Consider the following 57,671-nt stretch of genomic DNA (forward strand, 5'->3'; position numbering starts at 1 on the left):
GCTGGCCGGGGTGCCGGTGCCGTTCCTGACCCTCTACACGGTCGGCCCGACGATCGCCCGGCACGGCACCGTGGAGCAGAGGGATCGGCTCATGCCCCGGATCGAGGCCGGCGAGGTGCACTTCTCGATCGGCTATTCGGAACCGGGCGCCGGCACCGACCTGGCCGCGCTGCGCACCCGGGCGGTCCGCGACGGCGACCACTGGGTGATCAACGGCCAGAAGATGTGGACCAGCCTGATCCAGTACGCCGACTACGTCTGGCTGGCCTGCCGCACCGATCCGGACGCGCCGCGGCACAAGGGACTGTCGATCCTGATGGTCCCGACCGATGCGCCCGGGTTCTCGTGGACGCCGGTGCGGACCGTGGCCGGCCCGTCCACCAGCGCCACCTACTACGACGACGTCCGGGTCGCGGCGTCCGCCCTGGTCGGTGCCGAGAACCAGGGCTGGCGGCTGATCACCGACCAGCTCAACCACGAGCGGGTCGCCCTGACCTCGGCCGCCCCACTGCAGCGCGCGCTGCGCGAGGTCCGGGACTGGGCGGTCGGCACCGGCCGCATCGACCACGAGTGGGTGCGCCTGCACCTGGCCCGGGTGCACGCCAAGACCGAGGCGCTGAAGCTGTTCAACTGGCGGGCCTGCGTCTCCGACGGCACCCCGGCGGCAACCCGGGCGTCGGCCGGCAAGGTCTACGGCACCGAACTGGCGATCGAGGCGTACCGGCTGCTGATGGAGGTGATCGGGCCGGCCGCGACGATCCGGGAGGGCGAGCCGGGCGCGGTGCTCTCCGGCCGGATCGAGCGGATGTACCGGGCGTCGCTGATCCTCACCTTCGGCGGCGGCACCAACGAGGTCCAGCGCGACATCATCGCGGCCGGCGCACTCGGCCTCCCGATCCGGCGTTAGGAGCGGCCATGGATTTCGAGTTGACCAGCGAGGCCCGGGAGCTGACCGGGCTGACCCGCGACCTGGCCGCCTCGGGGCGCCCGCTGTGGCCGGCGCTGGCCGAGGCCGGGGTGCTGGCCGCGGCCCTGCCGAAACGCGCCGGCGGCGACGGCCACGGCCTGATCGAGCAGTGCGCCGTCCTGATCGAGCTGGGCCGGCACGCCGCCGACGTCCCGTACCTGACGTCGATCGTCGTCGCCGCCTCGACGATCGCCGAATTCGGCACCGACGAGCAGGTCGAGACGCTGGCGGCCCCGGCCGGGCGGGGGGAGATCGTGCTGTCCCCCGACGACGCGGCGATCGCACCGGCCGCCGCCCGGCTCAGAAGGATCCTGGGCGCCGCCGCCCAGCAGCTCGGCGTCGTCGAGCGGGCCCTGGAGATGACCGCCGAGTATGCCCGCACCCGCGTCCAGTTCGGCCGCCCGATCGGCGCGTTCCAGGCCGTCTCGCAGCGCCTGGCCGACGCGTGGATCGACGTGGAGGCGCTGCGGCTGGCCGTGTGGCAGGCCGCCTGCCGGCCGGAGGCGGCCGAGGTGGCGACCGCCGGGTTCTGGGCCGCCGAGGCCGGGCACCGGGTGCTGCACACCGCCGTCCACGTGCACGGCGGCGTCGGCATCGACATGGACTATCCGCTGCACCGGTACTTCCTCGCCGCCGAACAGCACGAGTTCCTGCTCGGTGGCGCCACCGCCCGACTTCTCGACCTGGCCGAGGTGCTGTCATGAAATTCACGCTGGGGATCGCGCTGAGCCCGCTCGACCAGCTGACCGGGCTGGCCCGTACCGCTGAGGAATGTGGTTTCGCCTCCATCGCCCTGCCCGATTCGCTGTTCTACTCCGAGCACGTCTCCGCGGCGTATCCCTACACGCCGGACGGCAGCCGCTTCTGGAACGCCGACACCCCGTGGCCGGACCCGATGGTGGCGGCCGGTGCGATGGGCGCCGTCACGTCGACGATCCGCTTCTACACCCAGGTCCTCAAACTCGACCCGCGCAACCCGCTGCTGCTGGCCCGGCAGGTCGGCACGGCCGCGGTGCTGACCGGCAACCGGTTCGGTCTCGGTGTCGGGCTGGGCTGGTCGCCGGAGGAGTCGCACTGGTGCGGCGCATCGTTCAAGGACCGCGGGGTGCGCGCCGACGAGGCGATCGAGGTGCTGAAGCGGATCCTGGCCGGCGGCATGGTGTCGTTCCACGGCAGACACTTCTCGTTCGAGAAGCTCCAGATGAGCCCGGCACCGTCCGAACCGGTGCCGTTCTACGTGGGCGGACACTCCGAGCCGGCCCTGCGCCGGGCCGCGCGGATCGGCGACGGCTGGTCCTCGGCGATGATCGGTTTCGACGACCTGCGGTCCACGATCGCCCGGCTGGCCGAACTGCGGGCCGAGCACGGCCGCGACCATCTGCCGTTCGAGATCCAGGCGGTCTGCATCGACCGTCCCGGCCTCGACGGTTTCCGGCAGCAGGCGGAGATCGGCGTCACCGACGCCATCGTCGTGCCGTGGCGCCGTTTCGACGCCACACTCCAGGAGAAACGCGATGCGCTGCGCCGCTTCGCCGACCGGTTCATCGAGCCACTAGCCTCGGCTGGGTGACGTCACCCGCTGCCCCGCCCCGCCCGCCGTCGCGGCCGGTCGAGCTGCACCCGGTCGGTCGGGCGGATCGTGCCGTGCTGACCAATCTCGGTCAGCTGTTCCGGCACGACCTGTCCGAGTTCTATCAGCACGTGCCCAACCACGACGGCACCTTCAACGACCGGGCCGTCGACCTGTTCCTGGCCGGTGCCGACCCGGAGTCCCGCGGCTGGCTGATCACCGCCGCGAGCCGTACCGCCGGGTTCGTCCTGACCTCGGGCGACCCCGGCGGCGGGCGGACGATCTCGGCGTTCTTCGTGGTCCGCGGGCTGCGCCGGACCGGCGTCGGCCGGATCGCCGCCCTCCAGGCCATCCGCATGGTCCCGGGCCGCTGGCGGATCGGCTTCCAGCGCTACAACCCGGGCGTCGAGCAGTTCTGGTCCACGGTGGCCACCGAGCTGGTGGGCGACCTGTGGGAGATCCACGACGCGCCGGCCCCCGCGACGCGCCCGCCGGACACTTTCATAACCTTTGATCTGGTACGGGCTCCGTGGCCGGGCAACCGCAGCTGACGAGTCCCGGGCCTACCCCGCGAGGCAGGCGCGACGTCCGGGCCGACACGCGGCCGCCGGGCTGAGGCCGGCCGGCACCGCCGCAACCACCGGCCGGCCGTCGCCCGAATCTCCGCCGGACCGGGGTATCAGAACGGGAGCGGCCGACCGTACGATCCTGCGATGTTCTTCGTAGCCCGATACCTGATCCGCCGCATCGTCGGCGGGCCGCTGCCGCCGACTCCCGAGTTCGACGCGGACGAGCAGCTGATGATCAAGGATGCGGTGCTGCGGGACGCACGCGAGCGGCTGCTGCGCGACGGCGACTGGCGGGTGGCGAAGCAGGCGATCGAGGCGGCCGGCACGGACTGGGCGTTGCGCGGTTACCGGCTCGGTGTCTTCGCCGGGCTGGCCGATGACGACGACGCCTGGTTCGACGCGTGGTTGCGGGCCGAACCGTCGGATCCGTCGGCCGCGCTGATCTGGGCGAAGGTGCTCGCCGCGCGGGCCGGTGCGGCCCGGGGTGGCGCGTCGGCGGCACGGACGTCGCGGGAGCAGTTCGACAGCTTCCACGTGCTGTCGGAGAAGGCCGCGGACGCCAGTGTGCGGGCGCTGGAGCTGGCCGATCCGCGGGATCCGGGCCCGCTGATCCGGCTGATGTCGTCGTGTTTCGCCGCCGGGGCGGGCCAGTTGAACGAGTTCTACGCCGAGGCGCGGCGACGCGATCCGCACAACTTCGACATGCACGAGCTGGCGGTCATGCTGACCTGCGAGAAGTGGTACGGCTCGCACGAGCGCATGTTCGCCGTCGCGCACGCGGCGGCCGAGGCGGCGCCGGCCGGGCACCGCACGGTGCTGCTGCCGCTGTTCGCACACTTCGAGTACGCGATGCGCGAGTTCGCCTGGGACGACCGGAGCAAGGAGTCGCAGAAGGCGGTCCGGAAATACTTCCGCAAGCCGGAGGTACAGCGCGACTGCGACGCGTGGATCGCCAAGTTCCGCGCCGCGCCGCCCACCTCGGAGCAGCTCTCGCAGGTCCGGCAGTGGATGGCGGTGTACTACAGCCTGATCGGCCGCAAGAAGGCGGCGAAGGTCGTCTTCGACGAGCTGGGCCCGTACGTGAGCCGCTACAACGAGTGGGGCTGGTTCTGGGGCGACATGGAGTACGGCTACCTGAAGAGCTTCTGGTGGGCGAACGGCGTCGGCGGCGTGTAGCGGTCACCGGGCCGGCAGGCTGAACCAGAAACGGCTCCCGCGCCCGGCGTTCTCCTCGACTCCGATGCTGCCGCCGTGCCGTTCGACGATGCGGCGGCAGATGGCCAGACCGAGCCCGGTGCCAGGCCGCCCGCCGGTGTTGGCGCAGCGGTGGAAGGCGTCGAAGATCTTCGGCCGGTCCTCGGCGGGCACTCCGATGCCGTGGTCGGCGACCTCGACGCGGATTCCACCGCCGGGCAGAGCCCACGCCTCGATCTCGATCTGCGGCGCGACGCCGGCCGGCGTGTACTTGACGGCGTTGCCGATCAGGTTGTCCAGCACGTGGCGCAGCAGCCCGGCGTCACCCGTCACGATCGGCCAGGTGCCGGTGAGGGTCACCAGGACCTCGTCCGGCACGGGGACGTGTTCGGTGATCACCTCGACGACGATCTCCCGCAACGCGACCGGAGACAGGTCGAGGCTGTGGTCGGCGCGGGCGTAGTCGAGAAGGTCCTGCGTCAGCTGACTCATCCGGCGCACCCCGCGTTCGATGGCCGCCAGGTCTCGCCGGAACCCGTCGCCCAGTTCGTCCGCGTAGTCGTCGCGCAGCATCTGGACATGCGCGCTGACGCTGGCGAGCGGGGATTTCAGGTCATGCGAGGCCATCACCATCAGGGCTCGCAGTTCGGCTTCGTGGTCGTCGGCGATCAGGGTGGTCATCGCGTGTCCTCCGGTACGTGGCGGTGACATCAGCAGACCCCCGTCGCCGGGTGTTCACCGCCGCCCGGTGAACACTTTTCGTGTGTCACGGTGGGTGGCCTCGTACGGCACCTCAACCGTTCGGCCATGCCTGGCGAACAGGGCGAACACCGGATCGGCGGGTAGCTAGGCTCCGAGCATGACCACTCCGCGTGACCGCCGAGTAATGGTCGGTGACCATCGCCGCCTGCATGATCTGCTGCTCGAGCTGCGCCACCGGGCGGGAGAGCCTTCGCTGCGGAAGATGAACGGTGCGTGCGGGGTCTCGATCGGGCACCTCAGTGAGATCTTCTCGGGCAAGACGGCACCGAGCGCCGACGTGGGGGTGCGGATCGCACAGGCGCTCCGGGCGACGGAGCCCGAGCAGGCACGGGTCCGTTTCCTCGCCGAGGGAACCGGGGCCGACCGGTCCGCCCAGCGCGCCGTGGACCTCCGGCGGCCGCAGCGGGCCGGCTGGGAAGGTTGCCCGTACCTGGGACTCGCCTCCTTCGAGGAACGTCACGCCCGGGTCTTCTACGGTCGTCGGACACTCACCGAACACCTGCTCCAGCGGCTGCGGGACCAGCCGCCGGGCGCGGGCCCGCTGCTGACCCTGGGCCCGTCCGGAGCGGGGAAGTCGTCGCTGTTGCGGGCGGGCCTGATGGGATCGATCGCCAAGGGCGCCTTCGTCCCGGGATGCGGGTCATGGCCGCGCCGCGTGCTCACCCCGACCGCCGAGCCGCTGCTGGAACTGGCCGCCTGCCTGGCCGACCTGGCGCACACCGACGCCATCACGGTGCACCGGGCCCTGCTGGCCGAACCCGCGCAGGCGCATCTGCTCGCCCGGCAGGCCCTGACCGTCGCCGGCCCGGACATGCGCCTGGTGCTGGTGGTCGACCAGTTGGAGGAACTGTTCACGCTCGACACGAACCCGACGGAACAGGGACGGTTCCTGACCGCGCTGCACAGCCTTGCGTCCGACGGCGGTGCGCTGGTGATCGCGAGCATCCGGGGCGACTTCCTCGATCAGGCGCTGGCCTTTCCGGAGATCCGGCAGTCCGTCGAAGCCGGGGTGTTCCCGGTCGGAGCGATGTGCGAATCCGAACTTCGTGAGGCGATCACCGGACCGGCCGCCGAAGCCGGCGTCCGGGTGCCCGACGACGTCCGCGCCGCGGTCCTGGACGACCTGCGCGAGCGCAGCACGCCGGCCGGTTTCGACAGCGGCGCCCTACCGCTGCTGTCCCAGGTCATGTTCGTGATGTGGCAGTCCGCGGAACCCGGCGGTCTGACCCTGGAGAACTACCGTCGCAGCGGCGGCGTGTCCGACATCGTCCGCGCCAGTGCGGAGCGGGTGTACGAGTCACTCGACGACCGTGGGCAGGACCTGGCCCGCCGGGTCTTCCTGCACCTGACCGCCCTGACCGACGGCAGACTCACCCGCCGCCCGGGCACCTGTGGCGAACTGCGCGCCGCCACCGGCGACGACCGGGTCTTCGAGGTCGTCGAGGCGTTCGCCGCGACACGGCTGATCACCGTCACGGACGAGCTCGTGACCATCGCGCACGAGGAACTGCTCCGCTGCTGGACACGGCTGCACGAATGGCTGCGGCCCGACCTGGCCGACCAGGCGCTGCACCGCAGTCTCACCGAGGACGTCCGGGACTGGCAGAACCATGACCGTGATCCGTCGTACCTCTACACCGGGCAGCGTCTCCAGACGGCCGACGACGCGGCCACGCGATGGAGCCAGGATCTCAGCCGGCAACTGTCCCTTGATGTGGCGGCGGGCGAGTTCCTGGAGGCGAGTCACCGTCGTACCCGCCACTCCCGCCGTCGCGTCTACCGGGCCGTGGCCTCCGCCCTGGTCGTCGTGCTCGCCCTCACCGGCGGCAGCGGCTATCTCCTGCGGCGGACGAGCGGCCTCAGTGAGGATCGCCGGCAGACAGCGCTGTCGACGAGGCTGGCGTCAGCCAGCCGGGTCGGCGACGTCGACCGCGGGACGGCTGAGCAACTCGCCGCGGCGGCCCTACAGGTCGCCGACACCCCCGAGGCGCTCAGCGCCGCCGGTGTGCTGCTGGGCGACGCGGCCAGGGTCCTGCCGGGCCGGAAGGGGATCGTGGAGGCCGGTGGCCCGGACGGCAGGCTGATGGCCACCATGGGCGTGGACACGGTCTGGTTCTGGCATGCGGAGACGGCGCTTCCCGCCGGCCGACCGCTGACCGGGATCACCGGGTTGAAGGACATCCGGATCAGCGCGACCGGGATCGTGATCACCCATGCCGACGACGCCCCGGCGGTACGGTTCTGGGATCCGCGGACCGGGCGACAGGTCGGCGCCTTGACCACCGAGCAGACCGGCCCGGTGCGCAAGATTGTCCTCGGAGCGGCCGGGCAGAGACTGGCCACCTGCGGCGAGGACGGGGTGGTCCGGCTGTGGGATCCGCTCACCCGCTCGCTGATCAAGGCATTGGCCGGGCACCGGGGACCGGTGACATTCGCCCAGTTCAGCCCGCAGGGGAGGTTCATGGTCACCATCGGCGCCGATCGGACCCTCCGCCTGTGGAACACGGGTGACGGACAGCAGCTGGGGAAGTCGAACGAGTTCGACCCCGAATCGGTGAGTTCGACGAGCTTCAGCTCGGACGAGAAGCTGCTCGCCGCCGCCACCGGCGGTGACACGGTCCGGATGTGGTCATCAGCCACCGGAGACCGCTTCGAGCGACAACTGACAGGGCACCAGGCCAGGGTGGTCTCCCTGGCTTTCGCTCCGCACAACCCGGCCGGCCGCGCCGACTCGACACTCGCCTCCGCTGACGAGAGCGGAACCGTGCGCCTGTGGAACGCGGCCACCATGGAGCCGAAGGGCGAACCGCTGATCGGCCACATCGGCACGGTGCACGCCCTGCGATTCACCGTGGACGGGAACCTGCTCGCCACCGCCGGTGACGACGGCACGGCCCGGCTGTGGGACACGGGCAGCGGCCGACCGGCGGGTGAGCCGATCACCGGACACGACGGGCCGGTCTGGCGTCTCCGTTTCGATCCGGGCCACAAGGTGCTGATCACCGGATCCGATGACGACACGGTGCGGGTGTGGGATCTGGCCGACACCGTGCCCGCCCATCACACCCGGCCCGTGAACGCGGTGGCGTACAGCCCTCGCGGCAGCCGGATGGCCACCGCCGGCACGGATGGCACGGTACAGCTGTGGGACCCCGCGACCAGGCTGGTGAAGGACCCGCCGCTCGTCAGGGGAACCGATCCGATGCGGGCACTGGCTTTCCGGGACGAGGACCTGCTGGCGACCGCGGACGACAGCGGAACGGTCCGGTTGTGGAACCTGGCCACCGGGCGGCAGAGCGGCAAGCCGTTACGAGGGCACGAGGGTGCGGTCTGGGCCGTGGACTTCAGCGGGGACGGCGGGATGCTGGCCACCGGTGGCCAGGACGGGACCGTACGGCGGTGGAGTCCGGCGACCCGGTCGGCGATCGGCGAACCCCTGCTCGGCCATGACGGCGCGGTACGCGCGGTGCGTTTCCACCCCGACGGCCGGCGCCTGGTCACCGGGGGCAGCGACGGCACCCTCCGGTGGTGGAACGTCGACGGCACGGCGGCGAGTGAGCCGATCACCGGCCATGTCGGTGCCGTCTACGCTCTGGCGTTCAGCCCTGACCGGAAACTGCTGGCCAGCGGAGGACAGGACGGCACGGTGCGGCTGTGGGACGCCGGCTCCGGCCTGCCGGTCCATGAACCGATGGGCGACAGTAAGCGGGCGGGCGTCTGGACGGTGGCCTTCAACGCCGACGGGACGCTACTGGCCGGCGGCAGCGAGGACCGGACGGCCCGGCTGTGGGACACGGCCACCCGTGAGGCGGTCGGTGCGCCACTCACCGGGCACACCGAGGCGGTCTACGGCCTGGCGTTCCGTCCCGACGGGAAGACCTTGACCACCGCGAGTGGCGACCGGACGGTGCGGTGGTGGGACACCGGCACCTTCCTGGAACCACGGAAGACCCTCTGCGACCGGGTCGGGGCCCTCTCCGCGGCGCTCTGGCAGCGGCACGCGCCCGACGAACCCTTCGTCCAGGCCTGCCCCTGACGACGGATCTACAGGACGATGACGGCGCGGCCGGTGAGGGATCCGGCCGCGAGTCTCGTGTACGCCTGGTCGATCTCGCCGAAGCCGAACTCCTCCACCTGGTTGCGGATCAGGCCGGCCCCGGCCAGGGCGATCACCTCCTGGGCGTCGGCGATCGACGAGCCCTGGAAGGTGAACACCTCCCCGTCGCGGGGCAGGGTGGCGAACCACGGCTTGCGCAGCTTCCCGCCGGCCGAGCCGATCAGGCCGTACGCGCCGCCGGTCCGGACCGCCGCGATCCCGGCGGCGATCGTCTCGTCGGTCCCCACGAAGTCGAGGACGACGTCGGCATCGCGCGGCACCGTCGCGGAGCACGAGTGGGCTCCGAGTTCGGCGGCGTAGGAGAGACGTGCGGGCAGCGGGTCCACGGCGACGACCCGGGCGGCCGTCAGCACGCGCACGAACTGGATCGCGAACGCGCCGAGCCCACCGGCACCGATCACCACGACCGTGCCGCCCACACCGATGCGGGGCAGTGCCCGGCGTACCGCGTGATAGGCGGTGGCTCCGGCGTCGGTCAGCGGCCCGGCGTGCCGCGGGTCGAGGTCACCGAGCGGCAGCAGCGCCCGCCGGTCGCTGACCAGCACGTACGGGGCCAGGCCGCCGTCGCGTCCGTAGCCGCGGCCGGCACGCCCGTACGGGCAGCCGCTGTCCTGTCCGCGCACGCAGTGCCGGCAGGTTCCGCAGGAGGTGGGCGAGACCAGGGCGACCGGCTCGCCGGTGCCGTCGATCCAGCCGGCCGTCTCGTGACCGAGCGTGAACGGCATGGACCAGCCGAGCTGCTGTCCGACGGCGGCCGGGAGGTGCCGCATGGTCAGGTCGGAGCGGCACAGCCCGCAGCCGGCCACCCGGACCAGCACCTCGCCGGGCCCGGGCACGGGATCCGGCACCTCGACCGGTTGCGGCGGTGCGCCCCAGTCCGTCATCCGATACGCCAGCACGCCCTCCAGAGTGGAACCTGTTATTGCGGGCAGTCAAGGAGAGATTGACCGGAAACTAGAACGAGTTCTATTGTCAGGGCGTGCTCACCACACCGTTCGCGGAAGCGATCCAGGAGGCCGAGCGGGTCATCACCGGTGCCCCGCACGTGCGCGACGAACTCGACCTCGTCGAGGGCTACGACTATCTGGCCGGCAGCATCCGCGCGTCGGTGCAGATGGCCTGGGCCTACCAGCGGGACTTTCCCTACTTCGTCCGCTCCACCGGCCCGTACACGAAGATGGGCCTGGACAACCCGGACACCCTGTACTTCCACGCGTGGCTGCGCGACGACGCCGAGTACGTGATCACCGGCGAGCGCGGCAGCACCGTGGACCTGAGCTTCCAGCTCCTGGACGGCGACTACTCACCGCTCAACGTGCCGGGCAGTCTGGCCGCCTTCGACGACCGGGAGATCGAGATCGGGCCGGACGGCTCGTACCGGATGTTCGTCGGGCCCGGCCTGAAGGGCGCCGGGATGCTGGTGGTCCGGGAGGTCTTCAGCGACTGGGCCACCGAGCGGCCCGGCATGCTGCGCATCCAGCGTGCGGACCGGACCGGTGCGGCCCCACCTCCCCCCACGCTGGATGCGCTGACCAAGCGGTACGGCGTGGCCGGGAAGATCCTGATCAGCCGGCTGCGCACGTTCCTCGCCTTCGCCGAACGGTTCTACCTCGGGCTGCCGGTCAACACGCTCACCGCACCGCGGTCCACGCCGGGCGGGCTGACCACGCAGTTCTCCTCGGTCGGGCACTACGACCTCCACGACGACCAGGCGATGATCGTCACCGTCCCGGCCAGCGACGCCCCCTACCAGGGCATTCAGCTGGGCAGCATGTGGTACGTGTCGCTGGACTACATCAACCACCAGACCAGCCTCACGCGCGACCAGGCGCAGATCGACCCGGACGGCATGATCCGGTACGTGATCAGCGAGCGGAACCCGGGCGTCGCGAACTGGCTGGAACGCACCGGGCACCGCCGGGGATACGTGCAGTTGCGCTGGCAGCGGCTGTCGCGGGACCTGACCGCGGACGACGGGCCGAGAGTCGACATCGTGGCCGTCGACGACCTGCCGAAACTGCTCCCGCACCACCGGCGGATCGGGCCGGAGGCGTGGCGCGAACGGATCGCCGCCCGGCAGGCCGCGGTCGCGGCCCGGATGCTGGGCTGACCCCGATGCTCCTCGACGGCCGGGTGGTGATCGTGGCCGGGGTCGGGCCGGGGCTCGGCAGGTCCGTCGCGGTGCGGGCCGCCGAACAGGGCGCCTCGGTGGTGCTCGCCGCGCGTACCGAATCCGTCGTGAAGGATCTGGCGGCGATGATCGGGGACCGCGCGCTCGCCGCACCCACCGACCTCACCGACGACGTCGCGGTGCGGCGGCTCGCCGACCGGGCGCTCGCCGAGTTCGGGCGCGTCGACGTGCTGGTGCACAACGCGTTCGCGATGCCGCCGATGCAGAGTCTCGGCAAGGTCGATCTGGCTGACGTAGGGACGTCGTTCGAGGTCAACGTGCTCGCCGCGCTGCGCACGATCCGGCATCTCACGCCCGCGCTGATCGCGTCGCGGGGCGCGATCGTGGTGGTCAACTCGGCGGTGCTGCGGCACTCCCGGCGGCCCTTCGGGCCCTACCGGCTGACCAAGGCCGCCCTGCTGGCGGCGACGCAGAACCTCGCGAGCGAGCTGGGCCCCAAGGGGGTACGGGTGAACTCGGTCGCGCCCGGCTGGATCTGGGCCGATCAGTTGCGTGGCTGGTTCGAGTTCCAGGCGGCCCAGCGCGGGGTGCCGGCGCGGCAGATCTACGACGAGGTCGCGGCGACCACCGATCTGCGGCGGCTGCCCGAGCCGGACGAGGTCGCCGACGCCGTCCTGTTCCTCGCCTCGGATCTCGCGCGGGGCGTCACCGGCGCGTGCCTGGACGTGAACTGCGGGGAGTTCCACCATTGACCACCTCCGCGCGGACCGATGTCGGGAGCTTCGACGACCTGCACGCCTCCGCGAGCCGGCTCACCGGGCTGGACGACTTCGGGGGCGGTGACGACTACGCCGAGGGACTCCGGGTGCTGCTCCGGTCGTACGCCCGGGAGGCCGCCCTGACCCCCGCCGGCAGCAAGTGGACCCGCGGCCTGCTGCGCGGCGCCCTCGTCTCGCGCCTGCTCGCCGAGGCCGCCTGGCGGGAGTTTCCGCAGCACGCCGGCGTCCCGATCGAGCGGCCGGTGTTCGTCACCGGCCTGCCGCGCACCGGCACCACCGCGCTGCACCGGCTGCTCACCGCCGACCCCGCGCACCAGGGGCCGGAGCTGTGGCTCACCGAGGTCCCGCAGCCGCGCCCACCGCGGGCGGAGTGGGAGTCGCACCCCGTCCTGCTGGCGCTGCGCGAGGCCTACCGGGGCGTCGGCCTGGACGGGGTGCACCACATGCGACCGGAACAGGTCGAGGAGTGCTGGCGGCTGCTGTGCCAGTCGATGACGTCGGTCTCGTTCGAGTGCACGGCGTACCTCCCTGGTTATTCCGCCTGGCTCGACACCCACGACTGGACCGCCGCCTACGCCCGGCACCGCCGCAACCTGCAGCTCATCGGCCTGCACGATCAGGACCGGCGGTGGGTGCTGAAGAACCCGAGTCATCTGTTCGCGCTCGACGCCCTGTTCGCGACCTACCCGGACGCCGTCGTCGTGCAGACGCACCGCGATCCCGGCACCGTCATCGCCTCGGTGTGCAGCCTCAACGAACGCGCGTCGGCCGGCTGGTCGACGGTCTTCGCCGGGCCGGTCGTCGGACGGGCGCAACTCTCCCTCTGGTCACGTGGCCTGCGGCGCTTCCGCGCCGACCGGGCCCGCCACGACCCGTCCCGGTTCATCGACGTGCGGCACGCCGATCTCGTCGCCGATCCGATGGGGACCGTCGAGATGATCTACGACACGCTCGGGTCACGGCTGAACGGCCCGGCCCGGACCGCGGTCCGCCAGGCGATCTCACGGGGTACGCCCAAGCCCGCGCACACCTACGATCTCGCCTCGTTCGGGCTCACCGCGGACGACGTGGAGCACGCCTTCAGAGCGGGCTCGTAAGTTTCGGAATTGTGGCCCGTAACATTATCGGGAGACCTCTTTCCTGCGGCTATTGAAACGATATCTAGCTGCGATTACGCGTGATCGTCCATGGTCATTGCTTCCGGTATGTTTCCGAAAGTTGTTGACACTGTGGGGCGGGCGACCTAATACTCGCTGGCGAGAGGGATCGCCGCCCGTCGATTCACTCAACCCCCGGCCTGGATTCCCCGCCAGGTCCCCCGTCAGCTCCCCCGGCAGGTCGCCAGAAGGACGGATGCCATGTCCCGAATCCCCGTCACCCCATCCACCCCCACCGCGTGGAGACGTTTCATGGCCATCGCGCTGACCGCCGGAGTGGCCGCCGTCGGGCTCGTGCTCGCCGACCCCGCCGCACGGCCGTCCCGGGCCGCCGACTGCAACGGATACGTCGGCCTGACCTTCGACGACGGGCCGTCCACGAGCAACACCCGCAACCTGCTGACGGCGCTGCGCAACAACGGCCTGCGGGCCACCATGTTCAACCAGGGCCAGTACGCCGCCGCCAACCCCGCACTGGTCAAAGCACAGGTCGACGCCGGCATGTGGGTGGCCAACCACAGCTACACCCACCCGCACATGACCCAGCTCAGCCAGGCCAACATGGACTCGGAGATCTCACGTACCCAGTCCGCGATCGCCGCGGGCGGCGGCGGCACACCCAAACTGTTCCGGCCGCCGTACGGCGAGACCAACGCGACCCTGCGGTCGGTCGAGCAGAGATACGGCCTCACCGAGATCATCTGGGACGTCGACTCGGCGGACTGGAACAACGCCAGCACCGACGCGATCGTCGCGGCCGCGGCCCGGCTCACCAACGGCCAGGTCATCCTGATGCACGACTGGCCGGCCAACACGGTCGCCGCGATCCCGCGCATCGCCCAGGGCCTGGCCTCCCGCGGCCTGTGCGCCGGCATGATCTCGCCGGCCACGGGACGGGCGGTCGCCCCCGACGGCTCCGGCGGAGGAGGCGGTGGCGGCGGGAGCGCTACCTGCACCGCAACGCTCTCCGCCGGGCAGTCGTGGGGCGACCGTTACAACCTCAACGTCGCCGTCACCGGTTCGGCCAACTGGACCGTGACCCTCAACCTGCCGGGCTCCGCCAAGGTCATCAACACCTGGAACACGACGGCCAGTTGGCCGTCCGCCCAGCAGATGGTCGCCCGGCCCAACGGCAGCGGCAGCAACTTCGGCCTGACCGTCCAGCCCAACGGCAACTGGAACTGGCCGAGCGTCTCCTGCACCGCCACCTGACCCCTTCCCCGATTCAGCCCGTTCCCCACCAGCGGCGCGGCGGCCCCTCCCCGGCCGCCGCGCCGCGACCCCGTTCACCCCCGAGCCGGCTGGCTCCCACCGCTGTCTCAAGCCCGCCGAAACAACGGTGAGAGCCAGCCGGATCTCCGCGGCTGGCTCCCACCGCTGCCTCAAGGCACTTGAGACAACGGTCCGGACCAGCCAGACCTCCGCGGCTGGCTCCCACCGCTGTCTCAAGGCACTTGAGACAACGGTCCGGACCAGCCGGATCTCCGCGGCTGGCTCCCAGCGCTGTCTCAAGGCACTTGAGACAGCGGTCGGGACCAGCCGGGCGTTCGGGGCTGGCTCTCACCGCTGTCTCGGAGGGCTTGAGGCAGCGGTGGGGACCAGCCGGAGGGGTGGGCGGGAGTGGGCAGCAGGCCGGCGGGCGCGCTGGGCGGCGAGGGTCGGGGGTGCGTCGCGGGATAGCGGAGGGGGCGGGTGGGGTGCGGTTGTGGGAGGTGTGGCCCGTACCGCTGAAATCGCCTTGACCTCAACCCCGGGTGAGGTGGCACGTTCGGGCTATGAGTATGGAAGTCGCGGCCTGGAATTCGATGTGGCATGCCATGAACCGGCAGGACGACAAGCGGCCGTTCTCCCGGGCGACGTTACGCCGCATCCTCGCGCTGGCCCGGCCACAACGCCGGGTGCTGGCAGCGTTCCTGCTGCTCAGCGTGGTGACGGCGTTCCTCGCGGTGGCGACACCGGTGCTGGCCGGACAGGTCGTGAACGCGATCGTCGAGGCCCGCGACGCCCGCCTGGTGATCACCCTGGCGGTCGGGATCGCGGTGATCGCGCTGACCGAGTCGGGGCTGGGGCTGGTGCAGCGGTGGCTGTCGGCGCGGATCGGTGAGGGACTGATCCTGGAACTGCGGACCCGGGTCTTCGATCATGTGCAGCGGATGCCGGTGGCGTTCTTCACCCGGACCCGGACGGGTGCGCTGGTCAGCCGGCTCAACAACGACGTGATCGGGGCGCAGCGGGCGTTCAGCGACACGCTGTCCGGTGTGGTCGGCAACGTCGTGGCGCTGGTGCTGACGCTGATCGTGATGATCGGCATCTCCTGGCAGATCACCGTGCTGGCGTTGCTGCTGCTACCGGTCTTCGTGCTGCCGGCCCGGCGGATGGGCGGCCGGCTGGCGGGGATGCAGCGGGAGGCGGCCGAGCACGACGCCGCGATGAACACGCAGATGACCGAGCGTTTCTCCGCGCCGGGCGCGACGCTTGTCAAGTTGTACGGCGATCCGGCCACCGAGTCGACCGAGTTCGCGGCCCGGGCCCGCCGGGTGCGGGACATCGGGGTACGCACCGCGATGGCACAGTGGGCCTTCCTGACCGCGCTGACCAGTGTGTCGGCGGTGGCGATCGCGCTGGTCTACGGGCTGGGCGGGTTCTACGCACTGCAGGGGCGGCTCGACCCGGGAGCGGTGGTGGCGCTGGCGATCCTGCTGACCCGGCTGTACGCGCCGCTGACCAGCCTCGCCAGCGCCCGCGTCGAGGTGATGAGCGCGCTGGTCAGCTTCGAGCGGGTGTTCGAGGTGCTCGACCTGAAGCCGCTGATCGAGGAGAAGCCGGACGCATCACCGGTTCCGGACGGGCCGGTGTCGGTGGAGTTCGACGACGTGCGGTTCGCCTATCCGGCCGCCGACAAGGTGTCGCTGGCGTCGCTGGAGGAGGTCGCGACGCTGGACACCCGGGGTGGCGAGGAGGTGCTGCACGGCGTGTCGTTCACGGCCGAGCCGGGGCAGATGGTGGCCCTGGTCGGGTCGTCGGGTGCGGGCAAGTCGACGATGGCGAGCCTGCTGCCCCGGCTGTACGACGCGGGCGAGGGTGCGGTGCGGCTCGGCGGGGTCGACGTGCGTGACCTGAGTGCGGCCTCGCTGCGGCAGACGCTCGGCATGGTGACCCAGGACGGGCATCTGTTCCACGAGTCGGTCCGGGCGAACCTGCTGCTGGCCCGGCCGGACGCGAGCGAGGACGACCTGTGGGACGCACTGCGCCGCGCTCACGTCGCCGATCTGATCGAGTCGCTGCCGGACGGGCTGGACACGGTCGTCGGGGAACGCGGCTACCGGCTGTCCGGCGGGGAACGGCAGCGGCTCACCATCGCCCGGCTGCTGCTCGCCCGGCCGCGGGTGGTGGTGCTCGACGAGGCGACCGCCCATCTGGACTCGACGTCGGAGCAGGCGGTGCAGGCGGCCCTCGGTGAGGCGCTGGCCGGGCGTACCGCGGTGGTGATCGCGCACCGGCTGTCGACGGTCCGGGCGGCCGATCAGATCCTGGTCGTCGAGGACGGGCGGGTCGTCGAACGCGGCACCCATCCCGAGTTGCTCGCCGTCGGCGGACGGTACGAACAGTTGTACCGGACGCAGTTCAGTGAGGCAGTGCCCCCGACGCCCGCCGGACGGCGGTGACCAGGAGGCGTTCGGCGACGGCCCGGTCGCCGTCGGAGGTCTCCCAGCCGGAGTCGGCGACCACGACGACGGCCCGGCCGGTACGGGCGACCGCGACGTACGTGTGATGGGTGATCTCGTCCTCGACGTGTTCCCACCGCTGGGTCCAGCGCAGGGTCAGCCCGTCCGCCCGGCTCTGCTCGATCCGCCAGTCGGGGCAGTTGCGCAGCGCCTTGCGTAGTTTGCGCAGGTACCGGTCGGGGTCCCGGTGGACCGCGACATACTCCATGATCGACTCGGGTGCCCCGTCGACGTCGATGACCGCGGCGACGGCGCGGTCGGTGACCGGGACGGGCACGGCGGCGCCGCACGGCCGGGGCGGGCGCAGTTGCGGCCAGTCGTCGCCGTCGGCCGCGCGTAGGGCGACACCGCCCAGGTCAGCCGGCCGCAGGAGAGCCTCGTCGGGAATACCGGCGGCCTGGGCGGCCGGCGCGGCGGTCGCACCGACGATCACCACCATCGCCGCGGCGACGAGTCCGCGGAGAACGAACATGCCACCTCCAACAACTGACGGACCGGAATTCGACCCTACTCCGCGGTGGGCGCTTCACCCGGTAGTTCCCCGATTCGTGTGTTAGGTTGGGCGTGTTGCGGTTTTGATTTCCAAAAGTTTTTCTTGAAGCCCAAGATTTCTTGAAGCCCAAGACTTTCTTGAAGCAGACGAATTCAAAGCATCCGGCGGGTTAACGATTCCCAGGGATGTTTCGTCTGTGCCCGGTTTCCGGGGGGTCATCAATGCGGCGGCGCGGAGTGCCGCACGGTGTGGCGCTCCTCATGGTCGGCAAGGAGAATTTTTATGGCCACCGGTGTCGTGAAGTGGTTCAACAGCGACAAGGGCTTCGGCTTCATCACCCAGGACGGCGGCGGACCCGACGTGTTCGCCCACTTCTCCGCGATCGCGACGAGTGGATTCCGGTCCCTGGAGGAAAACCAGCGGGTGGAATTCGAGGTCTCGCAGGGCGCGAAGGGCCCGCAGGCGGAGAATATCCGTACGATCTGATCTTCCACGGACGGCGGAATTTTTTCCGCTGCCGGCGGAAAAGCGAGAGCGTGTGACAGTCCGGTTCGGGCTATCACACGCTCTTTCTCGTTCCGGCCCGGATTTCCGGGTGGCGCCGGTGGTGGCGGCGCCGGTGATGGGCTACTTTAAACTCGCTAGTTGAAACTGACCGCCGCTGGGAAGGATGCCGCCGATGTCGCTGACCGAGCTGTCCGCCGCCGAACGTCACCGTCAGATCGCCGCCGGGTTCACCGACCGGGTCGAGGGCACCAAGGACTGGGACGCGCCCGCGCCGGTCGCCGGCTGGGCCGCCCGGGACGTGGTCCGTCATCTGGTCGAGTGGCTGCCGGGCCTGCTGTCCTCGGGGGCCGGAGTGACCCTGCCGGCCGGCCCCGGTGCCGACGCCGACCCGGCCGGCGCCTGGCGGGTGCACGTCACCGCCGTCCAGGCGCTGCTCGACGATCCGGGCACCGCCGGCCGCACGCTCAGCAACCCGCACCTCGGAGAGATCCCGCTCGACCAGGCGATCGACCGGTTCTACACCACCGACGTGTTCATGCACACCTGGGATCTGGCCCGGGCCACCGGCCAGGACGAGACCCTCGAGACCGAGATGTGCGCGACGTTGGTGTCCGGCATGGAGCCGATGGACGAGATGCTACGGGCCTCCGGGCAGTACGGTCCGGCGGTCCCGGTGCCCGCGGGCGCCGACCCGCAGACCCGCCTGATCGGTTTCATCGGCCGCGATCCGAACTGGACGCCCTGACCCTCGGGCATCCGGCGGGTCACTACCGGAGCTTGTGGATCCTGGTCAGGGTCTCGTCAGCTTCGGTGACCAGATCGGACAGGACCTCGGCGACCGGGCGGACCTCGTTCATCCGGCCGACGATCTGACCCACCGGCATCGGGACCACCGTCGGGTCGTCGGAGGCCATCAGGCGGTCGTGGGCTTCGGAGACCAGCAGGTTCTGCAACGGCATCGGCAGCGCCGCCGGGGCGCCCTCGACGGACCAGGCCTCGGTCCAGCGGTTGCGCAGCAGGCGGGCCGGTTTGCCGGAGTAGATGCGGCTGCGGACGGTGTCGCTGGACGTGGCCCGCAGGAGCGCCTCGCGCAGACCGGGACTGCTGCGGTATTCGCTGGTGCCGAGCCACACCGACCCCATCCAGACGCCGCGGGCGCCGAGGGCGAGGGCGGCGGCGATCTGCCGGCCGCTGCCGATGCCACCGGCCGCCAGGACCGGTACGTCGACGGCATCGACGATCTCCGGGATGAGGACCAGGCCGCCGATCTCCCCGGTGTGGCCGCCGGCCTCGTAGCCCTGGGCGACCACGATGTCGACTCCACCGGCGACGTGACTGCGGGCGTGGTCGGCCCGCCCGGCGAGGGCGGCGACGAGCAGACCGCGCTCGTGGGCCTGGGCGATCACGTCGGCCGGTGGCGGGCCGAGCGCGTTGGCGATCAGCCGGACCGGGTGCCGGAGGGCGACCTCGACGTGGCTGCGGGCGACCGAGTGCAGCCAGCCGAGGACACCGGGCCGGTTCGACGCGGCCTCCAGCGGCGGCACGCCGAGCCGGAGCAGGGTCTGTTCGACGAAGTCGCGGTGCCCGGACGGGATCAGCCGGGTGAGGTCGGTGACGGCACCCTCGGTGGGCTGGTGACCCGGCATGACCACGTCGACGCCGTACGGCCGGCCGCCGGTGGCCTCGTCGAGCCAGGTCAGGACGGTGTCCAGTTCGGTCGCGTCGTTGAACCGCACGCAGCCGAGCACACCGAGCCCGCCGGCCCGGCTGATCGCCGCCACGACGTGTTCGGACGGGCTGAACCCGACGATCGGATGCTCGATTCCGAGGACGTCGCAGAGGTCAGTCCGCATCGTGCTCCTTCACATAGGAGTGGGCCCAGCGGTAGTCGGCCTTGCCGCTGATGGTCCGGCTGATCCGGTCGACGAGCCAGACGCCGCGGGGCGCCTTGTAACCGGCGATCCGCTGGCGTACGTGGGTGTCGAGTTCCCCGAGGTCGAGGGCCGCCTCGGGGCGCGGCTGGACGAGGGCGACGACCCGCTGGCCGAGCCGGTCGTCGGCGGCACCGATGACGAGGGCGTCGAACACGTCGGGATGGGCCTTGAGGGCGCCTTCGACCTCTTCGGGGAAGACCTTCTCGCCGCCGGTGTTGATGCACGTGTTGCCCCGGCCGAGCAGCGTGATCGTGCCGTCGTCCTCCAGCCGGGCCAGGTCGCCGGGTATCGCGTAGCGGACCCCGTCGACCTCGGTGAGCAGGGCGGCCGTCTTGACCGGGTCCTTGTAGTAACCGAGGGGCACGTGCCCGCCGCGGGCCAGCCGGCCGATCACGCCGGGCCCGGCGCGGCGACCGTGATCGTCGATGACGATGGTGCCGGGGCCGGGCATCACCCGGGGGCCGTCGACCGCGCCGCCGTCGACGTCGGCGACGATCCCGATGCCGGCGAACCCGGTCTCCGACGATCCGACCGCGTCGGTGACCATCACGTCCGGCAGCGCCTGAAGGTACTGCCGTTTCACCGACGGGGAGAACAGCGCGGCACTCGACGAGATCGCCACCAGCGACGATCCGTCGTAGTCGCCGGCCAGGTAGGCCTCGATGATGGGCCGGGCCATCGCGTCGCCGATCAGGACGACCACGTTGACCTTGCGGCGTTCGACCGTGCGCCACACCTCGCCGGCGTCGAAGTGCGGCAGGAAGACGACCGTGTCGCCGGCGAAGAGGGCGGCCAGGGCGGCCCACTGGGCGTTGCCGTGGATGAGCGGGGCCAGGCAGAACCGGGTCATCGGCGGCATCTCCCGGCCGCGGCGGCTCTGGGCCCACTCGTCGTCGAGCGGGATGCCGGACATGAAGTCGATGCCACCGCCGAGGACCCGCCAGACGTCCTCGTGCCGCCAGATCACACCCTTCGGGTAGCCGGTGGTGCCGCCGGTGTAGAGCAGGTAGACGTCGTCGCCGGACCGGGGCCCGAAGTCGCGCCCGGACGATCCGGCGGCCAGCGCCGCCTCGTAGGAGACGTCCGGGAAGTCGGCTCCGGTACCGTCCGGGAGCGCCACGATGGCCCGCATGCCGGAGGCCACCGCCTTCACCCGCGACGAGAATCCGCGGTCGTGGATCAGCGCGACCAGGCCGGCATCATCGAACAGATACTGCAACTCGTTCTCGACGTAGCGATAGTTGACGTTGACGACCACGGCGCGGAGCTTGTAGACGGCGATCATGGCCACCACGGCCTCGATCGAGTTACCCGCGTACAGCCCGACGTGGGCGCCCTTGCCCACTCCTCGATCTTGCAGGAAGTGGGCCAGCCGGTTGGCGGTCTCCTCCAGCTCCGCGTAGGTGATCTCACGCTCGCCGCAGGCCACCGCGACGCGATCGCCGAAGGCGTCGACCGCGTGCTCGAACAGGTCCGCAATATTGGCCGCCATCAACGCAAAGTAGAACCTGTTATCGTTCCGGGGCAAGGGCTGTACAGAAGAAGGAGAACCGGGTGGACGCTCTCGTCGAACAGCGCGGACCGATCCTGATCGTCACGATGAACCGGCCCCGGGTCCGCAACGCCCTCTCCGCCGAGATGATGGCCGTGATGCGCGACGCCTGGGACCGGGTCGACGCCGACCCCGGCATCCGGGTCGCGATCCTCACCGGAGCCGGCGGCGCCTTCTGTGCCGGCGCCGATCTGCGCGCCATGACCGGCGATCATCCGGGTGACGGTTTCCGCAACGGCGGCACCGACCTGTCCCGCATCGACGCCCTGCTCAAGGGCCGCCGTCTGACGAAACCGCTGATCGCCGCGGTCGAGGGGCCGGCCGTCGCCGGTGGCACCGAGATCCTCCAGGCCACCGACGTGCGCATCGCCGGCGAGAGCGCCCGGTTCGGCGTCTCCGAGGCGCGCTGGGGCCTGTTCCCGCTGGGTGGCTCAGCGGTCCGGCTGCCGCGCCAACTGCCCTACACGATCGCCGCGGAACTGCTGCTCACCGGCCGCCATCTGACGGCCGCGGAGGCTCTCGCGGTAGGCCTCATCGGCCACGTCGTCCCCGACGGACAGGCCCTCGTGAAAGCGCTGGAGATCGCCGGCACCATCGCCGGCAACGGCCCTCTCGCCGTCCAGGCCATCCTGCGCACGATCCGCGAGACCGAGGGGCTCGCCGAGAACGACGCCTTCGCCGTCGAAAGCCGCATCGGCATGCGGGTCTTCACGTCCGACGACGCCAAGGAGGGCCCGCGGGCGTTCATCGAGAAGAGAGAACCCCGGTTCAAAGGCGTCTGAGGGTACGGCCGGAGCCCCGTGCGCCGGTCGACGCCGGCGCACGGGATCACGGTCGGATCAGGCCTTGCACCGGTGCTTGGCGTTCCACGACTTCACCGCGGCGGCCGGGCTCTTCTGACCGCCCTTGCGCCACGAGGTGAGGTAGGACGCGGGCCACACGACGCCACGGCGGACCTTCCAGTCGCCGGCCTTCTTGCACGCCGGGGAGATGCCGTAGTGCACGTGGCAGACACCGCTGGAGTTGCCGGTCTTACCCACCTTGCCGACCTGCTGGCCGGCCTTGACGCGGACACCCTTCTTGATGCCCGCGCCGACCACGCTCAGGTGCGAGCCGTAGTAGCGGACGCCGTCGTCGCCCAGAATGGAGACGAACCTGCCACCGTTGTTCGGCCCGGCCGGCTTGCCCTTCTTGTACTTGTCGACCCGACTGACCTCCACCACGACCCCGCTGGTGGTGGCCAGGAACGGCTTGCCGCAGGCGGCGAAGATATCGGTCGCCGGGTAGCCGGAGTGTGTCTTGTGGTACGAGACGTTCTTCGCCTTGACCGGGAACACGTACCTGGACCTGGTCGCCGCGACCAGCTCCACGTCCCCCGCCGTCTGCTCAGCCGGCGCGGTCACCACGGTGGCCGGCGACTGTGGCTGAGCCGCGGGCGCCCCGGCCTGCTCACCGGCGGTACAGCCGGCCAAGCAGGCCAGGGCGGTCAGCCCAGCCAGATAGGGATGGATTTTCATTCGCGCCACCATAGTCGACGTCACGGTTCCGGGCCGTCCCGTCGCTCACCGGTCAGGCGAAGTAGAGGCGGCCCAGCCCGTCGGCGATCTGCATGCCGTGGAACCGGCCCCAGCCCGACGTCACCGTGCGACCACCGTCGAACCCGCCACCCACGTTGAGGCGCACACTCACGGCACTGCCGTCGTGCACGATCATGTCGTCGAGCTGGTCACCGTCGTAGTCGGCGAAGTGCAGACGCCCGAGACCGTTCGGCGCGTCCAGACCGTGGTAGCGACCCCAGCCGGAGGTGACCGTACGCCCGCCGTCGAAGCCCTCGCCGACGTTGTAGCGCACCGAGATGTCACTGCCGTGGTGCACGATCATGTCGGCCCGGCCGTCGGAGTCGGCATCGGCGAAGAACAACCGGCCCAGGCCATCGGGCACCTGGAGACCGTGGTAGCGGCCCCAGCCCGAGGTGACCGTACGCCCATCGTCGAACGCACCGTCGCCGTTGTTGTAGCGCACCGACACGTCACTGCCGTGATGCACGATCATGTCGGCCCGGCCGTCGGCGTTGAAGTCGGTGAAATAGAGCCGCCCGAGACCGTTCGGCACGTCCAGACCGTGATAGCGGCCCCAGCCCGACGTGACCGTACGGCCGCCGTCGAACGCACCGTTGCCGTTGTTGTAGCGCACCGACACGTCACTGCCGTGATGCACGATCATGTCGGTGTAGTGGTCGTTGTTGAAGTCGGCGAAATGCAGCCGGCCCAGACCGTCGGTCACCTGCATACCGTGATAGCGGCCCCAGCCCGAGGTCACCACCGCGCCACCGTCGAACCCACCGCCACCGGCCCCCTTGCGGACCGACACCTCGGTACCGGCGTGCACGATCATGTCGGCCCGCGCGTCACCGTTGAAACTGTCGAAGGTCTTCCGGCCCCGCCACTGCGCCAGGGTCTCGCCGCGGAGCACGCTGAGCAGAGCCTGTTTGTTCTCGTAGCTCTCGACCTTGTTCCGGTCCTCGCTGAGGTGGATGTGCCACAGGTGCGAGTCGTCGGACGTCGAGGTGCGGTCGTCGCGGAAGTCGTAGCCCTCCACATTGTTGTCGTTGTCGGCCTGGCCGAAGAACTCCTTCCAGCCGTCCAGCCGGTCGTCGGCGGAGTCCTGGCCGGAGGCGAGAAGCCGTTTCGAATACTTGGCGATGGTGCTGTAGTCGGCGCTCGCGGCCTGGAAGTCGGCGGCGTTCACCGGGCCGGCGTAGTCGGACGCGGCCAGACCGGCGATGTTCACCGAGGCACTCTGTGCGTCCGGGAAGGTCCAGTCGTACGCGGCCGCCTTGTCCGAGGGTCCGCCCTTGTCCTCGGTGTCCCGCACCGAGTAGTTGCCGGGGTCGTTCCCGGCGCGGCTGTTGTGATAGCCCGGCTTGTTCGCGTAGATGCCGCCGTTGCGGGTGCCCGGCTCCAGGTCGAGGAGCTGCTCCATCAGCCACCAGGACGCCTCGGTCTGGCGGGACGGGTTCGGATTGGCGGCGGCGGCCGCGGCCGTCGGCTGGGTCACCGCGATGCCGACCAGAACCGTCGTCGAAGCCGCGATGGCGGTCAGCCTGCCCAGCCATGCGGAAACACGCCCGCGCGTGGAGATGTACACGTTCATTCCCTCATTAATTGATGCTTATCGATGTATTGGTTTTCAGAGGGCCGGCTCTCAACGCCCGTGGGACCGCGGTGAGAGCCGGCCGTCCGGGTCAGGAGAAGTAGAGGCGGCCCAGGCCGTCGGTGATCTGCATGCCGTGGAACCGGCCCCAGCCCGACGTCACCGTGCGACCACCGTCGAACCCGCCACCCACGTTGAGGCGCACACTCACGTCACTGCCGTCGTGCACGATCATGTCGTCCAACTGGTCACCGTCGTAGTCGGCGAAGTGCAGCCGGCCCAGCCCGTTCGGCGCGTCCAGACCGTGGTAACGGCCCCAGCCCGAGCTGATGATCCGCCCGCCGTCGAAGCCGCCGCTGGTGTTGTAGCGCACCGACACGTCACTGCCGTCGTGGACGACCATGTCGGCCTTGTCGTCGGAGTTGAGGTCGGCGAAGAACAGCCGGCCGAGACCGTTGGCGGCCTGAACCCCGTGGTAGCGGCCCCAGCCCGAGGTGACCGCGTGGCCACCGTCGAATCCCTCACCGACGTTGTGGCGCACCGACACGTCACTGCCGTGGTGCACGATCATGTCGGCCCGGCCGTCACCGGTGAAGTCCGCGAAGTGCAGGCGCCCGAGACCGTTCGCCACGTCCAGCCCGTGATAACGACCCCACCCGGTGCTGACCGTACGGCCGCCGTCGAAGACGCCCTTGCCGTTGTTGTAACGCACCGACACGTCACTGCCGTGGTGCACGATCATGTCGGTGAAGTGGTCGTTGTTGAAGTCCGCGAAATGCAGCCGGCCCAGACCGTCGGTCACCTGCATACCGTGATAGCGACCCCAGCCCGAGGTCACCACCGCGCCACCGTCGAACCCACCGCCGGAGCCGCCCTTACGGACCGACACCTCGGTACCGGCGTGCACGATCATGTCGGCTCGCGCGTCCCCGTTGAAACTGTCGTAGGTACGGCCGAAGGCGTGATCCCACAGCTCGTCCACGATCTTGCCGGCGTCGGAGACCTGGGGCGCATAGCGGTCGCCGAAACCCGATTCCTGGACCTCCTGACAGACCGTGCCGATCGCCACGTTCTGCCAGGAATCGTTCGGATACTCGCGCTCCATGGCGTTGAGGAATGCGTTGGCGGCCCGGATCGGGTCGAGCCGCTGTGCCTCGGTGCCCCACCAGTCCTGCTGCTGGAACAACCCGACGCTGGTGTGGTCGAGCTTCTCGACGATGTTCCGTATCTCGGTCTCGACGATCACGGTGGTGATCGCGATGACAGCCGCCCGGCGGGGCATTCCCCGCTCACGGACCGCTCTGATGACCTCGCGGGCACAGGACACCCGGTAGGCGTCCAGGTCACCGGCGACCTTGCCGTTGAGCATGCCGTTCAGCCGGGCGGCCGAGGCCGCGTCGGTGGCGGTCGTGCCGTCGGGGTCGCAGGCCGCGAGCGTGATGGCCAGGGTGCCGGCCGCCGGTTCCTCGGCTCGCGCGACCGACGGCAGCGTCACCAGCATGCCGCCGGCCAGAACCACGGTCACCGCCCGCTTGATCGAATTGCTGAATCTCATGACGTCTCCAGGGGTGGTAGAGGTACCGGGCCCGCTGAGCGGGGGTTGCTCAGCGGGCCCGGACGGTTGCCGATCGACGGTGTCGGCCGGTCAGCTGAAGTAGAGGCGGCCCAGGCCGTCGGCGATCTGGATGCCGTGGAACCGGCCCCAGCCCGAGGTCACGGTGCGGCCGCTGTCGAACGCGCCACCCACGTTGAGGCGCACACTCACGGCACTGCCGTCGTGCACGATCATGTCGTCCAACTGGTCACCGTCGTAGTCGGCGAAGTGCAGGCGACCCAGCCCGTTCGGAGCGTCCAGACCGTGGTAACGGCCCCAGCCGGAGGTGATGGTCCGCCCGCCGTCGAAGCCGCCGCTGGTGTTGTAGCGCACCGAGACGTCACTGCCGTCGTGGACGACCATGTCGGCCTTGTCGTCGCGGTTGATGTCGGCGAAGAACACCCGACCCAGACCGTCGGGCACCTGAACACCGTGGTAGCGGCCCCAGCCGGAGGTGACCGCGTGGCCACCGTCGAAGGCCTCGCCGACGTTGTGGCGCACCGAGATGTCACTGCCGTGGTGCACGATCATGTCGGCGCGGCCGTCACCGGTGAAGTCCGCGAAGTACAGCCGGCCCAGACCGCCGGAGACCTGGAGACCGTGATAGCGGCCCCAGCCGGTGCTCACCGTACGGCCGCCGTCGAAGGCGCCCTGGCCGTTGTTGTAACGCACCGACACGTCACTGCCGTGATGCACGATCATGTCGGTGAAGTGGTCGTCGTTGAAGTCCGCGAAGAACACCCGGCCCAGGCCGTCGGGTACCTGCATACCGTGGTAGCGGCCCCACCCGGTCGTGGCCACCGTGCCGCCGCCGAAACCACCGCCGGAGCCGCCCTTGCGGACCGACACCTCGGTACCGGCGTGCACGATCATGTCGGTCCGCGCGTCACCGTCGAAGCTGTCGAAGTTGCCGTTGATGATGTTGTCGTACCGGACGGGCGTGTAGGAACTCGCGTAGGAGCTGCTCCAGGCGCGCTCGATGGTGGAGTCGATGTCACCGCCGGTCTGTTCGATGACGACCGGCCGGGTGTGGTCGGCGTCGGCCCACTTGACGAACAGCGCCACGTGGTTCTCGTCCGGGTCACCGGTGTGGCGCAGCAGCGCGTCACCCGCCTGCAGCGACGACCGTGCGATCGGGAACGACCTGTTGTCCAGGTTGCCGGTCCAGAACTCGTCGCCCCGCCCGCCCAGGCCCCAGGCCATCGCGACGAAGCCGGAACAGTCGGTGCGGTAGTCGCCGTTGGCGTTGCGGTAGCACCGTTCCTGGCTGTACGGGACACCGCCGACGCTCAGCCAGCTGCGTGCCCGGCTGATCACCTCGTCCCGGGTCAGGTCCTGGTCGGACCCGTTGTCGTCGCACCGGAGCGGGGTGGTGCCGACCGCGGCGAGGGCCGAGGCGGACGTGCCGGGCACCGCGCCGGTGTAGTACGCCGACACCGGCAGTTCCGGGTCACCGGGCGCGGCCGGCCCGGCCGCCGCGGACGACACCGCCAGCGGCCCGGCGAGCAACGCCATCGGAACGGCCAGCGACAGGGCCACTCGACGCAACAATCGCACGTTCATCTCTCTGTCCTCCCCCATCGGCCGGGCTGTCCGCCGGCCGCTGAGGAAGAGTCTGCGATCGATGACTCCACTGTGGCTGGAGGGTCGAAACCCGTACTCGGCCCGTACCCTTACGCTGCATCACCGCATGATCACGCAACCGGGGGGAAGCAGGAGATGGACGGTGTGGACGGCCTTGGCCGGATGATCCGCAAGTGGCGCCAGGAGCGTGGCCTCAGCCAGCGTGAGCTGGCTGTTCGTGCCGGAATCAGCCTGGGCGCGGTGCGGGATCTGGAGCAGGAACGCAGCAGTCGCCCACGGCTGCGCTCCGGCAAGGCACTCGCCGACGCGCTGGAACTGAGCCCCGCCGAGCGCGAGCAACTCCAGCGGCTGACCGCCCCGTCCCGTACCGGGCCCGCTGTACCGCCCGGACCCGTACACGTCTCCGTCCTCGGGCCCCTCACCGTGACCACCCCGGCCGGGCCGGTCACGATCGGCTTCGGCAAGCACCGGGCGGTCCTGGCCCGGCTGGCCATGACACCCCACCATCCGGTCAGCCGCGAGGAGCTGATCGAGGTGCTGTGGCCGGACGGCGCCCCGGCGTCCGCGGCGAACGTGCTCCAGACGTACGTGAGCCGCCTGCGCCGCATCCTGGAGCCGGTCCCGGCCGACGGCGCGGCGGCGCCGCTGTCCTGGACACCGGGCGGCTACCGGCTCTGGCTGCCTCCCGAGCGGCTGGACCTCCTCACCTACCGGGCCCGCGTGGCCGAGAGCGAGCGCTGGGCGGCGTCCGACCCCCAGCGTGGTTTCGACCTGCTCATCGCGGCCCTGGACCTGTGGCGTGGCGAGTGGGCCGCCGAGGACATCCCGGAGTTGCGGGAACACCACCTGGTCACCGCACTGACCGAGGAGCTGATCGAGACGACGATCCGGCTCGCCCGTCTCGGCCTGGTGGTGCAACGGCTGCCGGAGGCGCTGCCCCGGCTGCGGCGGCTGACTGCCCGGCACCTGTGGCACGAACCTCTGCACGCCCGGCTGGTGATCACTCTGGCCGCCGCCGGACAGCAGGCGGCGGCGCTGGAGGCGTACGACCAGATCCGGTACCGGCTGGCCGAGGAGCTGGCGATCGACCCCGGTGCGGACCTGGTCGCCGCACGTCAGGCGGTGCTGGCCGGCCGTTGGGAGGCCCCGGTGAACCCGCGGGCGGAACGGCTGCCGACACCGTGGCAGGCCCCGGCGGCGCCGGGGAACTTCACCGGGCGGGCCGAGCAGCTGAACACCATTCAGCGGCTGTTCCGCGGCGAACCGGGCCGGCAGGTCACCTGTGTGGTCTCCGGGATGGCCGGCGTCGGCAAGACCAGTCTGGCGCTGCGGGCCGCCGAGTTGCTGCGCGACGACTTCCCGGACGGGCAGCTGTACGTGGACCTGCGCGGCGCCGACGACGAGCCGGTGAGCACCCTCGCGGTCCTGTCGCGACTGCTGCGCGGCCTCGGCACCCCGGCACGGGCGATCCCGATCGAGGCGGACGAGGCCGGTGCCCTCTACCGCAGCGTGCTGGCCGGGCGGCGGGTGCTGGTGATCCTGGACAACGCCCGTAACAGCGCGCAGATCCAGCCGCTGCTGCCCGGCGGCGGCAGCAGCGGGGTCCTGATCACCAGCCGGCACGCCTGCCCCGACCTGTTCGGCGCCACCCACGTCGACCTACCGGTGCTGTCCCGCGAGGAGGCCGTCGTGATGCTGCACGGGCGGACCCGTACCGCCTGGAGCACCGCCGACCGGCAGGCCGCCGCCACGCTCGCCGAGGCGTGCGGCCGGCTGCCGGTGGCACTGCGGATGGTGATGAGCCGGCTCACCCGGCGGACCCCGGCCGAGCTGCTCCGGCTGATGTCGGGGACGGGCTCCTCGGAGGACGACGCGGCCCTGCAGGACACGTTCGCGCTGAGCTACCGGGAGTTGCGGCCGGACACCGCGCGGCTGTTCCGGGTGGCGGCGCACTTCCCCGGCACGTCGTTCTCGCTGGCGGCCGCGGCCGCGCTGGCCGGGTGGGACGCCGAAGTGACCGGGCGGGCCCTGGACCGCCTGGTGGAGGCGAACATGATCGAGGCGGCCGGCACCGACCGGTACCGCTATCACGACCTGCTGCGTCAGTACGCGGTCGAACTCCAGCCCGCGGACGGCGCACCGGAGGCCCTGTACCGGCTCGCCGACTGGTACCTCACCCGGACCGCGGCGGCGGTACGGCTGTTCTATCCCGCGATGGTCCGGCTGCCCACCGACGCCGATCCGGCCGAGATGTACTTCGCCGACGTCAGTGCCGCCGCGGCCTGGCTGGACGAGGAGATCGGCAACCTGGTGGCACTGATCGAGACGGCGGCACTCGGCGGGCACCCGGAACGGGCCTGGCAGCTCGCCGATCAGCTGCGCAGTTACTTCTTCGTACGGCGCGACGCGGTGTCCTGGCTGGCGACCGGGCAGGCCGGGCTGACCGCGGCGGAGACCACCGGTGACCCGACGGCGCAGGCGGCGATGCACCAGACCGTCGGGCAGGCGCACTGGTCGGTCGGCCGACATCGGGACGCGCTGCGGTCGTACGAGCACGGGGTGGCCGCGGCCCGGGAGGGCGGCTGGCTGATCGGTGAGGCGTACCTGCTGCACAATCTCGGTCTCGTGCATGCCGAGCTGGGCATGACCGACGAGGCTCACGACCTGTATCAGCACGTCCTGCGGGTGGGCGCCGGACCGGAGTTCACCCACATCCGGGCCGTCACGCTGAACGATCTCGGGGTGATGTGCACCGAGCAGGGGCGGCTGCACGAGGCGGTCCGGCACTTCCGGGCGGCGCTGGCCCTCAACAGTGACGAGGGCCGGCTCCCGTCGGCGACGGCGAACCGCTCCAACCTGGGCATGGTGCTGCGGCAGCTGGAGGAGTTCGAGGCGGCGCACGAATGTCTCACCCAGGCGCTCACCTACTACCAGGAGACCGCCAACCAGAACGGCCAGATGGCGAGTATGGACGAGCTCAGCCAGCTCTACCAGCAGCGTTCCGAGTGGAGTGCCGGCGTCGGTGCGGCGGTCGAGGCGCTGCGGATCGCCGGGCAGCTGGCCAACCCGAAGGCCACCGCCGGGGTGCTCAACACGCTGGGCGGCGCGCTGCTCGGGGCGCGGGCGGTCACCGAGGCGCAGGCCCGGTTCCGGGAGGCGCTGGAGCTGAGCCGCCGCAACGGCTACCTGTACAGCGAGGCACAGGCCGCGGTCGGGCTCGCCGACACCCTGCTGGCCCTCGGCGAGACCGACGAGGCCCGGGCCGTCGCGACACGGGCGCTGGAGGTCGCCGGGCTTCACGACTACCGCATCCTGGCCGGTGACGCGCTGACCACGCTGGCCCGCGCCGCGCTGGCGGACGGCGACCCGGCCGGGGTGCGCGAGCACTGCGCGGCCGCGCGGAGTCACTACCGGACGACCGGGACACCGTCTCGTCTGCGCGAGCTGGACCGGCTCGCCCGGCACGCCGCCCCCGAGAGGCTGGTGGACTCCTGACCGGTCAGATCGCGCGGTCGCGGCCGGACCAGTACGGGTCGCGCAGGTGCCGCTTGTAGAGCTTGCCGTTGGGGTCGCGGGGCAGCGCGTCGGCGTAGTCGATGGTGCGGGGCAGCTTGAACCGGGCCAGCCGGCCGGACAGGAACGCCTGCAACTCGGTGGTCAGGGCGGGGCCGGGGGTGACGCCGGGCGCGGGCTGGACGACGGCCTTGATCTCCTCACCCCATTCGTCGTGCGGGATGCCGAAGACCGCCGCGTCGGCGACCGCCGGATGCACGCTGAGCTCGTTCTCGATCTCGGCGGGGTAGACGTTCACCCCACCGGTGATGATCACATCGCTCGCCCGGTCGCACAGGTAGAGGTAGCCGTCGCCGTCGAGGTAGCCGATGTCGCCGACGGTGAACATGCGGTCCCGCCAGGAGGCGCGGGTCTTCTCCGCGTCGCCGTGATATTCGAAGGTGGCGTCGCCCATCTGGAGGTAGACGGTGCCGGGCTCGCCGGGGGCGCGGTCCTTGCCGTCGTCGTCGAGCACCCGGATGCGGGAGCCGGGCCAGGGGCGGCCCACCGAGCCGGGGCGCTCGAGCCACTCGGCCGCGGTGATCAGGGCGCCGCCGCCCTCGGAGGCCGCGTAATACTCCACGACCACCGGGCCGAACCAGTCGAGCATCTCCCGTTTCACCGGCTGCGGGCAGGGCGCGGCGCCGTGGATCATGGCGCGCATCGAGGACACGTCGAAGCTGGTGCGGACCGAGGCCGGCAGGGCGAGCAGGCGGCGGAACTGGGTGGGCACCATGTGGCTGTGGGTGACCCGGTGCTGCTGGACGAGCCGCAGGAAGGAGCCGGCGTCCCAGTGGTCCATCACGACGACCGTGTGCCCGAACTGGATCGAGATGACCGCGAAGTTCATGACGGCCGTGTGATAGAGCGGTGAGCAGCACAGATGGACGTGGTCGTCGAACGGGCGCAGGCCGAACAGGCCGAAGAACCACAGCGACACCGGTGGCACCTGGTCCGGGTCGAGGCCGAGCAGCGGGCGGCGTACCCCCTTGGGGCGACCGGAGGTGCCTGAGGTGTAGACCATGAGCGCGCCGGTCGTACGGCCGCCGGGTCTTCCGGAGCCGCCGGAACCGAGAGCATCGAGCGGGCGGAAACCCGGCAGCCGCCCGGGCGCCCAGCGGCAGTCGGCCGGAAGGCCGGCATCGTCGGCGGCGGCACGGGCCGCGTCGGCGAAGCGGGGGTGGGCGATGAAGGCGGCGGCACCGCTGTCGCGCAGGATGTAGCCGAGTTCGGCGGCGGTGAGATGCCAGTTCATCGGCACCACGTGCAGTCCGATCTGGACCGCCGCGAAGTAGGCGACGAGGATGTCGGCCCCGTTCGGCAGCAGCAGGGCGATGGTGTCGCCGGCGCTGAGCCCCGCCTCGCGCAGCCCGCGGGCGATCCGGTCGGACTCGGCGGCCAGCTCGCCGTAGGTGAGGATGCGGCCGCCCGGCTCCACGACGGCCGTGTGCTGCGGGCGCTCTGCCGCGATGGTCCACGTCCCGATCCCGGTCATGCCCGTGACTCTATAACTCGTTCCATCAATGCAAAAGCCGCTGCCACCGCGTTCTTGCCCGGCAAAGTTGTAACGTGTTTCACTCAGTCTCGTGGATACGCTGTCGGCGCCGCTGACCATCGCCTTCGACTACACCCGCTCCCTGGGGCCGGTGCTGGGCCGGTTCATGGCGGGGCTGCGCGAGCGGCGGGTGCTGGGCGGGCGCACCTCGGACGGGCGGGTGCGGGTGCCGCCGCTCGAGTACGACCCGGACACCCACGAGCCGGTCACCGACTTCGTCGAGGTCTCCCCCACCGGCACCGTGCTCAGCTGGACCTGGACCGACCGGCTGCTGGAGGGACAGCCGCTGGACCGTCCGTTCGGGTGGGCGCTGATCCGCCTCGACGGGGCGGACACGCCGCTGCTGCACGCGGTCGACGCGGGCACCGCGGAGGCGATGAACACCGGCATGCGGGTACGGATCCGCTGGGCCGCGTCGCCGGTCGGCCACATCCGTGACATCGCGTGCTTCGAGCCGGAACCCGTGGGGCTCCCACCGCTGTCTCACGGGCGCTGTGACAGCGGTGGGAGCCCCACCGGGACTTCGGACGGCGACGGCGGTGCGGCGGCGGCCCCGCCGGTGACGATCATGACGACGCCGATCCGGCTGCACTACCGGCACAGCACGTCGGTGGAGGAGAGCGGGTATCTGCGTGCGCTCGCCGAGGGACGGATCACGGGGCGGCGGTGCCCGGTCTGCCGGAAGGTGTACGTGCCGCCGCGGGTGTGCCCCGCCTGCGGGGTGGCCACCGACGAGGAGGTCGAGGTGGCCGACCGCGGGACGGTCACCACCTTCTGCGTGGTCAACGTGCCGTTCGCGGGGCAGCGGCTGACCCCGCCCTACGTGGTCGCCCAGGTGCTGCTCGACGGGGCGGACATCCCGATCCCCCACCTCGTCCTCGGCGTGCCGGCGGCGGAGGTGCGGATGGGACTGCGGGTGACGGCGGTGTGGCGGGACCGGGCCGACTGGTCGACGACGCCGGAGAACATCGACCACTTCGAGCCGAGCGGGGAAGCGGACGCACCCTACGAGACCTTTGCGGAGCACCTGTGAACGACGTCGCGGTCATCGGGTTCGCCAGTTCCGCCACCAGTGTCACCACCAGCGGGGTGGAGACCCTCGTGCCGGTCTTCGAGGCGGCCCTCGGGCAGGCGGGCCTCGAACGGCGCGACGTCGACTTCTGGTGCTCCGGGTCGTCGGACTATCTGGCGGGGCGGGCGTTCTCGTTCGTCAACGCGGTCGACGCCATCGGGGCGGTGCCGCCGATCGCCGAGTCGCACGTGGAGATGGACGCGGCGTGGGCGCTCTACGAGGCGTACATCAAGATCCTTGCCGGGGAGGCGTCGACGGCGCTCGTCTACGGGTTCGGCAAGGGCACCGCCGGTGAGCTGAACCGGGTGCTCGCCCTGCAACTCGACCCGTACACGGTGGCGCCGCTGTGGCCGGACGCGATCAGTGTGGCGGCCCTCCAGGCACGGCTCGGACTCGACGCGGGGCTGTTCAGTGAGCGGGACATGGCCGCGGTGGCGGTGGCGCGCGAGGACGCCTCTTCCGTGGAGGCGTTGCTCGATCGGCCGTACCTCCGGGTGCCTCTCCGGGAGCACGACGTCGCGAGAGTCGCGGACGGGGCCGCGGCCGTCGTCCTCGCCGCGGGTGACCGGGTGGGCGGCAGGCGCGCCGCGTGGATCTCCGGCATCGGGCATCGCGTCGATCCGCAGGGCTTCGGGGAGCGGGACCTGACCGCCGTGCCGTCCGCGTCGGCCGCCGCCGCGGACGCCGGTGGACTCGACGACGTGCAGGTGGCGGCGCTGCATGCCCCGTTCACCCATCAGGATCTGCTGCTGCGCCGGGCTCTCGGGCTGTCGCCGGAGGTGCGGGGCGTGGCGTTCGGCAGCGATCCGATGTTCTCGGCCGGCCTGTCGCGGATCGGTGCGGCGGCCGGGGAGGTCATGTCCGGGCGGGCGTCGGTGGCGGTCGCGCACGCGACGGCCGGGCCGCTGCTGCAACAGAACCTCGTCTGCAAGCTGAGGAGTGTGGCATGAGACGGGCCGCGGTGCTCGGGACCGGGCAGACGCATCACCGGACGCGGCGCACCGACGTGTCGATGGCCGGGCTGTGCCGGGAGGCGATCGACCGGGCGCTGGCCGACGCGGGGCTCGGCTGGGAGCAGATCGACGCGGTGGTGCTGGGCAAGGCGCCCGACCTGTTCGAGGGTGTGATGATGCCGGAGCTGTTCCTGGCGTCGTCCATCGGGGCGGCCGGGAAGCCGCTGCTGCGGGTGCACACCGCCGGGTCGGTCGGTGGGGCCACGGCGATCGTGGCCACCAGCCTGGTACGGGCCGGGGTGCACCGGCGGGTGCTGGCGGTGGCGTTCGAGAAGCAGTCGGAGTCGAACGCGATGTGGGCGCTGTCGATCCAGCCGCCGTTCTCGGCCCCGATCACGGCCGGGGCCGGCGGGTATTTCGCCCCGCACATCCGGTCGTACATCAAGAGATCGGGCGCACCGGATCACATCGGGGCTCTGGTGGCGGTCAAGGATCGACGTAACGGGGCCCTGAATCCCTACGCCCACCTGCGGCAACCGGAGATCACCCGGGAGTCGGTGCAGGCGTCCACGATGCTGTGGGACCCGGTCCGCTACGACGAGACGTGCCCCTCGTCGGACGGGGCCTGCGCGGTGGTCATCGGCGATCAGCGGGCCGCGGAGTCCTCGGTCGGTCAGGTCGCATGGATCCGGGCGACGTCCATGCGCACCGAGCCGACCTTCTATGCGGGCAAGGATCACGTCAACCCGCGGGCGGGCGCCACCGCGGCAGCGGCCCTCTGGGCGGCGGCCGGCATCAAGGACCCGCTCGACGAGGTCGACGTCGCGGAGCTGTACGTTCCTTTTTCCTGGTTCGAGCCGATGTGGCTCGAGAACGTCGGATTTGTTGGACAAGGGCAAGGTTGGAAACTTGTTGAATCGGGTGAAACCGCACTCGGCGGCGCTCTGCCCATCAACCCCAGCGGGGGCGTCCTCTGCTCGAACCCGATCGGCGCCTCCGGGCTGCTGAGGTTCGCCGAGGCCGCCATGCAGGTGATGGGCCGGGCCGGGGAGCACCAGGTGGCGGGGGCGTCGACGGCGCTCGGCCACGCCTACGGGGGCGGATCTCAGTTCTTCTCCATGTGGGTGGTCGGGAGGAATCCTCAATGAAACGTCGAACCCTGTTGCAGGCCGGAGCCGCGGTAACCGTCGCACCGGCCCTGAACGTCCCGGCTCTGCGGGGCCGGACCGCCATCGTCATCGGCAGCGGGTTCGGTGGCGCGGTCGCCGCCTACCGTCTCGCTCAGGCCGGCCTGACCGTGACCGTCATCGAACGCGGGCGCCGCTGGGACCTGAACGCGAACGGCACCACGTTCTGCACGATCGGCGACCCGGACTGGCGCTGTGCCTGGTTCGCCGACAACCCACCGCTCGGGCTGGACGTCAGCAAGCGCATCACCCGCGGCGCCGGGCTCATCCAGAAGCACGTCGGCGACGGCATCCAGGTGATGTGCGGGTCCGGGGTGGGCGGCGGCTCGCTGGTCATCGGCATGTTCATGCCCCAGCCGCGGCGCGCCGACTGGGAGTCGGTCTACCCCGCGCAGCTGTCGTACACCGAGTTCGAGAACACCTACTGGCCGCGCGCCCGGCAGAACATCGGCGCCGCGACGATCCCGCCGGACATCCAGAACCATGCGGCGTACGTGGGAGCGCGCTCCTGGTTGCAGTACATCAGCGAGTTCGGCAAGACACCGGTGCCGGTGCACTTCGGAGTGGACTGGGACGTCATCCGGGACGAGCTGGCCGGCCGGGTGCCGGCCTGCCACACCATCGGCGAGGGGCCGTTCGGCAGTAACTCCGGCGCCAAGAACAGTGTCGACAAGTCGTACCTGAAGTGGGCGGTGGCCACCGGCAACGCCCGGATCCTGCCGTTGCACGAGGTCACCGAGATCCGCGAGGTGTCCGGGTCGACGACCTTCGAGGTGGCCTGCCGGCAGATCGACGACACCGGCAGCGTGCTGTCGAACCCGGTGTTCGCGGCCGACTACGTGTTCCTGGCGGCCGGATCGCTGGGCAGCACGTCGCTGCTGCTCAGGTCGCGGGCGCAGGGCAGGCTGCCCCGCCTGACCGGCACGGAGGTGGGCAAGGGCTGGGGCAACAACGGGGACTTCCTGGTGGCGCGGCTCAACCTGCGCAAGCGCGTCGGGACGGCGCAGGGCGGGCCGGGCAACGTGCGGTTCTACGACGACTCGAACCCGTACGCCAAGGCGGCGATGGCCTGGGAGGCGGCACCGATCCCGTCGTGGCTGCCGGGCACCTCGGCGCACCTGATCACCAGCCTGGCGCCCGAACGCGGGGAGATCCGGTACGACGCGGCCACCGGGACCGGGAAGGTGCACTGGCCGTACGGGGAGATGGAGACCTCGTCGGACCGGGCCGGGCGGGACCTGGCGACCCGGCTGTGGTGGGCGACCGAGGGTTCGAAGGGCTCGCTGCTGACCGGCCTGCCGTCCTACGACCGGAACACCGGGATGGGACTGGGCTCCCGCAACACGTATCACCCCCTGGGTGGCCTGGTGATGGGGAGGGCCACAGACTTCAGCGGAAAAGTCGCGGGATATCAGAATCTGTTCTGCGTGGACGGTGCCCTGCTGCCCGGGACCGCGTGCCTGGCCAACCCGGCTCTGACCATCACCGCGAACGCCGAGCGCTGTCTGGACCTGTTCCTCGCGTCATCGGCGTGACCCATTCCTGCAACAAACCTGCAAATGGATTCCGTTGACTCGCATATATGTCCGGTGGCAGATTTCACCTCGGAACACATTCCCTTGGCAGTCCGCCGGACCATCCCCAACGCTGCATTGTGCCGCGGTTCGTAAATGCGATCCGCGGTCGGTGCGGCGTGTCCGGCGGATCCCTTTGCGACAAGGAGTCCATCCCCCATGTCAGCAACATTCCGGGGCCGTAAGCTGCGCCGATCCCTCGGCGCCGCCGGCCTCTCCGGCCTGGTGGCAGCCGGCCTCTTCCTCTCCATCGGTACGGCCGAAGCAGCCACGCTGTTCGGTGCCGACTTCGAATCCGGCAGCACGACCGGATGGTCGAAATCGGGCGGCACATGGTCGGTCGTGAGTGATGGCACGGCGGTTCTGGCGCAGTCGGACACCGGTAGTGAGCGGGCCCGCCAGTTCGCCGGAACCACCTCCTGGACCGACTACTCGGTGCAGGCCCGGGTCAAGGCGACCGCCTTCGGATCCGGCGCCGGTGTGGTCGCGCTGACCGGCCGGGCCGCCGGCTCCACGAAGATGTACCGGCTGTCGCTGACCGGCGCCGACAAGGTGCAACTGGAGGCCATGAACGGCAGCGCCGTGACGGTTCTCGGCAGCCTGAGCCAGACCATCTCCACCGGCACGTACTACACGTTGAAGCTGTCGTTCAGCGGGACCACGATCAGCGGCTCGGTGAACGGGACCAGCGTCGGGTCGGCCACCGACAGCACCATCGCGGCCGGGCGGATCGGGCTGCTCACCGAGCGCGCGGCCGGCCGTTTCGACGACATCGTGGTCGCCGACGGTGGGACGGCTCCGCCGTCGCCGTCGACGTCGACTTCGACCAGCCCCTCGACGTCGACCAGCCCGTCGACGAGTCCGTCCACCTCCGTGCCGCCGTCGTCCGACACTCTCTACGTGGCGCCCGGCGGCACCGACAGCGCGGCCGGCACCATCGCCGCGCCGACCACCCTGACCTCGGCGATCACCCGGATCGCGGCGGGCGGCACCATATACCTGCGCGGCGGCACCTACGCGCACGCGGCGACGGTGACCATCCCGGCCGGCAACAACGGGTCGTCCGGTGCGCTGAAGACGATCTCGGCGTACCCCGGTGAGAAGCCGGTGCTGAACTTCTCGGCGCAGGCCGAGGACCCGGCCAACCGCGGTCTGGCCGTCAACGGCAACTACTGGAAGATCTACGGCCTGACCGTCGAGCGGGCCGGCGACAACGGCATCTTCGTCGGTGGCAGCAACAACATCCTGGAGCGGACGATCACCCGCTACAACCGGGACACCGGTTTCCAGCTGTCCCGGATGCTCTCGACCACCCCGAACTCGCAGTGGCCGGCGAACAACCTGATACTCAGCGCCGAATCGCACGACAACGCCGACTCCGACGGTGAGGACGCCGACGGTTTCGCCGCCAAGCTGACGGTCGGCTCCGGCAACGTGTTCCGGTACGCGGTGGCGCACCACAACATCGACGACGGCTGGGACCTCTACACCAAGACCGACACCGGTGCGATCGGTGTGGTGACGATCGAGGACTCGCTCGCCTACAGCAACGGCACCCTCAGCGACGGCTCGCAGGCCGGCAACGGCGACCGCAACGGTTTCAAGCTCGGCGGCGAGGACATCGCGGTCAACCACATCGTGCGGCGGACCATCGCCTACCGGAACGGCAAGCACGGGTTCACCTACAACAGCAACCCGGGCTCGCTGGCCATCTCCAACAACCTGAGCATCGACAACACCGAACGCAACTTCAACTTCGACGCCGGTACGTCGGTCTTCCGCACCAACACGTCGTGCCGGTACTCCAGTGGCACCAACGACCGGATCATCGGCAACTCGGACGCCACCAACCAGTTCTGGTCGGGGACGAACGGGTCGCGCTGCTCCTCGTACAGCGGGGCTCTGGCCTGGTCGTTCGCCGGTGACGGCCGGCTGGCCGTCACCATCGGCGGGGTCGCCGTCTCGCTCTGACCCGCCCGCGTCACGCCGCCCGCCCGCCGTTCACCGGCGGGCGGGCGCGTGCTGTCACTCCGGGAACGTGAAGTCCACCGGGTAGAGCCGGCACGGCTGCGGGTCGCCGTCCTGAAGGCTCATGTGCACCGACCGCTGAACGGTGCCGTCGATGCGGTTCGTCATCTCGAAGATGATGAAGTGCAGGACGGATCCGGCCGGCATCAGGTCGCGGCGGACGGCGTAGGTGTTCTCGTCGGGTTTCGCGGGAGTGTTGCTGTGCGGCATGACGTCGTAGAGCTCCGGCATGCCGTCCTGGCCGTTCTCGCAGCCGGCGACCTTCTGCTCCACGGGGACCTTGATGAACTCGACCAGAGCGGGGACTCCGGCCTTCTTCAGGGCGGCGCTCAGCTCGTCGGCGTCGGCCAGCTGCCGGATGGCGAAGACGACCGTGTCCTCCTGACGGGAGTCGACGGTCCAGGCCGCCACCTGCGTCAGCCCGTGCTCCGGTTCGGCCGGGCGGGTCACGGTGAGCCCGGCGGTGACCCCGGCGGCCAGCACCACGACGCCGAGAGCGGTGGCCAGGTGGCGACGGCGGCGCAGGCCCCGGCCGCGGCCGGTGATGTCGTCGAGGCTGTTCTGGAGGTGCACCTGGTCGAACTCGGTACGGACCCGGGCGTACAGGTCGTCGTCGTTGTCGATCACAGCTTCTGCTCCTGTTCGGTGACGGGCGTCAGGTGTGCCCGGAGGGCTCGGGTGGCGCGGGCCAGGTGGGTGGTGACCGTCCCGGCGGCGATGCCGAGAGTCCGCGCGGTGGTGTCGCTGTCGAGGTCGAGGAAGACGCGCAGCACGAAGACCTCGCGCTGGCGGGTGGGCAACGACCGCAGCGCCGCCATCACCCGCGGATCGGGCAGGTGGTCGCCGGAGTCGTCGCGGCCGGTGTCGGGCGCGGCCGGTTCGGGCACCTCCCGGCGCCGGCGTCGCCACCAGGAGATGTGTGTGTTCAGTGCGGTACGGACCACCCAGGCCCGCGGGGAGGGGTGGCGGGCGACCGTGGACCAGGAGGCCCAGGCCCGGGCGAACGCCTCCGCGACCGCGTCCTCGGCGACCTGACGGTTGCCGACGGACGCCATCACCGCCCGTAAGCAGTCGTCCCTGGCGCTCTCGTAGAAGGCGGCGAACTCCGCCCGTTGTTGTCCCACGCTGGTATTACGCCAGAGCGGCGCCATTCACTTACCGGATCGGCGGACCAATAAAGCAACAGTGCTTATATAAGTGCTGTTACAGTCGCCCGGTGACCGATGACTGGCTTGCCGACCCGACCGAGGAGAGCGTGTGGCGGCCGTGGCGGCTGCTGCAGGCGGCGATGGATGCGGAGATCGCGCGGGTCTACGCCGACGCGCGGATCGAAGGGCTCCGACCGACCTGGGTGATGGAGCTGCTCCGGCTGCACCACCGTGGACCGATGACGATCACCGAGCTGGCCGAGTCGGTGCAGATCACCCACTCCGGGATGAGCCAGAAGGTGTCGGCGATGCGGGCCGCCGGCTGGGTCCGTACCGCCGCCGGGGTCGACGCCCGCACCAGAAAGGTGGAGCTGACCGGGAAGGCCGTGGCGGTGGTGCGGCGACTGGCCGCCGAATGGCGGGCCACCGAGGCCGCGATCGCCGAGATCGAGGCGGAGATCCCCTATCCGCTGAGCCGGGTGGTCCGCGACATCGAGGCGGCACTGGAGCGCCGGAGCCTGCACGCGCGGATCACCGAACGGCTGGCCGGAGACCCGGCGTGGGACTGAGCCGTGCGCTGCTCGACGTCACCCCGCTGCGGACGTCGCCGGACTACCGTCGTCTGTGGATCGGCGGCCTGCTCTCCGGCCTGGGCGGGCAGATGGCCGTCGTGGCCGTCCTCTACCAGGTGTGGGAGTCGACCCGGAGCCCGATCTGGACCGGTGCGGCCGGCCTCGCCCAGGCGCTGCCGATCATCACCTTCGGACTGTTCGCCGGGGCGCTCGTCGACCGGGTCGACCGGCGCCGCTTCTACCTGATCACCAAGATCGGGCAGGCGGTCTGCGCGGCGCTGCTGACCGTCCAGGCGTTCACCGGCGGTTCCGCGCCGCTGGTGCTGTGCCTGGTGGCGGTGCAGTCGCTCTTCGTCGCCGGGGGCGGGCCGGCCTCACGCACGTTCCTGTCCCGGCTGCTGCCGGCCGAGCAGCTCGGTGCGGGGCTGGCACTGAACCGGATCTCGTTCCAGACCGCGATGCTGATCGGGCCCGCGCTCGGCGGCCTGGTCATCAGCGGGGTGGGCGTCGCCGGCTGCTTCCTGATCCACACGCTCACGTTCGCGGTGGCGCTGTGGACGGCGATCCTGCTGCCACCGATGCCCCCGTCCTCCTCCCCCGGGCTCACCGGCGTGCTCGCCGGGCTGCGGTTCCTCGGCGCCAACCGGGCGGTCCGGGGTGCGCTGCTCACCGACCTGGCCGCCACCGTGCTGGCCATGCCGATCAGCCTGTTCCCGGTGATCAACGCGGACCGGTTCGGCGGCGACCCGCGCACCCTGGGGCTGTTCCTCACCGCGATCGCCGTCGGCGGGGTGGTCGCGTCGGCACTGTCCGGCACGTTCACCGGTGCGCAGCGTCCCGGCGCGGTCATGCTCGGTGGCGCCCTGACCTGGGGCGTCGCGCTCGCCCTGTTCGGCGTGGCCCCGACCGCGTGGGCCGGGCTGGCGCTGCTCGCGGTGGCCGGCGCCGCCGACACGGTCTCGGTGGTGGCCCGCAGCACGGTCGTGCAGCGGCACACCCCCGACGCGTTCCTGGGCCGGGCGGCGGCCGCCGAGCAGATCGTCGGGCAGGCCGGCCCGGACGTCGGCAACCTGCGCGGCGGCCTGGTCGCGGCCGGCAGTTCGGCCGCGGTCGCGCTGGTCAGCGGCGGTCTGCTGTGCGTCGCGGCGGTGGCGGTGATCGCGGCCCGCACACCGGAACTGCGCCGACCCGATATACGGTAGGACCGATGCGTATTCCGACCGACTCCGAGATCCGGGCGCTGCACGAGCGGTTCGCCCCCACGCCGGAGGCCTTCGCGCTGGTGTGGACGCACTGCCGGATCGTCTGCCGGATCGCCGAGCAGGCCACCGGCACCGACGGCCTCGACATGGACCTGGTGCGGGCCGGTTGCCTGCTGCACGACATCGGTGTGTACCGGCTCCACCCCGCCGACCACTACGTGCGGCACGGGCTGCTCGGCTACGAGTTGCTCGGTGAGGCCGGGCTGCCGGAGACGCTGCGCCGGTTCTGCTCGCATCACACCGGGGTCGGCATGACCCGCGACGACGTGCTCACGCAGCAGCTTCCGCTGCCGGACTGCGACTTCCTCGCCGAGACAGCCGAGGAGGACCTCGTGATGTACGCGGACAAGTTCCACAGCAAGAGCACGCCACCCCGTTTCCTGACGGCGGCCACGTTCTCGGCGCGCGTGAGCCGGTTCGGTGACGACAAGGTCAAGCGGTTCGCGTCGCTGGTGGAGCGTTTCGGTGAGCCCGATCTGGGCCCGTTGGCCGCCGAGTTCGGCCACCCGGTCACCTGATCAGCTGCTCGGGAAGTGCTTCGCCAGTTTCCGCGCCGACGCTTCGGCGAGCGCCGCGAACCCGGCGTCGTCGATGCCTCGGGTCGAGAAGTACAGCAGCACGTCGCCCTGAGCGATGATGGCCGTGTGCCCGAAGACCAGTGACGCGTCACCGAGCCGCGGGTGCACCCACTGCGTCACCGGCAGGTCCTCCGGGTCCGTGCTGGGACACCGCCGGGCCCCGTCGAGTTTCGCCGCCACGATCGCCAGAGCCTCCTCGGCACCGGGCGCGCCCAGGAACATCCCGACGTGGCGGTCGCCCTTCCGGTAGCCCACGGAGATCATCCGGACGTTGTCGGCGGCCTTCGACGACTCGTTGTCGCAGCGATCCCAGGCGGCGAAGTCGCTGTCGCCACCTCTCGCCTGATCATCTCCGACCAGCCTCATCCCGCCGGGAAGCTCCTCGGCCGTCAGCAGTGCCTCGCGCAACTGCTTGAACGACGGCCCGTCGATCGATGAGGCAGCCGCCGGGGCGCTCAGGCCGCAGGCCACGGCGAGGACGCCGGTCAACACGCTTCGAAGAATGGTCCGCACCGGTTCACGGTAGGCGGCGCCAACGCACGGAACAGCGGAAACAGCCGGATCAGCGATACCGTACCGGGAGGTGTTTTATCCCGTTGATCCACCCGGAGCGCAACCGCTGCACCGGACCGGCGAGGGTGATGTCCGGCAGGTGGTCGGCGATGGCGTTGAAGATCAGGTCGATCTCCAGGCGGGCCAGGTTGGCGCCGAGACAGAAGTGGGCGCCACTGCCGCCGAACCCGAGGTGCGGGTTGGGGCTGCGGGTGATGTCGAAGGTGTGCGGATCGGTGAAGACGGTCTCGTCGTAGTTGGCCGAGCCGTAGAACATTGCGACCCGCTGGCCCTTGGGGAGCGGCACGCCGGCCAGGACGGTGTCCTCGGTGGTGGTGCGCTGGAAGACGTTGATCGGGCTGCCCCAGCGGACGAACTCGTCGACGGCGGTACGCGGCCGGGTGGCCTTGAACAGCTCCCACTGCTCCGGGTTCGACAGCAGTGCGTGCATGCCGTGCGAGATGGCGTTGCGGGTGGTCTCGTTGCCGGCGACGGCGAGCATCAGCACGAAGAAGCCGAACTCGTCGACGGACAGGTGCTCGCCGTCGATCTCGGCCTTGACCAGCGTGGTGACGATGTCGTCGCGAGGGCAGGTCTGCCGTTCGTCGGCCATCTGCATGGCGTAGCCGAGCAGGCCCATCGCGGATTCCATCGGGTCGGCGCCACTGAACTCGGGGTCGTCGTACCCGATCATCGAGTTGGACCATTCGAAGACGTTGCGGCGGTCGTCCTGCGGGACGCCGAGCAGCTCGGCGATGGCCTGCAACGGCAGTTCACAGGCGACGTCGGTGACGAAGTCGCCGTCCGGGTTGGCCGACGCCCCGGCCACGATCCGTTCGGCGCGGGCCTGGAGCGCGGTGCGCAGGCTGTTGATGGCCCGCGGGGTGAACCCGCGGGACACGATGGCCCGCTGCGCCGTGTGCTGCGGAGGGTCCATGTTGAGCAGGATGGCCTGCTGCATCTCGATGCCCTCGCGGGTCATGTCCGGCTGGAACCGGGCGATCGCGGTGTTCTCCCGGCTGGAGAAGGTGTCGCTGTTGCGGGACACGGCCATCACGTCGGCGTGCCGGGTCACCGCCCAGTAGCCCTCGTCGTCGAATCCGGCGCTGCCCCGGGCCTGCGGGATCCAGCAGACCGGGTCGTCGCGGCGCATCTCGGCGAAGTCGGCATGCGGTATGCCGTTCACGTAGATGTCCGGATCGGTGGGGTCGATGCGGGTGCGCGGCTCGGCCACAGCTCCTCCTACAGCAACAAGTTCTACCGATTCAAGCACGTGACCTGAGACATTTGGTAGGTTCAATCGAGAACACGTTCTAGCTTCTCGTTCTGCTTCCCGTTCTAGCTTCCCGTTGTGGCTGGAGGTCGCGGTGGGCACACCGGTGATCGTCGATGCGGCACGTACCCCCATCGGCAGGCGGGGCGGATGGCTGTCCGGACTGCACCCGGCCGAACTGCTCGGCACGGTACTGAGCAGGATGACGGCTCACGGCGAGGTCGAGCAGGCCATCGGTGGCTGCGTCACCCAGGGCGGTGAGCAGTCCAACAACATCACCCGGACCGCCTGGCTGCACGCCGGGCTGCCCCACGTCACCGGCTGCACCACGATCGACGCCCAGTGCGGCTCGGCACAACAGGCCGCGCACCTGATCGCCGGGCTGATCGCCACCGACGCGATCAGCGTGGGCGTGGCCTGCGGGGTCGAGGCGATGAGCCGGGTCCCGCTGCGGGCCAACCTCGGCGACGCCGGCCTGCCCCGGCCGGAGTCGTGGAGCATCGACCTGCCCAACCAGTACGTGGCTGCCGAGCGGATCGCCGACCGCCGCGGCCTGACCCGCGCCGACGTGGACCGGTTCGGCGTGCGGTCCCAGGCGAACGCGGCCCGGGCGTGGGCCGAGGGCCGGTTCGATCGCGAGGTCGTCCCGGTCGGCGACGTCACCCGCGACCAGGGGCTGCGGGAGACGACCTTCGAAGGACTGTCCGGGCTGAAACCGGTGCTGCCGGACGGGCGGCACACTGCCGGCACCTCGTCGCAGATCTCCGACGGGGCGGCCGCGGTGCTGCTGATGGACGCCGACCGGGCCCGCGCGCTGGGGCTGCGGCCGCGGGCCCGGATCGTGGCGCAGTGTCTGGTCGGGGCCGAGCCCTACTACCACCTGGACGGGCCGATCGCGGCCACCGACCGGGTGCTGGCCCGGGCCGGCATGAAGATCGACGACCTGGACCGCTGTGAGGTGAACGAGGCGTTCGCCAGTGTGGTCCTGTCCTGGCTGGCGGTGCACCGCGCCGACCCGGACCGGGTCAACGTCAACGGCGGGGCGATCGCCCTGGGTCATCCGGTCGGCAGCACCGGCGCACGCCTGCTGACCACCGCACTGCACGAACTGGAGCGGTCCGACGGAACCACCGCGCTGATCACCATGTGCGCCGGCGGGGCGATGTCGACCGCGACGATCATCGAACGCCTGTAGAGGAGCCGATTGTGGTCCCGTTCAGATTCCTGCTGCTCAGCGCGGTCGCTGCGGCCGTCCTGGCGGCCATCGGCGTCACCGCCGTGATGACGGCGCTCAACCCCAGCGCCAGCGAGGTCGCCGGCAGCGTCAGCGGCAACGACCCGCTCACCCCGCCCGAATTCTACGGACAGCGATAGTCACCGAAAGGAACGTCTCTCCCGCTTCTGCGGGAGAGACGTTCCTTCATCATGTACGGCCACACACTGACGACCGAAGCGGACGACGGCAGTGGCCATCGCCCTACGGAACAGGGCTGGGCAACGGGCGGGTCGTGTCGGCCACCCGGTGCCCACCGCGCGGGGTGGCGCGGCCGGCGGCCAGCAGGAGCCCGGCCAGGATCAGCAGCAGACCGAGGACGGCGAGCCCGACCGGAACCCAGAACCCGAGGAGGTTGAGCTGGTTGCGCCCGTTCGCCGCCTGCTCACCGACGGCGTCCAGGGTGGCCTGGTCGTACTGGAGGTCGGCGTCGAAGATGACGACCCGCGCGCCGGCGTCCGGCACCAGCTCCCGGTGCTGCTGCTCGCGGTATCCGACGATGGCACCGGTCTGCGGCTCGATCCACAGGGTCCGGGTGGCCCGGTAGGAGATGGTGCCGCTGGTGGCGCCGGGTGCCAGGAAGGCGAGCAGCGCACTGAGGCTGTCCGGGTTCATCTCGGTCGGCTGCTCCGGCACGACCTGCTGGAAGCGGTACGTGGGCAGGTCGTTGTACTCCTCCTCGGCCTGGTACTCCAGCGGCAGCGCCCGGCCCAGCGTGGAGTCCCAGTACTGGTACGTCTTCTTCTCGGTGCCGAACGGGAACAGGTAGAGGTGACCGGAGAACGCCACGTTGCCCGCGGGGCAGGGCACCGGCTCCTCGACGTGGCACTGCCCCTCCCAGGGGACCGCCTCACCGGTGGCGCGGTCGAGCGCGACCCGGCTCTCGGCACTGTTGATCGTCTCGCCGGTGTCGATCCGGCTGGTCGAGTGGTACACGTTCCAGACCAGGGTCTCGCCGTCGAGTCCGGCGGCCGCCGCGAAGTCGGGTTTGATGCCGGTCATCGAGCGCAGGCCGGCGTTCTCCACGACCACCTGCGGCGTCCCGTTCGGCAGTGTCTTGGCCTGCACGAACGACGCGTTCGCGGTTTCCACGGCGACATCGGGGGGCACCAGATCGAGGGGGACCTTCCGCTGGGACGGCACGATGACCCAGGCCAGGGCCATCGCGAAGAGCAGACAGAGTATGCCGAGTCCGAACAGTGCCGTGCCGGTGATCCGCCGCATCGCGTCCTCCTGGTGAGCCCCTCCCAGAAACTAGAACGCGTTACAATCTACTGCTCCGTAACATCGGAGGGAAGAGTCACGGGTGCTGACTGCTCACCGAGATGACCTCACCGGTCAGATAGGACGCGTAGTCACTGGCGAGGAAGGCCACCACGGTCGCCACCTCCCACGGCTCGGCGGCCCGGCCGAACGCCTCCCGCCGCGCCAGCTCGTCCAGCTCGTCCCGGCTCATCACCTTCGCCAGGAACGGATGCGCGGCCAGGCTCGGTGCGACCGCGTTGACCCGGATCCCGTGCGCGGCCACGTCCAGGGCGGTGCACCGGGTGAACGCCATCACCCCGGCCTTCGCCGCCGCGTAGTGGGCCTGACCGGGCTGCGCGCGCCAGCCCAGCACCGAGGCGTTGTTGACGATCACCCCTCCCCCACCCTGCGCGATCATCTGGCGCAGCGCGGCCCGGGTGCAGCGGAACGTACCGGTCAGCGTGACGTCCAGAACCAGGTGCCACTCGTCGTCGTCGAGTTCGGTGACCGGCCGGTTCCCGCCCAGCCCGGCGTTGTTGACCAGGACGTCGAGACGGCCGTACCGGGTGACGGCGCCGCCGATCAGCCGCCGCACCGCGGCCTCGTCGGTGACGTCGCACGGCACCGCCCACACCCGGCCCGGAAAGGCCGCGGCGAGCAGATCACGGGTCTCGCCGAGCCGCCGCTCGTGACTGTCGCCGAGCACCACCCGGGCGCCCTCGTCCAGACAGCGCCGCGCCACCGCCGACCCGATCCCGGCCCCGGCCGCCGCCGTGACCACGACGACCTTGCCGTCCAGCAGCGCCCGGCCGGCCGGAGCGGCCGGCGGGAATCCGGGGCCGGCCGGGCCGGTCATCCGCGGGCCTGGCGGGGCAGCCCGAGCACCCGTTCGGCGACGATGCCGCGCTGGATCTCGTTGGAGCCGCCGTAGATGGTGTCGGCCCGGCTGAACAGGAAATACGTCTGCCAGCGCTGCACCGCGGCCGGGTCGGCGTCCCCGTGGGCCAGCACGTCCATGGCCAGTTCGCCGAGGCCCTGGCGCCATCGGGTCCAGAGCAGCTTGATCACCGAGGACGCGGCCGGCGGCGGTTCCCGCAGCACCCGAAGCGTGTGGGTACGCAGCACGGTCAGGTCGAGCCAGGCCCGGGTGAGCCGCTCGCGCAGCACCGGATCGGCCGTCGCGCCGGTGCTGCGGGCCACCGCGACCAGGTCGTCCAGGTCGCGCTGGAACCCGATCTGCTGGCCGACGGTGGCCGCGCCCCGCTCGTACGCCAGGGTGGCCATCGCGACCCTCCACCCCTGGCCGGGCTCGCCCACGACCAGCCCCGCCTCGGTGACCGCGTCGTCGAAGAACACCTCGTTGAACTCGCTGTCCCCGGTGAGCTGCCGGATCGGGCGGACCGTGATCCCGGGCTGCCGCATCGGCACGAGCAGGTAGGACAGCCCCGCCGAGCGGGGTCCGCCGGCCGGTGCCGGTGCGGTCCGGGCCAGGACGAAACACCAGTCGGCCACGTGCGCCAGCGACGTCCACACCTTCTGCCCGGTGAGCACCCACCGGTCACCGTCGAGCCGCGCCCGGGTGGTGACGCCGGCCAGGTCGGATCCGGCGCCGGGCTCCGAGTAGCCCTGGCACCACAGCTCCTCGACCGCGGCGAGCGCCGGCAGGAAGCGGCGCTGCTGCTCGGGCGTGCCCAGGTCGATGAGCGTGGGCCCGACCATGGTGGTGCCGATGTGGTCCACCCGGCTCGGGGCGCCGGCTCTCGCGTACTCCTCGTGGAAGATCACCTGCTGCGACAGGGACGCGCCGCGCCCACCGTGCGCCACCGGCCAGGCCAGCGTGCTCCATCCGGCGGCGGCGAGCCGCCGGGTGAAGGCGAGCCGCTGCCCGAAGGCCTGGTTCTCCCGGCCGACGCCGCCGGTGCCGCGCACCTCGTCGGTCAGCTCGGCCGCCAGCCAGTCCCTGATCTCCCGCCGGAACGCATCGTCGTCGGTCACTGGCGTCACCTCCCGGATCACGCGTAGGCTCACGCTACCGACCAAGCACTTGCTTGGTAAAGGGGAGGTCCGATGGAGACCGTTCCGGCGGTGGTGGCGCACGCGGCCCGCGAGTTCGGCAGAGAACCCGCGCTCGTCGATCCGTATCGGCGCCGGTGGAACTTCGCCGAACTGCACGACGAGACCCGGGCCGTGTCCCGTGCGCTCATCGCATCCGGCATCGAACCCGGGGACCGCGTCGCACTCTGGGCACCGAACAGCGCCCGCTGGGTGCTCGCCGCGCTCGGCATCCTCGGCGCGGGCGCCACGCTGGTGCCGATCAACACCCGGTTCACCGGCCCGGAAGCCGCCGACGTCCTGACCCGCAGCAACGCCGCGGGCCTGATCGTCACCGGGCCGTTCCTCGGCACCGACCGCCTGGCGTCACTGCCGCCGTCCGCGCTGCCGCCGTTCGTGCTGCCGCTGCCGCACTGGGACGCCTTCCTCGACCGGGCCGGCGAGGTCCCCGCCACAACCGCTGCGGAAAGAGCCGCGGCGGTACGCCCGGACGACCTCAGTGACATCCTCTTCACCTCCGGCACCACCGGGACCAGCAAAGGCGTGATGAGCGCACACCGGCAGTCGCTGGGCGTGGCCCGCGCCTGGGCGGAGATCGGTGGTGTCGGCGTCCGCGACCGCTACCTGGTGATCAACCCGTTCTTCCACAGCTTCGGGCTCAAGGCCGGGCTGCTCGCCTGCCTGACCAGCGGGGCGACCATCGTGCCGCAGGCCGTGTTCGACGTGCCCCGCACACTCCAGCTGATCGACCACGAGCACATCACCGTGCTGCCCGGCCCACCGACCCTCTACATCGGGCTGCTCGACCATCCGGCGCGGATCGGCAGGTCCCAGGGATCACTGCGCCTGGCCGTCACCGGAGCCGCGACCGTGCCGCCCGCGCTGATCGACCGGATCCGGGACGAGCTGGGGGTCACGACCGTGCTGACCGCGTACGGGCTGACCGAGGCCGTGGTCGCGACCATGTGCCGGCCCGGTGACGACACCCGGACCGTGGCCGCCACCTGCGGGCGCCCGGCCGCCGGATTCGAGGTGCGGATCGCCGACTCCGACGGTGAAGTGCTGCTGCGCGGGCCGAACGTGATGCTCGGCTACCTCGACGACCCGGCTGCCACCGCCGCGGCCGTCGACCCGGACGGCTGGCTGCACACCGGTGACGTCGGACGGCTCGACGACCACGGGAACCTGATGATCACCGACCGGCTCAAGGACATGTACATCTGCGGCGGCTTCAACGTCTACCCGGCCGAGGTGGAACGGGTGCTCGCCGGACTGCCCGGGGTCGCCGAGGCGGCCGTCGTCGGGGTACCGGACGAGCGGCTCGGCGAGGTCGGGCGGGCGTACCTGGTGACCCGGCCCGGGCACGAGCTGGACCCGGGCGCGGTGATCGCCTGGTGCCGGGAACGGCTCGCCGGATACAAGGCACCCCGCACCGTCGCGATCCGGGCCGAACTGCCGCACAACGCCAGCGGCAAGGTCCTCAAATACCTGCTGCGGGAGGGTGCATGAGCGACGACGTCGTGCTCTACGAACGGCGCGGGCCGGTCGCGATCATCACCATGAACCGGCCCCGCTACCGCAACGCCCAGAACTCGGCCATGACGTACGCCCTCGACAGCGCCTTCACCCGGGCCGTCGACGACGACGAGGTGGCCGTCATCGTGCTCGCCGGAGCCGGGGAGCACTTCTCCGCCGGGCACGACATCGGCACACCGGAACGCGACGCCGACACGTCGTTCCCGCGGCGGGCGGTCACCTGGTGGGACCACACGTCCAAGGCCGGAGCCGACCGGCGGTACGCCCGGGAGACCGAGGTCTACCTCGGCATGTGCCGGCGCTGGCGGGACATCCCGAAACCGGCCGTCGCCATGGTGCAGGGCGCCTGCGTGGCCGGTGGGCTGATGCTCGCGTGGGTGTGCGACCTGATCGTCGCCGCCGAGGACGCGTTCTTCGCCGACCCGGTGCTGCGGATGGGGATCCCCGGCGTCGAATACTTCGCCCACCCCTGGATGCTGGGGCCGCGGTTCGCACGGGAGGTGCTGTTCACCGGCGACCGGTTCGGGGCGCGCCGGGCGTACGAGATCGGCATGGTCAACCGGATCGTGCCGCGCGCCGCGCTGGAGACCGAGACCCTCGCGCTGGCCGCGCGGATCGCCGGGATGCCGCCGTTCGGGCTGGCGCTCGCCAAACGGGCGGTCAACCTGTGCGAGGACCAGATGGGCATGCGCGCCGGGATGGACGGCGTGTTCGGGCTGCATCACGTGGCGCACTCGCACAACGCCGAGGTCAGCGCGGACCCGCTGGGCGGGCTCGACGCGCACGCCATGAAGAGGGCCGCCGAATGAACCTCGACCTGGACCCGCCGGCGGCCGCGTTCCGGGACACCGTGCGGGAGTGGCTGGCCGCCAACGTTCCGGCCACCGCGCTGCCCGCCCCGGACACCCCGGCCGGAAGCGCCGCGCACCGGGAGTGGGAGGCACGCCTCGCCGGCGCCGGACTCGCGGCCGTGTCGTGGCCCGTCGAATACGGCGGGCGGGCCGCCCCGCCGCTGCACGCGCTGCTGTTCGACGAGGAGTACTTCGCGGCCGGAGCACCCGTGCGGATCGGGCAGAACGGGCTGTTCCTGCTGGCACCGACACTGCTCGCACACGGCACGGCGGAACAGTGCGCGCGGATCCTGCCGCCGATGGCCCGCGGTGAGCAGGTGTGGGCACAGGCCTGGTCGGAACCGTCCGCCGGAAGCGACCTGGCGGCCATCCGGTCCCGTGCCCGGCCCGTCGACGGTGGATGGCTGCTGTCCGGCCAGAAGACGTGGAGTTCCCGGGCCGTCGTCGCCGACCGGGCGTTCGGGCTGTTCCGCAGCTCCGCCGGGGAACGCCACCGCGGGCTCACCTACCTCATGTTCGACCTGCGGGCACCCGGGGTGACCGTGCGGCCGATCGAACAGCTGGACGGGACAGCCGGGTTCGCGGAGATCTTCCTCGACGACGTGTTCGTGCCCGATGCCGACGTGATCGGCGTGCCCGGTGACGGGTGGCGGGTCGCGATGAGTACGGCGGGGCACGAACGCGGGCTCACGCTGCGCGGACCGGGCCGGTTCACGGCGGCGGCGTCGCGCCTGGTCGCCCTCGCCGCTCCTGTCCCCGGGCCGGATTCCGCCGACGGTGCCGCTACCGCCGGCGGCGCTGCTCTTCCCGGCGGTGCCGCTCTTCCCCGCGGTGCCGATCTTTCCGGCGGTGCCATTCTTTCCGGCGGTGCCGCTGCTGCCGGCGGCGCTGCTCCTCCCGGCGGTGCCGATCTTTCCGGCGGTGCCGATCTTTCCGGCGGTGACGATCTTTCCGGCGCGCTCGGCGGGCGGGTGGTGGACGCCTGGATCGGGGCGCGGGCCTATCGGATGCAGGCGTATGCGTCGCTCGATGAACCGGTCGCGCCGAGCGCCACCAAACTGTTCTGGTCGTCGCTGGACGTCGCCCTGCACGAGACCGCGCTCGACCTGCTCGGCCCCTATGCGGAGATCGACTCCGGCTGGACCGGAGCCTATCTGTTCTCGCTCGCCGGGCCGATCTACGCCGGGACCAACGAGATCCAGCGGGACATCCTCGCCCAGCGCGAACTCGGGCTGCCCCGATGAGGCTCGCGCCGTCGGAGGAGCAGCGGCGGTTCGCGGACGTCCTCGACATGCTCCTGACCAGGGCCGACCCGGCGGCGGTGTCGGCGGCCTGGGCCGCGGGCGACATCACGCCGGGGCGGCGGCTGTGGGCGGCACTCGCGGACGCCGGGGTGACCGGGCTCCTCGTGCCGGAACGGTTCGGCGGACTCGGCGCCGGAACCGACGACCTGGTGGTGGCATGTGAGGTGCTCGGGCGGCACGCCGTTCCCGGGCCGGTCGCCGAGTCCGTCGCGGCAGTGCCCACCCTCCTCGTCTCCGGGCGGTGGCTGCCGGAACTCGCCTCCGGCCGGATCCTCGCCTCGATGGCGGCGCCACCCCTGCTGCCGTTCGCCGCCGACGGCGACGTCGCGGACCTTCTCCTGATCATCGACACCCCCGCGGTACGGACGGGTAGCCCCGGAGCCGTACACCACTCCCTGGACGCGGTCCGGCGTCTCGCGGACGTCATACCGGGCGAGATCGTGGAGACCGGCGCCCCGATTCAGCGGGCCCTCGATCTGGGGACATTGGCCTGCGCCGCCCAGTTGCTCGGTGCCGGGCACACCCTGCTCTCGATGGCCGTCGAGCACGCGAAGACCCGCACCCAGTTCGGCCGCCCGATCGGCGCGTTCCAGGCGGTGCGGCACCAGTTGGCGGACGTTGCGGTAGCGCTTGCCTTCGCCCGCCCGCTCCTCTACGCGGCCGCCGTCGCCCTCGCCGACCCCGCGCCCGGCGCTACCACCCCGGCCCACACCGGGCCACCCCATCCTGCGGCCGGGCCGACCCGGGACCTCTCCCGGGCAGCGGGGATGAGCCACGCGGGGCGGGACGTGTCGGCGGCGAAGGTGGCCTGTGGGGAGGCGGCTCTGCTCGCGGCGCGGACGGCGTTGCAGGTGCACGGCGCGATCGGCTACACGCGTGAGCACGGGCTCGGCCGCTATCTGACCCGGGTGCGGGCTCTGCATCTGTCCTGGGGCACCCCCGACTGGCACCGCCGGCGGATCCTCACCGAACTCACCGGCACGGCCGTCGAAGATCCGGCTGGCCTCCACCGCTGTCTCAACGGCGTTGAGACAGCGGTGAGAGCCAGCCGGGAACTTGCCGGGACCGGGACGGGGCCGGTGTGGACGGTGGGCGGGACAGCCGGTGACCCGACGCCTCAGCCCGAAAGTCGCCTCTCGGTCCGGCACGGTGACCCGACGCCTCAGCCCGAAAGTCGCCTCTCGGTCCGGCACCGGGAGGACGCCGCGGTGTGGCCACGCGACGGGCGGGGTGCGGTCGGGCCGGGTGTGGGCCGTACCGGAGAGAAAGGGTTCGAATGATGTTCGAGGAGCGTGCGGCTCTGCGGGCGGCGGTGCGTGGGCTGCTCGACGGGCAGATCGCCGCGGGTGGCATGTGGGCGCGATTGTGCAAGGAGATCGGCGTCGCGGGCCTCACCGTGCCGGAGGAGTACGGCGGTTCCGGCGCGACACTCGGTGAGGCGGCCGTCGTGCTCGAGGAACTCGGCCGGGTGCTGAGCCCGGCGCCGATGCTCGGGACCGTCCTGGCCGTGCACGCGCTGCTCGGATCGGACGATGCGGACGCCCGTGCCCGGCTGCTGCCGGCGATCTGCGCGGGCGAGCGGACCGTGACCGTCGCCTGGCAGGAGTCCGGCGGCGTGTTCCGGGACGTGTTCGCGGCGGACACCGTCCTCCTCGTGCGCGACGGTGCTCTCCATGAGATCGACACCGGCATCGAGATCACCGCGTCCCTGGATCTGACCCGGCAGGTGGGGCCCCTGCGGTGGGACGGGGTTCCGGGACGGCGGCTGACCGGACCGGTTCCGCCGCTGCGCGACCTCGCCTGCGCCGCCCTCGCCGCCGAGCAACTCGGCACGGCCGAGCGGGCCCTCGAACTGACCGTCATCTACGTTCAGCAGCGGCATCAGTTCGGGCGGCCGATCGGCTCGTTCCAGGTGCTGCAACATCGGCTCGCCGAGGCGTACGTGCGGGTCCAGGCCGCCCGCTCCGCCGCCGAAGCGGCCGTGCAGGCCGTCGCCGACGGCACACCTGCCGCCCCGCTGCTCGCCGCCGCGGCGAAGGTGACCTGCTCGGAGACAGTGCGGGCGGTCGCCGCCGAGATGGTGCAGATGCACGGCGGCATCGCGATCACCTGGGAACACGACGCCCACCGGTACCTGCGGCGGGCGTGGGTGACGGCACAGATGTTCGGATCACCCGAATCCCATGTCGCGCGGCTCACCCCCACACTGCTGTCCACTCCCCACTAACATGATCCGGTGCTATCTCCGGGAGACGTGCTCAACGGCCGCTATCGTCTGACCCAGCGGATCGCGGCGGGCGGCATGGGCGAGGTGTGGCGCGGCGACGACCTGCTGCTGCACCGCGAGATCGCCGTGAAGGTGCTGCTCCCGGCACTGATGTCCGACTCGGAATTCATCACCCGCTTCCGTTCCGAGGCCCGGATGATGGCGGCGCTGCGCCACCCCGGGATCGTGCAGGTCTACGACTACGGCGAGAACGCCCAGGTCGGCGCGCACCGGCTCGACTACCTGGTGATGGAGTTCATCGACGGCACCCCGCTGTCCCAGAAGATCCAGCAGGCCGGGCGGCTGTCCGCCGCCGACACGATGGCGGCGGTCGCGCAGATCGCCGACGCCCTCCAGGCCGCCCACGACGCCGGCATCATCCACCGCGACGTCAAACCCAGCAACCTTCTGGTACGCCCGGCCGGCGCCATCGTCCTCGTCGACTTCGGAGTCGCCCGGTCCACCGGGGTCACCGGCATCACCAGCACCAACGTCGTTCTGGGCAGCGCGCACTACATGGCACCGGAGCAGGCGGAGGGCCGCCCGGTCACCGCCGCCACCGACATGTACGCGGTCGGCGCGGTCGCGTTCTGCTGCCTCACCGGACGGCCGCCGTATGTCGGGGACAACCCGCTCGCCGTCCTCGCCCAGCTGGTGCACGGGCAGCCGCCGGTCCTTCCGCCGGACGTGCCACCCGCCGTGGCGGCGGTGGTGCTGCGGGCGCTCGCCAAGGATCCGGCACGGCGGTTCCCCAGCGCTTCGGCGCTGGGGGAGGCGGCGCTCGGTGCGGCGGCCGCTGTTGCGCACGGGCACGGTTCTTCGGGGTCTTTCGGGCCGTCCGGGCACGGTCCTTCGGGGCCTGCCGGGCTGCACGGGCGCGGCGCTCCAAGGCCCGGGAACGCCCCGACAGGCGGGCACCCTGCCGGGGTCGCGGCCGCTGGCCGACCGGGATTCGCAGCGGGTGCTGCCTCCGTCGGAGGTCCCGGCACCGTGGGAAATTCCGCCGCCTCCGGAAGTTCCGGATCCTTCGGGAATACGGGCGCCGTCAGAGGCACTGGCGCCGTCGATAACGCAGGCGCCGCCGGAGGATCGGGCAACTTCGGGGGGTCCGGCGCCGTCGGGCGTGGGGTGGCCTCGGGTTCAGGCGCGTCTCCGCATGGGTTTGCAGCGGGTTCCGCCTCGGTCGGTGCGGGCGGATACGGGTCCGTGGGACGGCCGGTGACGGGCGGCGCGGCGGGGCACGGGCTCGCGGTGGAGTCCACGATGGGTGGCGCGACCGGGCAGGGGGCGGCGGCGACGGCTTCGGGGCGGCGGCGCAATGTGACTGTTGCGCTGGCGGCGGCCGCGGTGGTGGCTCTGCTGGCGGGTGTCGGGATCATCCTCGGCAATTGGTCGGACGAGACCGACCCGGTGATCGAGGCGCAGGGCTCCGGTGTGCAGGGTGAGCAGCTTCAGGCGGGTTCCGGAAGCGGGAAACCGCGCGGCCAGGTCACCGGCCGCCCCGGAACGTCGAAGGCGACGCCGAAGGGCGGGGCCGGGAACTCCAAACCCGCCGGCGAGGTCCCCGTCACCGGGCCGGACGCCACCGGTCAGCCGGCTGTCACCGAGACGAACGAACCGGACGACTCTGGCGATCCGACCACCACCGAGCCGGCGACGAACCCCCACGACGATCCGGTCGCCCTGTGCGGCAACGGTTACCAGGTGATCAACTCGAAGAAGTTCGAGACGTCCGCCGGGGTGCTGCGCGGCACGGTCTACCTGTTGTACCGGACTTCGGGCGGTAAGAACTGCGTGGTCACCATCAAGGCCGACACCCTCGACGAGAAGACCTCGATGTCCGCCACGCTGGAGGTGCAGGGCAGCGCACCGTTGGCCGACTCGGGCAGCTTCCAGTATTACGCCGGCCCGGTGACCGCCACGGCCCCGAAGACGTGCGTCAGATGGGGCGGCGCGATCGGGGGCATGTCATACGAGAGTGACTGGTCCCACTGCACGTGAGGGTCACATCCGCTCGATCTCGGTGAGGTCGATGTCGAGCGGGAACGGC

The 57,671-nt window shown here is 71.1% G+C and carries 47 protein-coding genes and 3 pseudogenes (2 of these 50 cut by a window edge); 31 read left to right on the forward strand and 19 right to left on the reverse strand.

Translation table 11 applies throughout. The features are described from left to right. From BC793_RS13170 to BC793_RS13190, 5 genes are all read left to right on the forward strand, one after another. Positions 1-907, forward strand: the 3' portion of a protein-coding gene (locus BC793_RS13170) for an acyl-CoA dehydrogenase family protein (RefSeq protein ID WP_109592753.1). Its footprint begins 227 nt before the window's first position; the window shows 907 of its 1,134 coding nt (coding positions 228-1,134); its start codon lies off the left edge, out of view; the stop codon is at positions 905-907. An 8-nt stretch (positions 908-915) separates the two neighbouring features. Beyond that, positions 916-1,671 (forward strand): acyl-CoA dehydrogenase family protein, encoded by a 756-nt coding sequence (locus tag BC793_RS13175; protein ID WP_109592755.1) that lies wholly within the window; start codon positions 916-918, stop codon positions 1,669-1,671. Next, positions 1,668-2,537, forward strand: coding sequence for a TIGR03619 family F420-dependent LLM class oxidoreductase (locus BC793_RS13180; protein WP_109592757.1), 870 nt, complete (start codon positions 1,668-1,670; stop codon positions 2,535-2,537). The genes BC793_RS13175 and BC793_RS13180 overlap by 4 nt, the downstream gene beginning before the upstream one ends. After that, complete coding sequence (locus tag BC793_RS13185) at positions 2,534-3,088, forward strand: GNAT family N-acetyltransferase (RefSeq protein ID WP_109592758.1); 555 nt, start codon at positions 2,534-2,536, stop codon at positions 3,086-3,088. Before BC793_RS13180 ends, BC793_RS13185 begins: the two co-directional genes overlap by 4 nt. Before the next feature lie 162 nt (positions 3,089-3,250). After that, positions 3,251-4,282: a hypothetical protein gene (locus BC793_RS13190; RefSeq protein ID WP_109592760.1), complete on the forward strand. Its 1,032-nt coding sequence runs from the start codon at positions 3,251-3,253 to the stop codon at positions 4,280-4,282. Positions 4,283-4,285: 3 nt separating this feature from the next. Here BC793_RS13190 and BC793_RS13195 read toward each other — a convergent pair whose 3' ends face one another. After that, positions 4,286-4,981 (reverse strand): sensor histidine kinase, encoded by a 696-nt coding sequence (locus BC793_RS13195; RefSeq protein WP_158319238.1) that lies wholly within the window; start codon positions 4,979-4,981, stop codon positions 4,286-4,288. A gap of 178 nt (positions 4,982-5,159) precedes the next feature. On the opposite strand from BC793_RS13195, the gene BC793_RS13200 reads away from it, so the two are divergent. Further along, the gene (locus BC793_RS13200; RefSeq protein WP_146246250.1) at positions 5,160-9,098 is read left to right on the forward strand and encodes an nSTAND1 domain-containing NTPase; all 3,939 of its coding nucleotides are present in this window, start codon (positions 5,160-5,162) and stop codon (positions 9,096-9,098) included. Between the two features lie 8 nt (positions 9,099-9,106). On the opposite strand, the gene BC793_RS13205 is transcribed toward BC793_RS13200, so the two are convergent. Beyond that, positions 9,107-10,078 (reverse strand): alcohol dehydrogenase catalytic domain-containing protein, encoded by a 972-nt coding sequence (locus BC793_RS13205; protein WP_239169973.1) that lies wholly within the window; start codon positions 10,076-10,078, stop codon positions 9,107-9,109. An 80-nt stretch (positions 10,079-10,158) separates the two neighbouring features. Between BC793_RS13205 and BC793_RS13210 the strand changes: the two genes are divergently transcribed. The 5 genes from BC793_RS13210 (at position 10,159) to BC793_RS13230 (ending at position 16,911) form a co-directional block, all read left to right on the forward strand. Then, positions 10,159-11,289, forward strand: coding sequence for a hypothetical protein (locus BC793_RS13210; protein WP_109592766.1), 1,131 nt, complete (start codon positions 10,159-10,161; stop codon positions 11,287-11,289). 5 nt (positions 11,290-11,294) lie between these two features. Then, complete coding sequence (locus tag BC793_RS13215; protein ID WP_109592768.1) at positions 11,295-12,062, forward strand: SDR family oxidoreductase; 768 nt, start codon at positions 11,295-11,297, stop codon at positions 12,060-12,062. Beyond that, positions 12,059-13,186 (forward strand): sulfotransferase family protein, encoded by a 1,128-nt coding sequence (locus BC793_RS13220; RefSeq protein WP_109592770.1) that lies wholly within the window; start codon positions 12,059-12,061, stop codon positions 13,184-13,186. The genes BC793_RS13215 and BC793_RS13220 overlap by 4 nt, the downstream gene beginning before the upstream one ends. Positions 13,187-13,498: 312 nt before the next feature. Next, positions 13,499-14,458, forward strand: a complete 960-nt coding sequence (locus BC793_RS13225; protein ID WP_170167233.1) for a polysaccharide deacetylase family protein — start codon at positions 13,499-13,501, stop codon at positions 14,456-14,458. A 563-nt stretch (positions 14,459-15,021) separates the two neighbouring features. Continuing rightward, positions 15,022-16,911 (forward strand): ABC transporter ATP-binding protein, encoded by a 1,890-nt coding sequence (locus tag BC793_RS13230; RefSeq protein ID WP_109592774.1) that lies wholly within the window; start codon positions 15,022-15,024, stop codon positions 16,909-16,911. On the opposite strand, the gene BC793_RS13235 is transcribed toward BC793_RS13230, so the two are convergent. Continuing rightward, positions 16,871-17,443 (reverse strand): hypothetical protein, encoded by a 573-nt coding sequence (locus BC793_RS13235; RefSeq protein ID WP_109592776.1) that lies wholly within the window; start codon positions 17,441-17,443, stop codon positions 16,871-16,873. The two genes, BC793_RS13230 and BC793_RS13235, sit on opposite strands and share 41 nt — an antisense overlap. 303 nt (positions 17,444-17,746) lie before the next feature. Here BC793_RS13235 and BC793_RS13240 point away from each other — a divergent pair, with 303 nt between their 5' ends. Further along, entirely contained in the window at positions 17,747-17,950 is a 204-nt protein-coding gene (locus tag BC793_RS13240; RefSeq protein WP_109592778.1) for a cold-shock protein, read from the forward strand. A gap of 193 nt (positions 17,951-18,143) precedes the next feature. Further along, positions 18,144-18,716 (forward strand): TIGR03086 family metal-binding protein, encoded by a 573-nt coding sequence (locus BC793_RS13245; RefSeq protein ID WP_109592781.1) that lies wholly within the window; start codon positions 18,144-18,146, stop codon positions 18,714-18,716. A gap of 22 nt (positions 18,717-18,738) precedes the next feature. On the opposite strand, the gene BC793_RS13250 is transcribed toward BC793_RS13245, so the two are convergent. Together BC793_RS13250 and BC793_RS13255 are read right to left on the reverse strand one after the other, a co-directional pair. Next, complete coding sequence (locus BC793_RS13250; protein WP_109592783.1) at positions 18,739-19,824, reverse strand: NAD(P)H-dependent flavin oxidoreductase; 1,086 nt, start codon at positions 19,822-19,824, stop codon at positions 18,739-18,741. Continuing rightward, on the reverse strand, positions 19,814-21,397 hold the full coding sequence (locus tag BC793_RS13255; protein WP_109592785.1) for an acyl-CoA synthetase: 1,584 nt from the start codon (positions 21,395-21,397) through the stop codon (positions 19,814-19,816). Before BC793_RS13255 ends, BC793_RS13250 begins: the two co-directional genes overlap by 11 nt. A 59-nt stretch (positions 21,398-21,456) precedes the next feature. On the opposite strand from BC793_RS13255, the pseudogene BC793_RS13260 reads away from it, so the two are divergent. Beyond that, positions 21,457-22,239: pseudogene (locus BC793_RS13260) on the forward strand (crotonase/enoyl-CoA hydratase family protein); the annotation flags it as partial. A gap of 57 nt (positions 22,240-22,296) precedes the next feature. Here BC793_RS13260 and BC793_RS13265 read toward each other — a convergent pair. The 5 genes and pseudogenes from BC793_RS13265 to BC793_RS13280 all read right to left on the reverse strand — a co-directional run bounded on the left by BC793_RS13265 (position 22,297) and on the right by BC793_RS13280 (position 27,767). Continuing rightward, positions 22,297-22,974, reverse strand: a complete 678-nt coding sequence (locus BC793_RS13265; protein WP_109592790.1) for a M23 family metallopeptidase — start codon at positions 22,972-22,974, stop codon at positions 22,297-22,299. A 52-nt stretch (positions 22,975-23,026) separates the two neighbouring features. Continuing rightward, complete coding sequence (locus BC793_RS51245; protein WP_307784569.1) at positions 23,027-23,851, reverse strand: FG-GAP repeat domain-containing protein; 825 nt, start codon at positions 23,849-23,851, stop codon at positions 23,027-23,029. 36 nt (positions 23,852-23,887) lie between these two features. Continuing rightward, positions 23,888-24,610 (reverse strand): annotated as a pseudogene (locus BC793_RS51250) (hypothetical protein); the annotation flags it as partial. A gap of 91 nt (positions 24,611-24,701) precedes the next feature. Next, positions 24,702-26,165, reverse strand: a complete 1,464-nt coding sequence (locus tag BC793_RS13275; protein ID WP_109592794.1) for an FG-GAP repeat domain-containing protein — start codon at positions 26,163-26,165, stop codon at positions 24,702-24,704. Positions 26,166-26,255: 90 nt separating this feature from the next. Beyond that, positions 26,256-27,767, reverse strand: a complete 1,512-nt coding sequence (locus BC793_RS13280; RefSeq protein WP_146246251.1) for a C40 family peptidase — start codon at positions 27,765-27,767, stop codon at positions 26,256-26,258. A gap of 156 nt (positions 27,768-27,923) precedes the next feature. Between BC793_RS13280 and BC793_RS13285 the strand changes: the two genes are divergently transcribed. Further along, entirely contained in the window at positions 27,924-31,283 is a 3,360-nt protein-coding gene (locus tag BC793_RS13285) for a tetratricopeptide repeat protein (protein ID WP_109592798.1), read from the forward strand. A 4-nt stretch (positions 31,284-31,287) separates the two neighbouring features. Here the strand turns inward: BC793_RS13285 and BC793_RS13290 are convergent, their stop codons facing one another. Then, positions 31,288-32,835, reverse strand: coding sequence for an acyl-CoA synthetase (locus tag BC793_RS13290; protein ID WP_109592800.1), 1,548 nt, complete (start codon positions 32,833-32,835; stop codon positions 31,288-31,290). Between the two features lie 91 nt (positions 32,836-32,926). Between BC793_RS13290 and BC793_RS13295 the strand changes: the two genes are divergently transcribed. The 5 genes from BC793_RS13295 to BC793_RS13315 all read left to right on the forward strand — a co-directional run bounded on the left by BC793_RS13295 (position 32,927) and on the right by BC793_RS13315 (position 39,652). After that, positions 32,927-33,928, forward strand: coding sequence for a Zn-ribbon domain-containing OB-fold protein (locus BC793_RS13295; RefSeq protein ID WP_239169974.1), 1,002 nt, complete (start codon positions 32,927-32,929; stop codon positions 33,926-33,928). Beyond that, on the forward strand, positions 33,925-34,917 hold the full coding sequence (locus BC793_RS13300; protein WP_109592802.1) for a lipid-transfer protein: 993 nt from the start codon (positions 33,925-33,927) through the stop codon (positions 34,915-34,917). Before BC793_RS13295 ends, BC793_RS13300 begins: the two co-directional genes overlap by 4 nt. Continuing rightward, entirely contained in the window at positions 34,914-36,068 is a 1,155-nt protein-coding gene (locus BC793_RS13305; RefSeq protein ID WP_109592804.1) for a thiolase domain-containing protein, read from the forward strand. Before BC793_RS13300 ends, BC793_RS13305 begins: the two co-directional genes overlap by 4 nt. Beyond that, positions 36,065-37,642 (forward strand): GMC family oxidoreductase N-terminal domain-containing protein, encoded by a 1,578-nt coding sequence (locus BC793_RS13310; RefSeq protein ID WP_109592806.1) that lies wholly within the window; start codon positions 36,065-36,067, stop codon positions 37,640-37,642. Before BC793_RS13305 ends, BC793_RS13310 begins: the two co-directional genes overlap by 4 nt. 198 nt (positions 37,643-37,840) lie before the next feature. After that, positions 37,841-39,652 carry a right-handed parallel beta-helix repeat-containing protein gene (locus BC793_RS13315; RefSeq protein WP_109592808.1) on the forward strand — a complete coding sequence of 604 codons (1,812 nt, stop codon included), beginning with the start codon at positions 37,841-37,843 and terminating at the stop codon, positions 39,650-39,652. Positions 39,653-39,706: 54 nt separating this feature from the next. Here the strand turns inward: BC793_RS13315 and BC793_RS13320 are convergent, their stop codons facing one another. Together BC793_RS13320 and BC793_RS13325 are read right to left on the reverse strand one after the other, a co-directional pair. Continuing rightward, positions 39,707-40,336 (reverse strand): hypothetical protein, encoded by a 630-nt coding sequence (locus BC793_RS13320; protein ID WP_109592810.1) that lies wholly within the window; start codon positions 40,334-40,336, stop codon positions 39,707-39,709. Further along, positions 40,333-40,833, reverse strand: a complete 501-nt coding sequence (locus BC793_RS13325) for a sigma-70 family RNA polymerase sigma factor (protein WP_239169975.1) — start codon at positions 40,831-40,833, stop codon at positions 40,333-40,335. The genes BC793_RS13320 and BC793_RS13325 overlap by 4 nt, the downstream gene beginning before the upstream one ends. A gap of 92 nt (positions 40,834-40,925) precedes the next feature. Here BC793_RS13325 and BC793_RS13330 point away from each other — a divergent pair, with 92 nt between their 5' ends. Genes BC793_RS13330 through BC793_RS13340 form a run of 3 tightly spaced genes read left to right on the forward strand, consistent with a single transcriptional unit; the run spans position 40,926 to position 43,209 of the window. Then, positions 40,926-41,426, forward strand: coding sequence for a MarR family winged helix-turn-helix transcriptional regulator (locus BC793_RS13330; protein WP_239169976.1), 501 nt, complete (start codon positions 40,926-40,928; stop codon positions 41,424-41,426). Further along, positions 41,417-42,631, forward strand: coding sequence for an MFS transporter (locus BC793_RS13335; protein ID WP_109592814.1), 1,215 nt, complete (start codon positions 41,417-41,419; stop codon positions 42,629-42,631). The genes BC793_RS13330 and BC793_RS13335 overlap by 10 nt, the downstream gene beginning before the upstream one ends. Before the next feature lie 5 nt (positions 42,632-42,636). Then, the gene (locus BC793_RS13340; RefSeq protein WP_109592815.1) at positions 42,637-43,209 is read left to right on the forward strand and encodes an HD domain-containing protein; all 573 of its coding nucleotides are present in this window, start codon (positions 42,637-42,639) and stop codon (positions 43,207-43,209) included. Here BC793_RS13340 and BC793_RS13345 read toward each other — a convergent pair whose 3' ends face one another. Both BC793_RS13345 and BC793_RS13350 read right to left on the reverse strand, forming a co-directional pair. Beyond that, positions 43,210-43,782, reverse strand: coding sequence for a hypothetical protein (locus tag BC793_RS13345; protein ID WP_146246252.1), 573 nt, complete (start codon positions 43,780-43,782; stop codon positions 43,210-43,212). A 49-nt stretch (positions 43,783-43,831) separates the two neighbouring features. After that, positions 43,832-45,055 (reverse strand): cytochrome P450, encoded by a 1,224-nt coding sequence (locus tag BC793_RS13350; protein ID WP_239169977.1) that lies wholly within the window; start codon positions 45,053-45,055, stop codon positions 43,832-43,834. Positions 45,056-45,188: 133 nt separating this feature from the next. Here BC793_RS13350 and BC793_RS13355 point away from each other — a divergent pair, with 133 nt between their 5' ends. Then, entirely contained in the window at positions 45,189-46,289 is a 1,101-nt protein-coding gene (locus BC793_RS13355) for a steroid 3-ketoacyl-CoA thiolase (RefSeq protein WP_109593037.1), read from the forward strand. Between the two features lie 11 nt (positions 46,290-46,300). Beyond that, positions 46,301-46,468 (forward strand): hypothetical protein, encoded by a 168-nt coding sequence (locus tag BC793_RS50225; RefSeq protein ID WP_170167234.1) that lies wholly within the window; start codon positions 46,301-46,303, stop codon positions 46,466-46,468. A gap of 103 nt (positions 46,469-46,571) precedes the next feature. Here BC793_RS50225 and pgfA read toward each other — a convergent pair whose 3' ends face one another. The 3 genes from pgfA to BC793_RS13370 form a co-directional block, all read right to left on the reverse strand. Further along, entirely contained in the window at positions 46,572-47,591 is a 1,020-nt protein-coding gene (gene pgfA / locus BC793_RS13360; RefSeq protein WP_109592817.1) for a cell envelope lipid trafficking protein PgfA, read from the reverse strand. A 76-nt stretch (positions 47,592-47,667) separates the two neighbouring features. After that, complete coding sequence (locus BC793_RS13365) at positions 47,668-48,468, reverse strand: SDR family oxidoreductase (protein ID WP_109592818.1); 801 nt, start codon at positions 48,466-48,468, stop codon at positions 47,668-47,670. Continuing rightward, positions 48,465-49,640 (reverse strand): acyl-CoA dehydrogenase family protein, encoded by a 1,176-nt coding sequence (locus BC793_RS13370; protein ID WP_109592819.1) that lies wholly within the window; start codon positions 49,638-49,640, stop codon positions 48,465-48,467. Before BC793_RS13370 ends, BC793_RS13365 begins: the two co-directional genes overlap by 4 nt. 39 nt (positions 49,641-49,679) lie before the next feature. Between BC793_RS13370 and BC793_RS13375 the strand changes: the two genes are divergently transcribed. The 6 genes and pseudogenes from BC793_RS13375 (at position 49,680) to BC793_RS52800 (ending at position 57,622) form a co-directional block, all read left to right on the forward strand. Further along, on the forward strand, positions 49,680-51,173 hold the full coding sequence (locus BC793_RS13375) for a FadD3 family acyl-CoA ligase (RefSeq protein ID WP_109592820.1): 1,494 nt from the start codon (positions 49,680-49,682) through the stop codon (positions 51,171-51,173). After that, complete coding sequence (locus tag BC793_RS13380; protein WP_109592821.1) at positions 51,170-52,009, forward strand: enoyl-CoA hydratase; 840 nt, start codon at positions 51,170-51,172, stop codon at positions 52,007-52,009. The genes BC793_RS13375 and BC793_RS13380 overlap by 4 nt, the downstream gene beginning before the upstream one ends. Further along, positions 52,006-53,295 (forward strand): acyl-CoA dehydrogenase family protein, encoded by a 1,290-nt coding sequence (locus tag BC793_RS13385; RefSeq protein WP_109592822.1) that lies wholly within the window; start codon positions 52,006-52,008, stop codon positions 53,293-53,295. The genes BC793_RS13380 and BC793_RS13385 overlap by 4 nt, the downstream gene beginning before the upstream one ends. After that, a pseudogene (locus BC793_RS13390) lies at positions 53,292-54,332 on the forward strand (acyl-CoA dehydrogenase family protein); the annotation flags it as partial. The gene BC793_RS13385 and the pseudogene BC793_RS13390, both read left to right, overlap by 4 nt. A 302-nt stretch (positions 54,333-54,634) precedes the next feature. Then, on the forward strand, positions 54,635-55,582 hold the full coding sequence (locus tag BC793_RS13395) for an acyl-CoA dehydrogenase family protein (RefSeq protein WP_239169978.1): 948 nt from the start codon (positions 54,635-54,637) through the stop codon (positions 55,580-55,582). Positions 55,583-55,591: 9 nt separating this feature from the next. Next, positions 55,592-57,622 carry a serine/threonine-protein kinase gene (locus tag BC793_RS52800; RefSeq protein ID WP_203896169.1) on the forward strand — a complete coding sequence of 677 codons (2,031 nt, stop codon included), beginning with the start codon at positions 55,592-55,594 and terminating at the stop codon, positions 57,620-57,622. A 3-nt stretch (positions 57,623-57,625) separates the two neighbouring features. Here BC793_RS52800 and BC793_RS13405 read toward each other — a convergent pair whose 3' ends face one another. Continuing rightward, a protein-coding gene (locus BC793_RS13405; protein WP_203896170.1) for a Uma2 family endonuclease crosses the window boundary here: on the reverse strand, positions 57,626-57,671 show its 3' end. The gene runs 536 nt beyond the window's last position; the window shows 46 of its 582 coding nt (coding positions 537-582); the start codon falls outside the window, past its right edge — the gene reads right to left on this strand; it ends in the stop codon at positions 57,626-57,628.

Origin of the sequence: Actinoplanes xinjiangensis, from assembly GCF_003148685.1 — a bacterium.
GTDB classification, from domain to species: Bacteria; Actinomycetota; Actinomycetes; order Mycobacteriales; family Micromonosporaceae; genus Actinoplanes; species Actinoplanes xinjiangensis.

Excerpts from the sequence above, each read along its gene's own strand:
- BC793_RS13275 (WP_109592794.1), bottom strand. The coding sequence starts at position 26,165 with ATGAGATTCAGCAATTCGATCAAGCGGGCGGTGACCGTGGTTCTGGCC.
- BC793_RS51245 (WP_307784569.1), bottom strand. The coding sequence starts at position 23,851 with ATGATCGTGCACGCCGGTACCGAGGTGTCGGTCCGCAAGGGGGCCGGT.
- BC793_RS13200 (WP_146246250.1), top strand. The coding sequence starts at position 5,160 with ATGACCACTCCGCGTGACCGCCGAGTAATGGTCGGTGACCATCGCCGC.
- BC793_RS13380 (WP_109592821.1), top strand. The coding sequence starts at position 51,170 with ATGAGCGACGACGTCGTGCTCTACGAACGGCGCGGGCCGGTCGCGATC.
- BC793_RS13395 (WP_239169978.1), top strand. The coding sequence starts at position 54,635 with ATGTTCGAGGAGCGTGCGGCTCTGCGGGCGGCGGTGCGTGGGCTGCTC.
- BC793_RS13175 (WP_109592755.1), top strand. The coding sequence starts at position 916 with ATGGATTTCGAGTTGACCAGCGAGGCCCGGGAGCTGACCGGGCTGACC.
- BC793_RS13290 (WP_109592800.1), bottom strand. The coding sequence starts at position 32,835 with ATGACCGGGATCGGGACGTGGACCATCGCGGCAGAGCGCCCGCAGCAC.
- BC793_RS13230 (WP_109592774.1), top strand. The coding sequence starts at position 15,022 with ATGAGTATGGAAGTCGCGGCCTGGAATTCGATGTGGCATGCCATGAAC.
- BC793_RS13250 (WP_109592783.1), bottom strand. The coding sequence starts at position 19,824 with ATGCGGACTGACCTCTGCGACGTCCTCGGAATCGAGCATCCGATCGTC.
- BC793_RS13215 (WP_109592768.1), top strand. The coding sequence starts at position 11,295 with ATGCTCCTCGACGGCCGGGTGGTGATCGTGGCCGGGGTCGGGCCGGGG.
- BC793_RS13280 (WP_146246251.1), bottom strand. The coding sequence starts at position 27,767 with ATGAACGTGCGATTGTTGCGTCGAGTGGCCCTGTCGCTGGCCGTTCCG.
- BC793_RS13240 (WP_109592778.1), top strand. The coding sequence starts at position 17,747 with ATGGCCACCGGTGTCGTGAAGTGGTTCAACAGCGACAAGGGCTTCGGC.
- BC793_RS13225 (WP_170167233.1), top strand. The coding sequence starts at position 13,499 with ATGGCCATCGCGCTGACCGCCGGAGTGGCCGCCGTCGGGCTCGTGCTC.
- BC793_RS13375 (WP_109592820.1), top strand. The coding sequence starts at position 49,680 with ATGGAGACCGTTCCGGCGGTGGTGGCGCACGCGGCCCGCGAGTTCGGC.
- BC793_RS13245 (WP_109592781.1), top strand. The coding sequence starts at position 18,144 with ATGTCGCTGACCGAGCTGTCCGCCGCCGAACGTCACCGTCAGATCGCC.
- BC793_RS13235 (WP_109592776.1), bottom strand. The coding sequence starts at position 17,443 with ATGTTCGTTCTCCGCGGACTCGTCGCCGCGGCGATGGTGGTGATCGTC.
- BC793_RS13310 (WP_109592806.1), top strand. The coding sequence starts at position 36,065 with ATGAAACGTCGAACCCTGTTGCAGGCCGGAGCCGCGGTAACCGTCGCA.
- BC793_RS13315 (WP_109592808.1), top strand. The coding sequence starts at position 37,841 with ATGTCAGCAACATTCCGGGGCCGTAAGCTGCGCCGATCCCTCGGCGCC.
- BC793_RS13255 (WP_109592785.1), bottom strand. The coding sequence starts at position 21,397 with ATGGCGGCCAATATTGCGGACCTGTTCGAGCACGCGGTCGACGCCTTC.
- BC793_RS13180 (WP_109592757.1), top strand. The coding sequence starts at position 1,668 with ATGAAATTCACGCTGGGGATCGCGCTGAGCCCGCTCGACCAGCTGACC.
- BC793_RS13190 (WP_109592760.1), top strand. The coding sequence starts at position 3,251 with ATGTTCTTCGTAGCCCGATACCTGATCCGCCGCATCGTCGGCGGGCCG.
- pgfA (WP_109592817.1), bottom strand. The coding sequence starts at position 47,591 with ATGCGGCGGATCACCGGCACGGCACTGTTCGGACTCGGCATACTCTGT.
- BC793_RS13365 (WP_109592818.1), bottom strand. The coding sequence starts at position 48,468 with ATGACCGGCCCGGCCGGCCCCGGATTCCCGCCGGCCGCTCCGGCCGGC.
- BC793_RS13195 (WP_158319238.1), bottom strand. The coding sequence starts at position 4,981 with ATGACCACCCTGATCGCCGACGACCACGAAGCCGAACTGCGAGCCCTG.
- BC793_RS13265 (WP_109592790.1), bottom strand. The coding sequence starts at position 22,974 with ATGAAAATCCATCCCTATCTGGCTGGGCTGACCGCCCTGGCCTGCTTG.
- BC793_RS13385 (WP_109592822.1), top strand. The coding sequence starts at position 52,006 with ATGAACCTCGACCTGGACCCGCCGGCGGCCGCGTTCCGGGACACCGTG.
- BC793_RS13305 (WP_109592804.1), top strand. The coding sequence starts at position 34,914 with ATGAGACGGGCCGCGGTGCTCGGGACCGGGCAGACGCATCACCGGACG.
- BC793_RS13285 (WP_109592798.1), top strand. The coding sequence starts at position 27,924 with ATGGACGGTGTGGACGGCCTTGGCCGGATGATCCGCAAGTGGCGCCAG.
- BC793_RS13340 (WP_109592815.1), top strand. The coding sequence starts at position 42,637 with ATGCGTATTCCGACCGACTCCGAGATCCGGGCGCTGCACGAGCGGTTC.